The sequence below is a fragment of the Paraburkholderia sp. genome (genome assembly GCF_028283785.1).
In the GTDB taxonomy this organism is placed as follows: domain Bacteria; phylum Pseudomonadota; class Gammaproteobacteria; order Burkholderiales; family Burkholderiaceae; genus Paraburkholderia.
In genome coordinates this window covers 1-55,989 of record NZ_JAPWKB010000015.1, presented here as the reverse complement: position 1 = coordinate 55,989, position 55,989 = coordinate 1, and the positions used below count along the sequence as shown (strand labels likewise).

The 55,989-nt window shown below is 63.5% G+C and carries 56 protein-coding genes and 3 pseudogenes (1 of these 59 only partly in view); 32 read left to right on the top strand and 27 right to left on the bottom strand.

Annotated features, from left to right (window positions below):
* Both PW947_RS18190 and PW947_RS18185 read left to right on the top strand, forming a co-directional pair.
* A protein-coding gene (locus tag PW947_RS18190) for a cation acetate symporter (RefSeq protein ID WP_299633752.1) crosses the window boundary here: on the top strand, positions 1-1,437 show its 3' portion. Its footprint begins 435 nt before the window's first position; the window shows 1,437 of its 1,872 coding nt (coding positions 436-1,872); its start codon lies beyond the left edge, outside the window; it ends in the stop codon at positions 1,435-1,437.
* A 31-nt stretch (positions 1,438-1,468) separates the two neighbouring features.
* On the top strand, positions 1,469-2,548 hold the full coding sequence (locus tag PW947_RS18185) for a carbon-nitrogen hydrolase family protein (protein WP_299633751.1): 1,080 nt from the start codon (positions 1,469-1,471) through the stop codon (positions 2,546-2,548).
* Positions 2,549-2,627: 79 nt separating this feature from the next.
* On the opposite strand, the gene PW947_RS18180 is transcribed toward PW947_RS18185, so the two are convergent.
* Positions 2,628-3,548: a LysR substrate-binding domain-containing protein gene (locus PW947_RS18180; RefSeq protein ID WP_299633750.1), complete on the bottom strand. Its 921-nt coding sequence runs from the start codon at positions 3,546-3,548 to the stop codon at positions 2,628-2,630.
* A gap of 102 nt (positions 3,549-3,650) precedes the next feature.
* On the opposite strand from PW947_RS18180, the gene PW947_RS18175 reads away from it, so the two are divergent.
* On the top strand, positions 3,651-4,901 hold the full coding sequence (locus PW947_RS18175; protein ID WP_299633749.1) for an MFS transporter: 1,251 nt from the start codon (positions 3,651-3,653) through the stop codon (positions 4,899-4,901).
* Positions 4,902-4,950: 49 nt separating this feature from the next.
* On the opposite strand, the gene PW947_RS18170 is transcribed toward PW947_RS18175, so the two are convergent.
* A complete protein-coding gene (locus tag PW947_RS18170; protein ID WP_299633748.1) occupies positions 4,951-5,841 on the bottom strand; it encodes a LysR substrate-binding domain-containing protein in 891 nt (296 codons plus the stop codon).
* Between the two features lie 106 nt (positions 5,842-5,947).
* Between PW947_RS18170 and PW947_RS18165 the strand changes: the two genes are divergently transcribed.
* The gene (locus PW947_RS18165; RefSeq protein WP_299633747.1) at positions 5,948-7,114 is read left to right on the top strand and encodes a mandelate racemase/muconate lactonizing enzyme family protein; all 1,167 of its coding nucleotides are present in this window, start codon (positions 5,948-5,950) and stop codon (positions 7,112-7,114) included.
* Positions 7,115-7,154: 40 nt separating this feature from the next.
* Here the strand turns inward: PW947_RS18165 and PW947_RS18160 are convergent, their stop codons facing one another.
* Complete coding sequence (locus tag PW947_RS18160; RefSeq protein ID WP_366146131.1) at positions 7,155-7,967, bottom strand: MipA/OmpV family protein; 813 nt, start codon at positions 7,965-7,967, stop codon at positions 7,155-7,157.
* 272 nt (positions 7,968-8,239) lie between these two features.
* On the opposite strand from PW947_RS18160, the gene PW947_RS18155 reads away from it, so the two are divergent.
* Positions 8,240-9,469 (top strand): acyltransferase, encoded by a 1,230-nt coding sequence (locus tag PW947_RS18155; RefSeq protein ID WP_299633746.1) that lies wholly within the window; start codon positions 8,240-8,242, stop codon positions 9,467-9,469.
* A 203-nt stretch (positions 9,470-9,672) separates the two neighbouring features.
* A complete protein-coding gene (locus tag PW947_RS18150) occupies positions 9,673-10,572 on the top strand; it encodes a LysR family transcriptional regulator (protein WP_299633745.1) in 900 nt (299 codons plus the stop codon).
* A 27-nt stretch (positions 10,573-10,599) separates the two neighbouring features.
* On the opposite strand, the gene PW947_RS18145 is transcribed toward PW947_RS18150, so the two are convergent.
* The gene (locus PW947_RS18145; RefSeq protein ID WP_299633744.1) at positions 10,600-11,511 is read right to left on the bottom strand and encodes a LysR family transcriptional regulator; all 912 of its coding nucleotides are present in this window, start codon (positions 11,509-11,511) and stop codon (positions 10,600-10,602) included.
* Between the two features lie 110 nt (positions 11,512-11,621).
* On the opposite strand from PW947_RS18145, the gene PW947_RS18140 reads away from it, so the two are divergent.
* Positions 11,622-11,756: a hypothetical protein gene (locus tag PW947_RS18140; protein ID WP_299633743.1), complete on the top strand. Its 135-nt coding sequence runs from the start codon at positions 11,622-11,624 to the stop codon at positions 11,754-11,756.
* 18 nt (positions 11,757-11,774) lie between these two features.
* Here PW947_RS18140 and PW947_RS18135 read toward each other — a convergent pair whose 3' ends face one another.
* The 11 genes and pseudogenes from PW947_RS18135 to PW947_RS18085 form a co-directional block, all read right to left on the bottom strand.
* Positions 11,775-12,152, bottom strand: coding sequence for a TfoX/Sxy family protein (locus PW947_RS18135; protein WP_299633742.1), 378 nt, complete (start codon positions 12,150-12,152; stop codon positions 11,775-11,777).
* Positions 12,153-12,239: 87 nt separating this feature from the next.
* The gene (locus PW947_RS18130; protein ID WP_299633741.1) at positions 12,240-12,452 is read right to left on the bottom strand and encodes a YXWGXW repeat-containing protein; all 213 of its coding nucleotides are present in this window, start codon (positions 12,450-12,452) and stop codon (positions 12,240-12,242) included.
* Positions 12,453-12,476: 24 nt separating this feature from the next.
* Positions 12,477-13,625 carry a DUF1501 domain-containing protein gene (locus tag PW947_RS18125; protein ID WP_299633740.1) on the bottom strand — a complete coding sequence of 383 codons (1,149 nt, stop codon included), beginning with the start codon at positions 13,623-13,625 and terminating at the stop codon, positions 12,477-12,479.
* A gap of 5 nt (positions 13,626-13,630) precedes the next feature.
* Positions 13,631-15,073: a DUF1800 domain-containing protein gene (locus tag PW947_RS18120; protein WP_299633739.1), complete on the bottom strand. Its 1,443-nt coding sequence runs from the start codon at positions 15,071-15,073 to the stop codon at positions 13,631-13,633.
* Positions 15,074-15,159: 86 nt separating this feature from the next.
* Positions 15,160-15,681, bottom strand: coding sequence for a periplasmic heavy metal sensor (locus PW947_RS18115; RefSeq protein WP_299633738.1), 522 nt, complete (start codon positions 15,679-15,681; stop codon positions 15,160-15,162).
* Complete coding sequence (locus PW947_RS18110) at positions 15,678-16,139, bottom strand: hypothetical protein (protein WP_299633737.1); 462 nt, start codon at positions 16,137-16,139, stop codon at positions 15,678-15,680. The genes PW947_RS18115 and PW947_RS18110 overlap by 4 nt, the downstream gene beginning before the upstream one ends.
* Complete coding sequence (locus PW947_RS18105) at positions 16,136-16,786, bottom strand: RNA polymerase sigma factor (protein ID WP_299633862.1); 651 nt, start codon at positions 16,784-16,786, stop codon at positions 16,136-16,138. The genes PW947_RS18110 and PW947_RS18105 overlap by 4 nt, the downstream gene beginning before the upstream one ends.
* A gap of 149 nt (positions 16,787-16,935) precedes the next feature.
* Positions 16,936-18,103: pseudogene (locus PW947_RS18100) on the bottom strand (patatin-like phospholipase family protein).
* Positions 18,104-18,225: 122 nt separating this feature from the next.
* Positions 18,226-19,620: a TIGR00366 family protein gene (locus PW947_RS18095; RefSeq protein ID WP_299633736.1), complete on the bottom strand. Its 1,395-nt coding sequence runs from the start codon at positions 19,618-19,620 to the stop codon at positions 18,226-18,228.
* Between the two features lie 354 nt (positions 19,621-19,974).
* On the bottom strand, positions 19,975-20,430 hold the full coding sequence (locus tag PW947_RS18090; RefSeq protein ID WP_299633735.1) for a hypothetical protein: 456 nt from the start codon (positions 20,428-20,430) through the stop codon (positions 19,975-19,977).
* 44 nt (positions 20,431-20,474) lie between these two features.
* Positions 20,475-21,491 (bottom strand): 1-aminocyclopropane-1-carboxylate deaminase, encoded by a 1,017-nt coding sequence (locus PW947_RS18085; protein ID WP_299633734.1) that lies wholly within the window; start codon positions 21,489-21,491, stop codon positions 20,475-20,477.
* Positions 21,492-21,647: 156 nt separating this feature from the next.
* On the opposite strand from PW947_RS18085, the gene PW947_RS18080 reads away from it, so the two are divergent.
* Positions 21,648-22,157, top strand: coding sequence for an Lrp/AsnC ligand binding domain-containing protein (locus PW947_RS18080; protein ID WP_299633733.1), 510 nt, complete (start codon positions 21,648-21,650; stop codon positions 22,155-22,157).
* 124 nt (positions 22,158-22,281) lie between these two features.
* Here the strand turns inward: PW947_RS18080 and PW947_RS18075 are convergent, their stop codons facing one another.
* Complete coding sequence (locus tag PW947_RS18075) at positions 22,282-24,519, bottom strand: NADP-dependent isocitrate dehydrogenase (RefSeq protein ID WP_299633732.1); 2,238 nt, start codon at positions 24,517-24,519, stop codon at positions 22,282-22,284.
* A 347-nt stretch (positions 24,520-24,866) separates the two neighbouring features.
* Here PW947_RS18075 and PW947_RS18070 point away from each other — a divergent pair, with 347 nt between their 5' ends.
* From PW947_RS18070 to PW947_RS18045, 6 genes are all read left to right on the top strand, one after another.
* Complete coding sequence (locus PW947_RS18070; protein WP_299633731.1) at positions 24,867-26,327, top strand: amino acid permease; 1,461 nt, start codon at positions 24,867-24,869, stop codon at positions 26,325-26,327.
* 148 nt (positions 26,328-26,475) lie between these two features.
* Complete coding sequence (locus tag PW947_RS18065; RefSeq protein ID WP_299633730.1) at positions 26,476-27,441, top strand: AraC family transcriptional regulator; 966 nt, start codon at positions 26,476-26,478, stop codon at positions 27,439-27,441.
* Positions 27,442-27,716: 275 nt separating this feature from the next.
* Complete coding sequence (locus PW947_RS18060; protein ID WP_299633729.1) at positions 27,717-28,676, top strand: hypothetical protein; 960 nt, start codon at positions 27,717-27,719, stop codon at positions 28,674-28,676.
* 169 nt (positions 28,677-28,845) lie between these two features.
* Positions 28,846-29,295, top strand: coding sequence for a cyanase (gene cynS, locus PW947_RS18055; RefSeq protein ID WP_299633728.1), 450 nt, complete (start codon positions 28,846-28,848; stop codon positions 29,293-29,295).
* 127 nt (positions 29,296-29,422) lie between these two features.
* A complete protein-coding gene (locus PW947_RS18050; protein ID WP_299633727.1) occupies positions 29,423-29,731 on the top strand; it encodes a hypothetical protein in 309 nt (102 codons plus the stop codon).
* Positions 29,732-29,924: 193 nt separating this feature from the next.
* Positions 29,925-31,754, top strand: a complete 1,830-nt coding sequence (locus PW947_RS18045) for a tetratricopeptide repeat protein (protein WP_299633861.1) — start codon at positions 29,925-29,927, stop codon at positions 31,752-31,754.
* 46 nt (positions 31,755-31,800) lie between these two features.
* Here PW947_RS18045 and PW947_RS18040 read toward each other — a convergent pair whose 3' ends face one another.
* Together PW947_RS18040 and PW947_RS18035 are read right to left on the bottom strand one after the other, a co-directional pair.
* Positions 31,801-32,376 carry a flavin reductase family protein gene (locus tag PW947_RS18040; protein ID WP_299633726.1) on the bottom strand — a complete coding sequence of 192 codons (576 nt, stop codon included), beginning with the start codon at positions 32,374-32,376 and terminating at the stop codon, positions 31,801-31,803.
* A gap of 121 nt (positions 32,377-32,497) precedes the next feature.
* The gene (locus PW947_RS18035) at positions 32,498-32,830 is read right to left on the bottom strand and encodes a DUF4148 domain-containing protein (RefSeq protein ID WP_299633725.1); all 333 of its coding nucleotides are present in this window, start codon (positions 32,828-32,830) and stop codon (positions 32,498-32,500) included.
* A 283-nt stretch (positions 32,831-33,113) separates the two neighbouring features.
* On the opposite strand from PW947_RS18035, the gene PW947_RS18030 reads away from it, so the two are divergent.
* Positions 33,114-33,308, top strand: coding sequence for a YqaE/Pmp3 family membrane protein (locus tag PW947_RS18030; protein WP_299633724.1), 195 nt, complete (start codon positions 33,114-33,116; stop codon positions 33,306-33,308).
* Between the two features lie 179 nt (positions 33,309-33,487).
* On the opposite strand, the gene PW947_RS18025 is transcribed toward PW947_RS18030, so the two are convergent.
* The gene (locus PW947_RS18025) at positions 33,488-33,700 is read right to left on the bottom strand and encodes a hypothetical protein (RefSeq protein ID WP_299633723.1); all 213 of its coding nucleotides are present in this window, start codon (positions 33,698-33,700) and stop codon (positions 33,488-33,490) included.
* On the opposite strand from PW947_RS18025, the gene PW947_RS18020 reads away from it, so the two are divergent.
* Together PW947_RS18020 and PW947_RS18015 are read left to right on the top strand one after the other, a co-directional pair.
* A complete protein-coding gene (locus tag PW947_RS18020; protein WP_299633722.1) occupies positions 33,683-36,583 on the top strand; it encodes a winged helix-turn-helix domain-containing protein in 2,901 nt (966 codons plus the stop codon). The genes PW947_RS18025 and PW947_RS18020 overlap by 18 nt on opposite strands.
* A 174-nt stretch (positions 36,584-36,757) precedes the next feature.
* Positions 36,758-37,654: a LysR family transcriptional regulator gene (locus tag PW947_RS18015; protein ID WP_299633721.1), complete on the top strand. Its 897-nt coding sequence runs from the start codon at positions 36,758-36,760 to the stop codon at positions 37,652-37,654.
* A gap of 12 nt (positions 37,655-37,666) precedes the next feature.
* Here PW947_RS18015 and PW947_RS18010 read toward each other — a convergent pair whose 3' ends face one another.
* Complete coding sequence (locus PW947_RS18010; RefSeq protein WP_299633720.1) at positions 37,667-39,082, bottom strand: amidohydrolase; 1,416 nt, start codon at positions 39,080-39,082, stop codon at positions 37,667-37,669.
* A 77-nt stretch (positions 39,083-39,159) separates the two neighbouring features.
* Positions 39,160-39,357: a hypothetical protein gene (locus tag PW947_RS18005; protein ID WP_299633719.1), complete on the bottom strand. Its 198-nt coding sequence runs from the start codon at positions 39,355-39,357 to the stop codon at positions 39,160-39,162.
* A 314-nt stretch (positions 39,358-39,671) separates the two neighbouring features.
* Between PW947_RS18005 and PW947_RS18000 the strand changes: the two genes are divergently transcribed.
* Genes PW947_RS18000 through PW947_RS17990 form a run of 3 tightly spaced genes read left to right on the top strand, consistent with a single transcriptional unit; the run spans position 39,672 to position 42,745 of the window.
* Positions 39,672-40,850: a glycine betaine/L-proline ABC transporter ATP-binding protein gene (locus PW947_RS18000; RefSeq protein ID WP_299633718.1), complete on the top strand. Its 1,179-nt coding sequence runs from the start codon at positions 39,672-39,674 to the stop codon at positions 40,848-40,850.
* Complete coding sequence (choW, locus tag PW947_RS17995) at positions 40,843-41,745, top strand: choline ABC transporter permease subunit (protein ID WP_299633717.1); 903 nt, start codon at positions 40,843-40,845, stop codon at positions 41,743-41,745. The genes PW947_RS18000 and choW overlap by 8 nt, the downstream gene beginning before the upstream one ends.
* A gap of 7 nt (positions 41,746-41,752) precedes the next feature.
* A complete protein-coding gene (locus tag PW947_RS17990; RefSeq protein WP_299633716.1) occupies positions 41,753-42,745 on the top strand; it encodes a GlxA family transcriptional regulator in 993 nt (330 codons plus the stop codon).
* 37 nt (positions 42,746-42,782) lie between these two features.
* Here the strand turns inward: PW947_RS17990 and PW947_RS17985 are convergent, their stop codons facing one another.
* Positions 42,783-43,865, bottom strand: coding sequence for a GlxA family transcriptional regulator (locus PW947_RS17985; RefSeq protein ID WP_299633715.1), 1,083 nt, complete (start codon positions 43,863-43,865; stop codon positions 42,783-42,785).
* Between the two features lie 261 nt (positions 43,866-44,126).
* On the opposite strand from PW947_RS17985, the gene PW947_RS17980 reads away from it, so the two are divergent.
* The 12 genes and pseudogenes from PW947_RS17980 to PW947_RS17925 all read left to right on the top strand — a co-directional run bounded on the left by PW947_RS17980 (position 44,127) and on the right by PW947_RS17925 (position 53,068).
* Positions 44,127-45,371: a sarcosine oxidase subunit beta family protein gene (locus tag PW947_RS17980; protein ID WP_299633714.1), complete on the top strand. Its 1,245-nt coding sequence runs from the start codon at positions 44,127-44,129 to the stop codon at positions 45,369-45,371.
* Between the two features lie 46 nt (positions 45,372-45,417).
* The gene (locus PW947_RS17975) at positions 45,418-45,735 is read left to right on the top strand and encodes a sarcosine oxidase subunit delta (protein ID WP_299633713.1); all 318 of its coding nucleotides are present in this window, start codon (positions 45,418-45,420) and stop codon (positions 45,733-45,735) included.
* The gene (locus tag PW947_RS17970) at positions 45,732-48,761 is read left to right on the top strand and encodes a sarcosine oxidase subunit alpha family protein (protein ID WP_299633712.1); all 3,030 of its coding nucleotides are present in this window, start codon (positions 45,732-45,734) and stop codon (positions 48,759-48,761) included. Before PW947_RS17975 ends, PW947_RS17970 begins: the two co-directional genes overlap by 4 nt.
* Complete coding sequence (locus PW947_RS17965; protein WP_299633711.1) at positions 48,751-49,404, top strand: sarcosine oxidase subunit gamma family protein; 654 nt, start codon at positions 48,751-48,753, stop codon at positions 49,402-49,404. Before PW947_RS17970 ends, PW947_RS17965 begins: the two co-directional genes overlap by 11 nt.
* A gap of 161 nt (positions 49,405-49,565) precedes the next feature.
* The gene (locus tag PW947_RS17960; RefSeq protein ID WP_299633710.1) at positions 49,566-50,561 is read left to right on the top strand and encodes an aldo/keto reductase; all 996 of its coding nucleotides are present in this window, start codon (positions 49,566-49,568) and stop codon (positions 50,559-50,561) included.
* 156 nt (positions 50,562-50,717) lie between these two features.
* Positions 50,718-51,005 (top strand): annotated as a pseudogene (locus tag PW947_RS17955) (MFS transporter); the annotation flags it as partial.
* 206 nt (positions 51,006-51,211) lie between these two features.
* Positions 51,212-51,520: a hypothetical protein gene (locus PW947_RS17950; protein WP_299633709.1), complete on the top strand. Its 309-nt coding sequence runs from the start codon at positions 51,212-51,214 to the stop codon at positions 51,518-51,520.
* Between the two features lie 85 nt (positions 51,521-51,605).
* Positions 51,606-51,764 (top strand): hypothetical protein, encoded by a 159-nt coding sequence (locus PW947_RS17945; protein ID WP_299633708.1) that lies wholly within the window; start codon positions 51,606-51,608, stop codon positions 51,762-51,764.
* A 31-nt stretch (positions 51,765-51,795) separates the two neighbouring features.
* Positions 51,796-52,053 (top strand): XRE family transcriptional regulator, encoded by a 258-nt coding sequence (locus PW947_RS17940; RefSeq protein ID WP_299633707.1) that lies wholly within the window; start codon positions 51,796-51,798, stop codon positions 52,051-52,053.
* A complete protein-coding gene (locus tag PW947_RS17935) occupies positions 52,053-52,364 on the top strand; it encodes a phage protein NinX family protein (protein ID WP_299633706.1) in 312 nt (103 codons plus the stop codon). Before PW947_RS17940 ends, PW947_RS17935 begins: the two co-directional genes overlap by 1 nt.
* Before the next feature lie 53 nt (positions 52,365-52,417).
* A complete protein-coding gene (locus PW947_RS17930; protein ID WP_299633705.1) occupies positions 52,418-52,843 on the top strand; it encodes a phage protein NinX family protein in 426 nt (141 codons plus the stop codon).
* A gap of 30 nt (positions 52,844-52,873) precedes the next feature.
* Positions 52,874-53,068 (top strand): hypothetical protein, encoded by a 195-nt coding sequence (locus PW947_RS17925; RefSeq protein ID WP_299633704.1) that lies wholly within the window; start codon positions 52,874-52,876, stop codon positions 53,066-53,068.
* A 76-nt stretch (positions 53,069-53,144) separates the two neighbouring features.
* Here the strand turns inward: PW947_RS17925 and PW947_RS17920 are convergent, their stop codons facing one another.
* The 5 genes and pseudogenes from PW947_RS17920 to PW947_RS17900 all read right to left on the bottom strand — a co-directional run.
* A complete protein-coding gene (locus PW947_RS17920) occupies positions 53,145-53,876 on the bottom strand; it encodes a hypothetical protein (protein ID WP_299633703.1) in 732 nt (243 codons plus the stop codon).
* Positions 53,873-54,694 (bottom strand): patatin-like phospholipase family protein, encoded by an 822-nt coding sequence (locus tag PW947_RS17915; RefSeq protein WP_299633702.1) that lies wholly within the window; start codon positions 54,692-54,694, stop codon positions 53,873-53,875. The genes PW947_RS17920 and PW947_RS17915 overlap by 4 nt, the downstream gene beginning before the upstream one ends.
* The gene (locus tag PW947_RS17910) at positions 54,691-55,116 is read right to left on the bottom strand and encodes a hypothetical protein (protein ID WP_299633701.1); all 426 of its coding nucleotides are present in this window, start codon (positions 55,114-55,116) and stop codon (positions 54,691-54,693) included. Before PW947_RS17910 ends, PW947_RS17915 begins: the two co-directional genes overlap by 4 nt.
* 12 nt (positions 55,117-55,128) lie before the next feature.
* Positions 55,129-55,314: a hypothetical protein gene (locus tag PW947_RS17905; protein WP_299633700.1), complete on the bottom strand. Its 186-nt coding sequence runs from the start codon at positions 55,312-55,314 to the stop codon at positions 55,129-55,131.
* A 380-nt stretch (positions 55,315-55,694) separates the two neighbouring features.
* Positions 55,695-55,989, bottom strand: a pseudogene (locus tag PW947_RS17900) (hypothetical protein); the annotation flags it as partial.

Here is a 55,989-nt window from a genome sequence, read left to right as displayed (position 1 = left end):
CGCAACAGCTTCCGTTCGACCAAGGCCGTGTCGGCGGTATCGAGCGTGGTGGTGGCGCTTGCGTACATGATTCCGCAGATCGTCGGCGGCGCGGTGATCGTGCGCGCGCTGGTCGGTATCGACTACAACGTGTCGGTGATCGGCGTCGGCGCATTGATGCTGATCTACGTGGCCTGCGGCGGGATGCGCGCGACCACGTGGGTGCAGGTGATCAAGGCGGTTCTGCTGATCGGCGCATCGTTCATTCTGGTGGTGCTGGCGTGGCTGCCGTTCGGTTTTCGGGTGCCGGCGTTCATGGATGGCATCGTCCATAGCCCGTTCGTGCAGGCGCACGTCGCGACGCTGTCGGCGGCGGCATCGCTGCGCGGCGACGAACTCGGCTGGCGTTTTCTCGAACCGGGACTGTTCCTGAACAAGCCGCTCGAACTGCTGTCGCTCGGTCTTGCGCTGGTGCTCGGCACCGCCGCGATGCCGCATATCCTGATGCGCTTTTTTACGGTGAAAGATGCACGCGCCGCACGTCATTCGGTGATGTGGGCGATGCTCGGGATCGGCGCATGTCACCTGTTCATCATCGTGATCGGTTTTGCGGCCGCGTACTTCGTCGGTGCGCCGATGATTTCATCGCTGGATAAAGGCGGCAATCTCGCCGCACCGCTGCTGGCCCAGGCGCTGACCGGCGGCCCGAACAGCGTCGGCGGCGATCTGATGCTGGCGTTCATTGCTGCGGTTGCGTTCGCAACGATCGTCGCGGTGGTCGCGGGACTGACGCTGGCTGCGGCATCGTCGCTGGCGCACGACGTGTACGTCGGCGCGGTGCGCGGCGGTGAGGCGAGCGAGCGTCAGCAGGTCGTCGCTGCGCGTATCGCGACGCTGTTCGTCGGCGTGGTGGCGATTTCGGTGAGCATTCTCGCGCGCGGCCAGAACGTCGCGCAACTGGTCGGGCTGGGTTACGCGGTTGCCGCATCGGCGAATCTGCCCGCACTCGTGCTGACCTTGTACTGGAAGCGCTGCACGACGCAAGGCGTGCTGATCGGGATTATCGGCGGCACGCTGGTCGCGATCGTGCTCGTACTGGTGTCGCCCAACATGACGTATCCGTCGATGCAGCGTCAGGCCGCGCTCGACCGTGTCGCGGTCATCGACACCCGTTTGCCGACGGTTCAGGACGCCGCGCAACGCAGCGCGCTGCTGGCCGAACGCAGCGCCGCGATCGCGACGGCGAGCCATATCGCAGCCGACGCGACGAGCCTCGTCGGGCTGAGCGCACCGCTGATCGGGCTGCGCAATCCGGGAATCATCTCGATCCCGATCGGCTTCCTGCTGGTGTTTCTGGTGTCCTTGTTCACCCGCGATGCGACCGCGTCGTCGCGCTGGGCCGAACTCGTCGTGCGCAGGGAAACCGGCTACGGCGCGGTCACCGCACTCGACCACTGACCTTCCTTCGATTCAATTCCGGAAAAGCGCAATGTCTTATCTTCCCGTAGTCAAAGTCGCCGCCGCGCATGCCGCGCCGGTGTTTCTGAACAAGCGCGCGACGGTCGCGAAAGCGATCTCGCTGATTCGCGAAGCGAGCCGTCACGGCGCGCAACTGGTCGCGTTTCCCGAGTCGTTTATTCCTGCGTTTCCTGTCTGGGCATCGCTGTGGGCGCCGATCGACAACCACGATCTGTTCGAGCGTTTCGCGCAGGAAAGCATCTACGCGGACGGCCCCGAGATCGACGAAATCGCAGCGGAAGCGGCACGCAGCGGCGTATTCGTGTCGCTTGGATTCAGCGAGCGTTCGCATGCGAGCGTCGGCTGTCTGTGGAATTCGAACGTGCTGGTTGACGATCGCGGCGCTGTCGTCAACCATCATCGCAAGCTGGTGCCGACGTTCTACGAAAAGCTCGTATGGGCCGCAGGCGACGGTGCCGGTCTGCAAGTCGCCGATACGCGGATCGGGCGCATCGGCGGTCTGATCTGCGGTGAGAACACCAATCCGCTTGCGCGTTACGCGCTGATCGCGCAAGGCGAGCAGATTCATATTTCGAGCTGGCCCGCGTTGTGGCCGACGCGTCGGCCCGCGAGCGGCGGCAACTTCAATAACGTCGCGGCGAACCGCTTGCGTGCGGGCGCGCATTCGTTCGAAGCGAAGGCATTCGGCATTATTTCGGCCGGGTATATGGACGCGGAAATGCGCGACTTTCTGGTGGCGCGCGACCCGCAAGCGGCGGCCGTGCTCGATGGTTCGCCGCGCGCGGCGACGATGTTCGTCGATCCGACCGGCTCGCCGGTCGGCGATATGTTGAGCGACGACGAAGGCATCGCTTACGCGGAGTTCGATCTGAACCGTTGCGTCGAGCCGAAGCAGTTTCACGATGTCGTCGGCTATTACAACCGCTACGACGTGTTTTCGCTGACGGTGAATCGCGAGCGGCAAGAGCCGGTGACTTGGCGCGATACGCCGCGCGCGCCGGGCGCAAGCGAAGCGAAACCGGCGTCGGGCGCATCACGCTCGACGGCTCAGGACATCGCGCGCGACGGCGCGTTGTCCGCGCAATTCTGACGACGTCAGGCCGCGACATCGCGGTTCCGCTTTAGACCCGTCCGCGCCCGTCGTTCCCACGTGGAACCGACGGGCGCTGTCACGCGGCCACGCGCTGCACCGGCAGACTTGCGACGCTGCGGACGGCGTCGAGCATGATCGACGCGAGGCGCTCCACCGATGGGCTCGCGCTTGCGTCGGCGCGCAGCAGCGCGAGCGGAATCGTCGGTAACGCGGGCAATCCCGACGCGGCCGCAGGCAGCGTTTCGACACCCGAAGGCAAGCCGCAATGGGTGCGAACCGTTACGCCGAGACCGGCCGCCGCAGCGGCCCATAGCCCCGACAGACTCGGGCTGGTAAACGCCATCCGCCACGGAATCCCGGCGCGGTCGAGCGCTGCGACGGCGGCGCCATGAAACAGGCACGGCCGGTCGAACGCGATCAACGGCAACGGCTCGCCGTCCTGCCGTGTCCACGGCACCGACGACGAGCCGATCCAGCACATCGACGGCTCGGCAATCGGTTCGACGCTAAAACCGCGCGGCGCGTCCGCGAGCCACGACGCGTCGCGCCAGACCAGCGCGAGATCGAGTTGCTTCGTCTCGATCCGTTCCAGCAAATCCGCATTGCGCGCAACCCGCGCTTCGATCCGCACTTTCGGATGCGCGCGCGCAAAACGGCCGAGCACGTCCGGCAGCACGGCTTCGCCGAAATCTTCCTGCATGCCGAGCCGGATCCAGCCTTCGAGATCGACGCCGCGCACCGCGACCGCCGCTTCGTCGTTGAGCGCGATCAGGCGACGCGCGTAGGCCAGCATCGTGTCGCCGGCTTCGGTCAGCGCCAGTCCGCGTCCCGATTTGCGAAAGAGCGGCGTGCCGGCCTGTTCCTCCAGCTTGCGGATTTGCGCGCTGACCGCCGACGTCGAGCGTCCGACGCGATCCGCTGCGCGCGCAAAGCTGCCGAGGTCGATACCCGCGACGAAGCTGCGCAGCACGGCGGGATCGAAGTCGATGTGATCCATAGTAACCATCCTGTTTTATCGAACAATTGGTTCGAAACTTTCTGATATTCAGGACGATGCTAATCCGCGAAACTGGGTTCGTCAAACCTTGGAGACGCGAGCATGAGCACATCTCAATGGGCGATCGGCGCGGCCCGCAGCGAAACGCATCGATGGAAAGTGCTGGGCGTCGGCGTTGCGGCCAATGCGAGTTTTTCGGCCGCCGCCGCCGGCATTCCGACGACCGCCGTGTCGCTGCGCGCCGCGTATCACCTGGACAATCCCGCGCTCGGTCTGGTGTTCGGCGCGATGGGGTTGGGCGTTGCGCTGTCGGAATTGCCTTGGGGCATGCTCACCGATCGTTGGGGCGACCGGCCCGTGCTGATCACCGGCCTGTCGGCCACGGCGGCGGCGCTCGCGGCGATGGCGTGGTGCGTCGTGCCGTCGGCGGCGGGCGTGCCCGCGTCCGGCTGGCTGGCGTTCGCGATGTGCGTGACCGGCTTGCTGGGCGGCAGCGTCAACGGATCGAGCGGGCGCGCGGTGATGGCGTGGTTCCGCGAAGGCGAGCGCGGTCTGGCGATGAGTATCCGGCAGACGGCGGTGCCGCTCGGCGGTGGACTCGGCGCGCTGATCTTGCCGTGGCTGGCGGCATCGTACGGTTTTGCGGCGGTGTATGGCGTGCTCGCCGCGATGTGCGTGGTGTCGGCGGGATTCGCGTGGAAGTGGCTGATCGAGCCGCCTTTCGCGGCGGCGGTGAAGCCGGGTGCATCGACGGCGGCGGCATCGAAAGCGGCGGCCGCGACCGGCCCGTTGCGCGACGCGCGAATCTGGCGCGTGGTGCTGGGCATCGGCATTCTGTGCGTGCCGCAGTTCGCGGTGCTGACGTTCGCGACGGTGTTTCTGCACGACTTCGCACATCTCGGAATCGGCGCGATCGCCGCGACGATGGCGGCTGTTCAGCTCGGTGCAATGGCGATGCGCGTGTGGAGCGGCCGCTATACCGATCGGCACGGCAATCGGCGCGCGTATCTGCGCGGCTCGACGCTGGTCGCGATGGCGTCGTTCGTGGCGCTGTCGGTTGCGGTTTCCATCAAGATGGACGCGGCCGGGATCGCCGCGATGATCGTGTTTGCCGGCGTGTGCGTGTCCGCGTGGCATGGCGTCGCGTACACGGAACTGGCCACGCTGGCGGGGACGTCGCGTGCGGGAACGGCATTGGGAATGGCGAATACGGTCGTCTACGCGGGGCTGTTCGTCGCGCCGCTCGCGATTCCGCATCTGCTGGCGGCGGGCTCGTGGGTCGGCGTTTGGCTCGCGGCAGCGGCTTGCGCGATGGCGGCGTATCCGTTGTTTCCAAAAAGCGCGCGGCGATAGCGGGGTGTTCCGGTGCGCGTTCGGGTGATTGTTCGTGTAAGTGTCCGCATTAAGCGAACCGCTCCACCAGAAAATCGATAAACGCGCGCGCCTTCGCCGACTGATTGCGCTTCTCCGCGTAATACACGAACAGATCCGCCTCCGGTTGCGTGAACTCCGGCAACACGACCCGCAACCGGCCGCTCTCGACGTATTTCGCCAGATCCCATTCCGAGCGGATCAGAATGCCGTGCCCGTCGAGCGCCCAACCCAGCACGATGTCGCCATCGTTGCTCGACAGCATCCCGCGTACTTTCACGGCTTCCGGCTGGCCGTCGCGTATCAGTCGCCAGACGCCGTAGGCGTCGTCGTTCTGACGGTGAACGATGCATTGATGGGCGGCAAGATCGGCGAGGCTGGCAGGCGTGCCGTGACGCTCCAGATAGCGCGGCGACGCGCACAGAAAACGCCGGTTGGTCATTACGCGTCGCGCGTTCAGGCGTTTGTCGGGCAACGACCCGAAACGGATCGCCAGATCGACGCCGCTTTCGACCAGATCGACCGGCCGGTCCGTCACGTCGAGTTGCACCTCGACATGCGGATACCGCTTCGCAAACGCCGACACCAGCGGCGCGATGGTGGTGCGCCCGAACCCCAGCGTCGCATTTACCCGCAACAGACCGCGCGGTGCAGAGCGGCTCGACGACACCGCTTCTTCCATGTCCCGCAGGTCCGCGAGAATTCGCGTCGCGTGATGAAGATAAGTTTCGCCTTCGCTGGTGAGGCTGATGCTGCGGGTGGTCCGGTTCACGAGCCGCACGCCGAGCCGCGCTTCGAGCTGCGCGAGGCGCTTGGTCGCGGCGGGCGGCGTCAGATCGAGTTCGCGCGCTGCCGCCGACAGGTTGCCGTGACGTGCCAGCAGCACGAAGAATTCCAGATTCGAAGCGAGGTCATTTTTCACTAAAAGTGAATAAAGAAGTGAGTTTCAGTGAATCATAACGCGCGATCCGACGGCTAATCTAGCGCCATGTAACCGCACATGCCGTGCATCGAATGAAGGAAACCTGATGAGAATCGTCGAAATCCGCGAAAAGACCGTGCCGATCAGCTCGCCGATCCGCAATGCCTATATCGATTTCAGCAAGATGACGCTGAGCCTGGTCGCCGTGGTGACCGATGTGATCCGCGACGGCAAGCCGGTCGTCGGCTATGGATTTAACTCGAACGGGCGATACGGCCAGGGCAAGCTGATGCGCGAGCGTTTTATTCCACGCCTGCTCGAAGCCGATCCGGCGTCGTTGCTCGACGACAGCGGCGACAACCTCGACCCGCACAAGGTGTGGGCGACGATGTTTACGAACGAGAAGCCAGGCGGTCATGGCGAGCGGTCGGTGGCGATCGGCACGATCGATATGGCGATCTGGGACGCGGTCGCGAAGATCGCGGGCAAGCCGCTGTTCCAGTTGCTGGCGGACCGGTATGGGAACGGCGAGCCGGATCGCAAGATTTTCGTGTACGCGGCGGGCGGCTACTACTATCCCGGCCAGGATCACGAGAAGCTGAAGGACGAAATGCGCAGCTATCTCGACCGGGGTTATACGGTCGTGAAAAAGAAGATCGGCGGCGCGTCGCTCGACGAGGATCTGCGCCGGATCGATTCGATCCTGAGCGTGCTGGGCGACGGTCAGAAACTGGCGGTCGACGCCAACGGCCGTTTCGATCTGGATACAGCGGTTCGCTATGCGAAGGCGTTGTCGCAATACGATCTGTTCTGGTACGAAGAAGCCGGCGATCCGCTCGATTTCGAATTGCAGGCGACGCTTCGCAACTACTACGACAAGCCGATGGCGACGGGCGAAAACCTGTTCTCGATGCAAGATGCGCGCAACCTGATCCGTTATGGCGGCATGCGCGCCGACCGTGACTGGCTGCAATTCGACTGCGCGCTGAGCTACGGTCTGGTCGAATATCTGCGCACGCTCGACATGCTGCATCAACACGGCTGGTCGCGGAAACGGTGCATTCCGCACGGCGGCCATCAGATGTCGTTGAATATCGCGGCCGGTCTGGGTCTGGGCGGCAACGAGTCGTATCCGGATCTGTTCCAGCCTTACGGCGGTTTCCCGGACGGCGTGAAAGTGGACAACGGCTACATCACGATGCCCGACTTGCCGGGTATCGGCTTCGAAGGGAAAGCCGATCTGTTCGCGGAAATGCAGAAACTGTCGGGCTGAACCCGGCACGCGATCCTGGCGTAAAAGTGGCTGGCGACCGCTAAAAGCGGTAGTTCAATCCCGCAAACACGTTGAGCTCGACCTTGCGCTGGGTAATCGGGCTGTCGGCGGCGAAACGCTGCAATTTTCCGACCGTCGCCGCGACGGAGCCCGTCCAGTGCGGCGTGAAGTCGTAGCTCGCGTAGCCGTTCAGATGCACATCGCGCACACCGGACGACGTGCCGTACGCGGTCATGCCCGACGCCGCGCTCTGTTGCGGCGACACGCCGAACAGCGTGCGCGTATACACGGCATTGGCCCACGTCACGCCCGGTCCGACCGATACCGGCAGCTTCGGCGTCACCGGAAGATTCGCGGCGAGATCGGCGCTGACGAGCAGGCCCTGGCCTGTCGCAGCGATGTCCTGCATCGCCGACACCGATCCCGTCACGAACGACACCGAATAGTCCGCGAACAGCTTCAGCTTCGGACCCGCGTGGACGTTTCCGAGTCCGCGCAAACGCGGATCGTCGGATTCGTTGCGCGACTGGAAATCGAACGAAATCGCGGTGCCGACGTGCCAGTCGTCGCCTTTGAGCAGATTCAGCCCAAGCACGTCGAGTGCTTGCGAGAATACGCGGTCGTCGTATGAAATATCGACGGACGGCAGCGGCAGAACCGCCATCGCACGCGCGCCCGGATATTTGGGCGACACCATGATGCCGGGCCCGATCGACACCTTCCATTTCGAACCGGAAAGCGATTGCGCCGCGACGGGCGCGTCGGGTATTTCAGGCACGTCGGCGATCGCGCTACCAAGCCAGCCGGCGCACACGCCGAATACCGCCGCGCGGGACAACACACAAATTGACATTGAGGATCTCAAACCAAAAACAGGGCGCAACAGCTTACGCGTGCGCTGTCGATCGCTATATCAATTTGGCTGTGCGCTGGATGCAGGCAATCAGGTCGCAATCGATATCCGCCAAACTTCAGCCATTTCGTCCATCTGGTGCGGCAACAGACGGATACGCCGATGAATTGTCTATAGTAAGGACACCCTGAAAGTGCGGGGTTTCCGATCGCGATGGCCGATCCGACGGCTTGCCGATCATTCGCGACCGCAGTTCAATGGAACGATGCCGCATGAGCGATTCGATCCGCTTTCAGCAACTCGATGCGCTGCGCGGCATCGCCGCACTCGCAGTCGTGTTCTCGCACTTCAGTTATCTGCAACCGATGGGCTGGCTGCGCGCCGGCCCGCCGCGCGTGCTCGGCGCCGGTCATGAAGCGGTGATCCTGTTCTTCGTGCTGAGTGGCTTCGTGCTGACGTTGCAACTGACCGCGTCGCGACCTCTGGGCTATGTCGAGTACTGGATCAAGCGCGTGTGCCGGATTTATCTGCCGTATCTGGCGGCCGTCGCGCTTGCGTATGGTCTGTACCGGCTCAGCGAAGGGCGCGATGTAACGTGGGCCGGGCGCTGGCTGAACGAAAGCTGGCCGGCGCACGTGTCGTGGATCGATCTCGCGCGGCATGCGCTGTTTATCGCGCCGTTCGATACGCGTGAACTGAATCCGGTGTTGTGGTCGCTGGTCTACGAGATGCGGATTTCGCTGATTTTTCCGCTGGTCGTGTGGGCGGTGTGCCGGTTGCGCGTCGCGTGGTCGGTGGCGATTGCGGCGGCTTTGTCGCTGATCGCGTTCGTGTATCAGCTCGGTGACGGCGCGGTGCTGATTCAGGCCAGCGTGAATGCCGAATGGATGCCCACGCTGCACTATCTGTCGATGTTCGTCGCGGGCGCGTTGCTCGCGCTTCATCGTCGGCGGATCGTCGCGTGGTTCGGCGACGGCACGCGCTGGAAAGTGCCGCTCACCATCGTCTGTCTGAGCTTGCCGCGCGTGATGTTTCGCGCGTGGGTGCCGGTCGATTTCCGGATCGGCAGTCCGGCTAGCGGCTTTATTTTCGACTGGTCGATTACGCCGATGATCGTCGGCGTGATTGCGCTCGCGATCTCGTTGCGGCCGTTCGCCAACGCGTTGTCGATCAAGCCGCTGCTGTTCCTCGGTAAGATTTCATACAGCGTCTATCTGCTGCATAGCGTGGTGCTGTTCACGGTGCTGCATCTGATGGCCGACGCGCAACCGGCCACGGCGCTGTGCGTCGCGGCTGCGGCGATCATTCCGGTCGGCGCGCTGGCGTACTCGCTGATCGAGCGTCCGGCGATATACGCTGGCAAGACGCTCGCCGCGCTCGCGTCGCACGGAGCACGGACTCACGGCGGTCGCGCGGAGGCGGTGACAGCAACGCCAGCCGATCGCGCCGATACGGCGGGTTCTCTGCGGCGGCGATACGCACGCTGGCGGACCGCGCGCTAACACGTCACCGTCGACCTGCCGCCCACCGTTGTTCAGCGGAAGCCGGTATGCGCCGATTTGTGGGAACATCGACCCCACTCATTTCGGCGTCTACTCCTTTCACTCGATCCGCAAGCATGCTGTCTTCACAGAATCAATGCCACGCACCACTGCGCGCGCGCGTCAGAACCGGTTTCGTGTTCTTTTCCGGCGCCGGAGTCTAGATGGAACTGCGCCAGTTTCGATACTTCGTCGTCGTTGCGGAAGAGCTGAATTTCACGCGTGCGGCCGACCGGCTGAACATGACGCAGCCGCCGCTAAGCCGGCAGATCCAGCAGATCGAGGAAGACGTCGGCTTGCCGCTGTTCGAGCGCGGTGTGCGTCCGATGCGCCTCACCGAAGCCGGGCGCATTTTCTACACGCATGCGAGACGGCTGGTCGATGAAGCCGACGAAGTCGCGCAACTGACGCGGCGGCTTGCGCAACTGGCCGAGCGGATCGTGATCGGGTTCGTGCCGTCCACGCTGTACGGCGCGCTGCCTGCGGTGATCCGCGCGTTTCGCGAGGCCGCGCCGAAGATCGAGGTGTCGCTGATCGAAATGTTCACCGTCGAGCAACTGGGCGCGTTGAAAGGCGCGCGAATCGACGTCGGCTTTGGGCGCGTGCGTTTCGACGATCCGCAGGTGATCCGCGAGGTGCTGACCGACGAGCCGTTGATCGCGGCGTTGCCGGAAGGGCACCGGTTGACGGCGGGGGCGGCGCCCGTCGATCTCGCCGCGCTCGCACAAGAGACGCTGATTATTTATCCGAGCACGCCGCGTCCGAGTTTCGCGGACCAGCAACTGTCGGCGTTTCGCGATCAGGCGCTCGAACCGCGCGCGATCCACGAAGTGCGCGAGTTGCAGACCGCGCTCGGACTCGTCGCCGCGCAGGTCGGCGTGACGCTGGTGCCGCGCAGTGTCGAGGGATTGCGGCCGCATGGGGTCGAGTATCGGGCGTTGTCGAAAGCGGGCGCGTCGTCGCCGATCATCATGAGCCGCCGCTTGCAGGACAACACGCCGTCCACCACGTTGTTATGCGAAATCGCTCGCGATCTGTTCACGCGCCACGCGCAATCGGCTTGACTTCGGTGTCACGCGGCGCTGTGCCGGTCAGGCGCGTGCCGCTTCGGGCAGGGTGTCGTCGGGCAGATCGATCAGATGGCTGACCAACAGCTTCGCGTGCGGCGTCAGCGTAGTGAAATCGCGCGCGCAGAGATACAGGCGGCGGGTCGCCCACGGGTCCGACAGACGAACGATTGCCAGCGCGGGTTCGCGCAGTTGCGCGGCGGACGCTTCCGACAAAATCGCGAGACCGATATTCGCTTCGACCATGCGCGCGACGTGTTCGATGCTGCGCAATTGCACGCGATACTCGATCTGCCGACCGAGGCGCGACGCACGATAGGCCAGATGCGTTTCGAGCACGGCGTCTTTCAGACCGATAAACGCATCGTCGACGATCTCCGCGAATGCAACCTGTGACAGCGCCGCAATCCGGTGCGCGCGATCCGCGATCACGACCAACTGGTCTTGCGCAAGCAAATGCGTTTGCAGGCTGGCGAGATCGGTGATGTCGGCGACGAGGCCGATATCCGCGCTGCCTTCGGCGACGGCGCGCACGATCTCCTGGCTGGGCCGCTCGTCGATATCGACGGAAAGATCGGGATAGGCGGCGAGGAAGCGTTGCAACCGGCTCGGCAGAAAACTGACCAGTGCCGCCGTATTCGACAGCAGTTCGACACGCCCTTTGAGACCGGATGCATACGCATGCATTTCGCCGCGCATATGTTCGACCTGACCGAGAATCAGCCGTGCATGGCGCACCAGCGCGTTGCCTGCTGCCGTGGGCTGCACACCGCGACGGCCGCGTTCGAGCAGCGCGGTGCCGAGCGCCGCTTCCATGCCCGACACACGTTCGCTGACCGACGCCAGGGCGAGGTTCATCGCTTGCGCGCCACGCGTCAGGCTGCCGAGTTCGACGACAGTCACAAACAGCCGTAAATCGGTTAAATCGAAACGCATGGTGTCCCTTCGGTTTCGGCGAAGTCTAGCATTGGAATTGCCACATTGTGGACCCTCCGCATTATCACTACGATGGTCTCCAGATTTCAGCCATTAACCCGGAGACAGTCATGCTCGCAGCGTTTCTCGATACGATGGGCGCGCTCGCACTATTGGCGAGTGTCAGCGTGAAGTTATCGGCGCTTGTTCGCGAAGCGAAAAGCGCCGAAACAAACCGCGTTGAAAGTTTGAAAAGAAAAGCGTGAAAGCGGTTGCCGGAAAAATCACGGCGATTTAACGCGTGGCTTTTTCTTTCGCGGTGTTTTAGGGGGCGCTGCGAGTGCGGCTTCGACCGCAAGCCGCCGCCACGGCTCGATCATCGCGGCGGAATCCATCGCTTCGGGCGGCACCGACCAGTATTTCAGATGAATCGGGCGCTCCGCCGAAGCATGAACCCGTAATGGACTTCCGCCCGCCTGTTCGAACAGAATAGCGCCTGCATCGTTCGCTTTCAGATAAAGCTGATCATTGAAAACGATCGCGATAAAGAGTCCGTCGAAATACAAACCATAGCCACCGAACATCCGTTTGGCGCGAGTCGTGACCGGACCGCCGAGCAGTTCGACGCAGTAATCGACAAAATCATCGCGAACGACAGCCATCGTAAAAGGCGCTTATAAATAATAATGAAAGGACGACCGGCACCGCCGGTTAAAGCGGCTGCCTCGAACCAAAATCCTATCAGGCAATCAGCCGCCCACCCAATGTCCGCGCACCCACGCCCAGTGGTTGCCTTCCCACCGGTAATGTCCCTTCACCCATCGATAGCCCGGCGCGGGCGCCGCAGGCACGACTTCGACCATCGGTTCTGGCCGGGGCGGCCTTGCCGGTTCGACGACACACGCCGCCAGCGACACCGCACACGCAATTCCAGCCACCCCGGATAACAAACGCAAACGCATACCACCCTCCCAAAAGAAAACACATCAAACGTCAAGCACACCGCTGATCGGGCGGACGCCCGCGTCCCGCCCAAACAGGTTCTGCGCCACCCGTCCCGGATCGACCCCCAGCGCTTCGCCCGCGACCCCGGCGATCAAACCGTCCAGCGCCGTCGTCGGTTTCAGATCGCGGGCCTGATACAGATCGCCGGGTCGCAAGCCGGGCCAGTCGGCGATCACCCGTCCACCCTTAACCGATCCGCCCAGCACCATCGCCACCGAACCGGTGCCGTGATCGGTGCCGCCGGTTCCGTTTGCCGCAGCGGTCCGGCCGAATTCGGTCGCGACCAGCACCGTCGTTTTCGCCCACGCCGCGCCCATTCCGTCGCGTAAAGCCGCGATCATCGTGTCGAGCGCTTTCAGTTGATTGGCGAGCCGCGGATTCTGCGCGCTATGCGTGTCCCAGCCGCCGGTCTCGATCATCGCGACGCGCGGGCCGTCGTCGCGGGTCAGGAAACTGGCCGCGAGCTTGCCCAGACTCGCCGGGTCCTGACGCGCGCCCGCATCGCCCGCGAGACCGCGTGCCGTCATCGCCGATTCCCACAGCGGCCGCAATTGCGCGTCCTGTTCGTAAAGCTGGCTGACGCGCGTCAACAGATCGTCGGGCGCTTGCGGCAGGCCGGACGGCGCATACGACGTCACATCGGCCTTGCCGCGCAACGCCATCGGCACGGTCGGCGCGAACGCGATGGCGTTTGCATGCGTGACCGGCAGCAACGTGACCAGCCGGTTCAACCAGCCGTCTTTCACCTGATACGGCGACGTGCCGCCCGTCTCCAGCACGTTCTGTCCGTCGAAATGCGAGCGGTCGCGATACGGCGACGCGACCGCGTGAACGAACAGCGCCTGGCGGTCCGCGTACAGCTTCGCGGTCTGCGCGAGCGCCGGATGCAGCGCGAACGTGCCATCGAGCCGGGTCGCAGCCGACGCGTCGATCGCGAGGGCGCCGCGCAGTCGTGCGTAGTCCGGTTCGGCATACGGGACGACGATGTTCAGTCCGTCGGCCGCGCCGCGCTGGATCACGAACACGAAGCGTCGGTCGGTGGCGAGGTTTGCGAACGCGATATGCGGCGACGCGAGGATCGCGCCCGCGCCGGCAGCGGCAAAATGCAGGAAGGTTCGGCGGGAAAGCATGGCGCTCATCTCCGTTGAAAGTCGGGCGAAACCAGCAGCAATGCGATGGCCGTCGACGCGCTTTCGGCCCGCGATACCGCCGCGCCCGTCGATGGACTAAGCGAACCGGCGAGCAGCGTCTGACCGAGCGTGCGCGCGTCGAGCCGGTCGCCGGTGCGCGCGGCGAGCCGTTGCGCGACTTCGACGCGCCGCACCAGCGCATCCGGCGCGGCCCAGCTCGCGGCGATATCGTCGTAACCGGCGGGTGAGCCGGGCCGCCAGACCGGCTGGCCGAGTTGCGTCAGCAGCGGTGCGGTCTGGAGCGTGCCGGCATCCTGCCAGCCCAGTCCGCGCAGCGACGAGATCGCCCAGTCCCACGGCGTCTTGAACTTGACCGCCACCGGCGACCACGCTTCCGGCGATTCGACCAGCGCCCGGTACACGGTGCGCAGATCGCCGTTGCTGCGGGTGAAGGCGTCCGCGAGTCGTTGCGTCAGCGCGGGCGGCGGGTCGTCCGCGACGAAATGGCGGGCCAGTTTTCCGGCGAGATGCTGTGCGGTGGCGGGCGAGCGCGCCAGATCATGCAATACCGCGAGCGCCTGATCTTCGCCGGACTGATCGTAGACGCGGCCCATCACGGTGCGCGCACCCGGTTCGTGCAAGCCCGTGCGGAACACGAAACTGCCGGGCGCGGCGCCGTTCGTCTGCGCACCCTGAACGCCCGCGACGCTCCAGCCGGTCAGCGCGCGCGCGAATTCGGTAACGTCGGTTTGCGTATAGCCGGTGCGCGCGCCGAGTGTGTGCAACTCCATGATCTCGCGCGCGAGATTTTCGTTGAGACCGCGCTTGCGCTCGGGATCGCGCGCTGCGGCGCGCATCGCGGCAACGCTGTCCGGACCGACCGAACGCGTCTGGTCGAGAAACACCTGCATCGCCGGATGACGCTCGACCGCGACCAGCATGTCGTCGAAACGGCCGAGCACATGCGGGCGGATCGCTTCGGCTTCGAACGTGCCGGCCAGTGCCGCGACAGCGGGCTTTTCGGTGGAGACGGCGAAGTGATTGGCCCAGAAATGCACCAGCCGTTCGACGAACGGCGTACCCGTCGTCAACGCGCTATCGACGCGTGCAGTCACCGCCGAACGGTAGACCTCGCGAATCTCGCCGCGCATCGCCTTCATCGCAGCCTGACGGGCGGTTTTGGGGTTGGCGTCGGGCTGCGCCGATGCATCCGGTTGTGCGGCCGGCCCGGCGTTCTGCAGCGTCTGCTGGCGCTGTCCGGCCAGTTCCGTGGCGAGCGCGACGGCGCCTGGCTGCGATGCCCACGCGGCCGGACGCGGGTCGTAGGCGTCGAGTTGCGCGATCAGCCATCGTTTCGGATCACCGGGCGGCGTGTCGTCCGGACGCGCGCCGAGCCCGAAGCGGTTCAGCGCGATCGCGGCGGCGTTGCTGTTCGAGGGAAGGGCCATGACGGTTTTGCCGGTGGTTCGATACATCGTTAAACGACGCTCGCCGGCAAATCCGTCGCGAGATGCGCACGATTCGCGCAAAAAAATTATTCGGCGTTCGCGCGGGTCGGTGCCGACGATGTCGATGGTGGCGCGGAGGTCGCCGCTTGCGGCTCGCGCCACTGGCCGCGCTGTTTCAGGCTGTCCGCGAAACGGACCCGTTCGTCGGGCGTCAGGCTCGCCGCGAAATCCGCGACGCTGCTTTCGACCCGCGCGCGCAATGCGCTGTCGGCGTCGCGGGTGCGCGCCAGCGCGGCGTCGAGCGCGGTGCGGTCGAGTTGCGGCGCGGCCAGCAGACGCAGCACGTCGCGGCGGCCTTCGCGAGCGTCGCGGGCGAAGGGTCGTCCTTCACGGCGCGCGTCTTTCAGGCCGTCTATAAACGCGCGCTGGCGCTCCGGCGATAAATCCGCCGCCGCGAAACGCAGCGCGCGCTGCTGCGCCGCGAGCGGCGCCACGGCAGCGCGATGCGCGGCAAACCATTGATACGCGCCGCCGGTCATCGCGCCGATCAGAAACACATTGAGCACCAGCGAACCCACCAGCACGAATTTCGATGCGCGGCCGTTCATTCGCCGCTCCAGTCGGCGCTGGCGTCGCCGAAACCGGTCGTCAGATACGACGCGTCATGCCCGAACGACGATGCCGCGACCGCCGGATTGATCGCGCCCGCGCCCGCCGCGACGAAAAACGAGACCGCCAGCGCTCCGGCGACACCGCCCGTCAGCCCGACTCCGGCAAGCGCCGCACCCGACCACCACCAGCGCCGCCGTGCCGCGCTTGCACGCGGCTCGCCGCCAGCGGGCGCGGGCGCAGATTCGACGATGTGCTGGACCAGCGCGCGCGCCGGTGCCGCGACCGTATCGCTGGCGAGCCAGTCGTCCAGTTGCGACGACGCGGCCAGCAGGCGGTCCGCGTCGCGACGGTTCGCGTCCGCCCACGCCTGCGCGGCGCCGCGCTCCGCGTCCGGCCAGCGACGCGGATTGGCGCCGTATGCATCGACGATGGTCTGAAATCTTTCGGGCGTCATGGCGTGTCCTCGTGGTGGCCGCTCCCGGCCAGTTGAGCGCGCAGGTTGCGACGGGCGCGCGCGAGCAGGCTTTCCAGCGCGTCCACGCTGATGCCCATCAACGCGGCGGCTTCGATATTCGACAATTCCTGGTAGTAATTCAGCACCAGCGCTTCGCGTTGCCGGGCGGGCAATGCGGCCAGCGCGGCGCGCACCGACGCGTCGCGCGCACGGCTTTCGAGCCGGGCGTCGGGCGGCGCGGCGGGATCGGCCTCGTCGGGCAGATCGGGCAATTCGGCGAGGGGTTGCTCGCGCTGTCCGCGCAAACGGTCGTAGCAAAGATTCAGCGCCACGCGATGCAGCCACGTGTCGAATTTCGCTTCGTCGGATCGCCACGACGGCGCCTGTTTCCAGATCCGCACGAACGCTTCCTGCGCGACGTCTTCGGCTTCCATGCGATCTCCCAGCAGACGGGTAGCGAGCGACAGCAGGCGCGGCAGCTTGCGGGCGACGAGCGTGCGGATGGCGGCCGGATCGCGCACGCCGACCCGCGCGACCAGTTCCGCGTCCGGATCGGGTTCGCTCAAGGCGTGCGGCCTCGCGGCGGGCGTCGGCCGATGCGTTGGCCGATGCCGTGGCCGGGACGCGGTGCCGCTGCGCTCGCTGATTTCACGTTGCCCGTCTCCCTGTGCGTTTTACACGGTGCCGCAGACGCGCACCGGCGTCTGTCCGTGCTTAAACGCGGCGGCGGCGAAAATCCGTCGCGCGAGATGAAAGATTTTTTGAGCGGTGCGTGGCGCAAGCGGATTGTGGCGATTTATTGCGTGGCGGCTTTCATCCGGTAGATCGAAATGCCTTCCATCGGATCGGGCGCCTGTTGCCACGGCGCGTCGCGCAGCGTGGCCGACGTGTCGTCGTAGCCGGCTGTCCAGCGTCGCTGGACGCCGGCCGTCGAGAAGTCGATGTCGCGGTTCAGGTCGTCGTCGTTGAATGCGGGCGCGTCGAGTTCGATCACCTGCATGGTCGTCCCGCATCCCCAGCCGAGCAGCGCCTGAATGTCGGGCGATTCGCGCAACGCGGCGGGAATATGCTCGCCGAGTTCGCGAATCACGTGACGCAGACGATGAATCTGCCGCTGCCGTTCCAGATGACTTTCCGCGCGGCTCGAATACTGGATGTCGCGTTGCCGGCTCATCACCTGCCAGATCGATTCCGGTTCGGGGCCGCTGGCCGGCCACAACTGGACCGCGAAAATCACCGAACTGTGACGCGGCCGGTCGTCGAGTACGGCTTCGAGCGGCGTGTTCGAATAGATGCCGCCGTCCCAATGCGGCTCGCCGTCGAGTTCGACCGATGGAAAACCCGGCGGAAATGCCGCCGACGCCATCACGTGATCGACATTCATCGGTGCATCGCGATTGGTGAAATAGCGCATCCGGCCGCTGCGCACGTTGACCGTTCCGACGGTCAGCCGGGTGCTTTTCCGGTTCAGATAATCGAAATCGACCAGCGACGCGAGCGTGTCGCGTAACGGCGCGGTGTCGTAGTAGGCGGCGCGCTGCGCACCGACGTGCGCCCGCACACCGGCCAGCGCGTCGGCGCGTGGCCGGAAAAATCCCGGTACGCCTTGTGTGACGATGGACAGATCGCGGCACCACGTGTCGAAGCCGGGATCGAAACCGGCCAGCCATCCGGCCGTCGATGACGCCGGCCGCGCGACGCCGTGCCAGAACTGTTCGAGGCGCGCCAGCCGGTGTTCGGGCGGATTGCCCGCGATCAGCGCGCCGTTGATCGCGCCGATCGACGTGCCGATCACCCAGTCGGGTTCGATCTTCGCGTCGTGCAGCGCCTGGTAGACGCCGGCCTGATACGGCGCCGAGCGCGCCGCCGCCTTGCAGCACCAGCACGATCTGGCCGGGAACCGGCGGCGTGCCGGGCGTCGAAGAAGAGGTGTCGGCGGTGCCGGGCGAGGGACGGGTGGTCATCGCGTGTCATCCTGTGAACGGGGACATGGCGATTTTGCACTGCCGGATGACAAACCGGCGCCCGCGCGTACACGCGGGCGCCGGTCGGGTTGCGCCGTGAAGCCGGATTTATCGGCGGATGCTTACGGCACCAGCCACAACGCCAGCGCGTAAATCACCAGCGACACCACGAACGTCACGGCCGTATAGCCGAGCACGCGCTGGATCCGGATCCCCGCAATCGCGACGACCGGCACGGCCCAGAACGGTTGCAGCATGTTCGACACGTTTTCGGCCATTGCGACGCCCATCGCGGTGCGCGGCACCGACGCGTGCAGACTCAGCGCGGCGGGCAGCACGAACGGCCCTTGCACGGCCCAGTGACCGCCCGCGCTCGGAATCAGCAGCGTGATGATCAGCGAACTCAGAAAACTCCACACGGGCAGCGTGACGGGCGTTGCAATCGCGACGAAGGTTTTCGCGATGGTCGATGCGAGGCCGGTGCCGGTCATGATGCCCATGATGCCGCCATAGACCGGATACTGAAGCAGCATCGAACCGGTCTGGCGCGCGGCGCGGCGGATGGCGTCGGCGTAGGCGATCGGCGTGCGTTGCAGCGCGAGACCGACCAGCAGGAAGATCAGGATCGTCGTGTTGATATCGAGTTCGAAGCCTTTGTCATGCCACGTCATCGCCAGATAACCGACGCCGAGCAACAGCAGAAACAGCGTGCCGAGCATCGACTGTTCGGCACGCGCCGCGAACGACGACGGCGCTGCGCCACGCGCATGCGGATCGGCATCGGCGGAGGCGTTGCCTTCGCCTTGTGTTTCCGTGAAGGGCACCACGTGTTCCGCTTTCGGATGCATCCAGATGAAGATCGCCGTCATCACGACCACCACCAGCACGGTCGGCACGATGACGAACGGCGCGAACACGGTGGTGCTCAACGGCACGACATGACCGGTGGCTTTTTCGACGAGGTTCAGTGCATTGCCGTGCGATGCCTGCGACAGTGCGATCGAACTCGACAAACCGCTATTGCACACCGACCACGCCGAATAGCTGCCGGCCACCAGCCACGCAAAATCGACCTTCACGCGACGCGCGATTTCACGCGACAGCAACGCACCGACGATCAGCCCGAGTCCCCAGTTCAGCCACGCGGCAAGCGCGACGATCGGGAACACCAGCAACGCGGCGCGCGCGGGCGTCTGCACCCGCGACGCGAGTGCGCGCAGACCGCGCTGGATGACGGGCGCGTCGGCGATCGCATAGCCGGTCGCAAGGATCAGGATCATTTGCAATGCAAAGCCAAGAATCGCGAAGGTGCCGCCGTACCACGACGTGAGAATCACCGGTAACGACGCATGCGGTGCGAAAGCGACGGCAAGCAGACTGACCACCAGCGTCAGGCCGATTGAAAGCACGAACGGGTCGGGCATCACCTGCTCGAACACGTAGACCAGTCCCGCGACAACGCCGGGACGGCGCGCGGGGGGCGTGGCAGGGGAACTATCGACGTCTCTTTTATTCATGGTCTCTGCTTCTGTCTTTCTATGTTTGCGTGCTGTCGAACCGCATCGCCGCGCGGGTTCTTTCACTCTACTTTCACGACGCTGACGGTTCCTGAACATGCGGGGAATCGTGTGCGAAATACGGGCACGCCGTGTCGTATTCGTGGCGTCGAAACATACCCGGTTTCAGATTTCCTTGCAGTGAAACTGAACCGTTGTACGCGTTGCGAACGTTTTTAGCGGGGACATGTACCGCTTTTATCGCGTGACGGGAAAATTGACGGCAGGCAACGACGCGAGCGAAGCTCGCGTGCGGAGGAGAGGCGGCGCGTCGGCTTGCACGGTGTGTGGCGTGTCGTGCCGGGCCGGAATGCGTCAGTAACTGTCGCCGAATTTTTCGGCGAGCGATGCGCGCAATGCATCTTCGACAGCGTCGATAGCGAGCGCGAGTTGCGTCGCGTGAGCGGCTGGATTCGCGTCGGGCCGCCAGTGAACGAAGCACACTTTCTGGCCGACCACGCCGCCGAGCCATTCGAGCGCGGCGATATCCTGCGAGCACAACAGCAGGCGACTACTCGGCGGAAGCGGCGCAAGCGCGCGCTCGATCGCGCAGCGTTCCCGCCGGGGTTCGTGCGCCGCGATCCATTCGCGATGCGCCGCGTGCGGATCGTCGAGATGCAGCAACGACACTTGCGCCGACTGCGCGAATTGCGCGCTCAACGCGTGCTCGAACGGATCGGGCACGGTGCCGTCGGTGACGACGCACACTTGCGTCAGCGCCGATGCGGCGCGGCGCCATGTCCAGCCGTGTGATTCACTTGTGGTTCGCATGACGCCGGTCCTCGCAGGAGGGTGACGCTGAGCGCGTAACGCGCTCAGCCGTTGCGGAACAGGAAGCTGTAGCCGTTGAGCGCGGGCACGCCGCCGAGATGTGCGTACAGCACTTTCGAGCCTTCCGGGAATTCGCCGCGTCGAACCATATCGATCATCCCGTGCATCGATTTTCCTTCGTACACCGGATCGGTCAGCATGCCTTCGAGCCTCGCGCACAGGCGGATCGCTTCGAGCGTGCCGTCGTTCGGCAAGCCGTATTCGGGACCGCCGTAACGTTCGTCGAGCACGATATCCGCGGCAACGATATCGCGATTCAGTTCGACCTGTTCGGCGGTTTTCTTCGCAATCCGGAAGATCTGGTCGCGGGTCTGCGCCGGTTTCGCCGATGCGTCGATGCCGATCACGCGATCCGCGCGGCCGTCGGCGGCGAAACCGACCACCATCCCGGCCTGCGTGCTGCCCGTCACCGAACACACGACGATGTAATCGAACTTGAAGCCGAGTTCCGCTTCCTGCTGACGCACTTCTTCGGCAAAGCCGACGAAGCCCAGGCCGCCCAGCGGATGATCCGAGCAACCGGCCGGAATCGCATACGGCTTGCCGCCGGCCTGACGCACGCTGTCCAGCGCATCTTCCCAGCTTTTACGGAAGCCGATATCGAACCCGTCCTCCACCAGACGCACGTCCGCGCCCATGATCCGCGACATCTGGATATTGCCGACGCGGTCGTACACGGCGTCCGAATAGTTCACCCAGTTCTCCTGCACCAGCACGCACTTCATGCCGAGATGCGCGGCAACGGCGGCGACCTGGCGCGTCTGGTTCGACTGGATGCCGCCGATCGACACCAGCGTGTCGCAGCCTTGCGCGATCGCTTCGGGGATCAGGTATTCGAGCTTGCGGGTCTTGTTGCCGCCGAACGCGAGACCGCTGTTGCAGTCTTCGCGCTTCGCATACAACTCGACCTTGCCGCCCAGATGTTCGCTTAGACGACGCAGCGGCTGGATCGGCGTCGGGCCGAAGGTGAGGGCGTGGCGGGGGAATTTCTTCAGGTTCATGCAAGGCTCCGTGGGCAAGAAGGGCCGCGCATCGACGCGGGTTGAAGACAATCTTAGAAAGGTTTCGACGAAACGTGCTTGCGAAGAAATTGGCCAATTGCGAGATTTAATCGGCCAGCGTATTTTTTGACCTGTTTTTAGTTCGTGAGAAAGGCCATGCCCGCAAGAAAATTTCGTACGTCCGCGCCGGATGCACGCCCGGTAAGCCCGGAGATCGATCGGGTGGATCGGGCGATCCTCCGGCAGCTGCAGCGCGATGCATCGGTGTCGAACGTGGCGCTGGCCGCGAAGGTCAATCTGAGCGCGCCGGCGTGTCTGCGGCGCGTCGAGCGTCTGAAGGAAATGGGACTGATACGCGGGATCGTCGCGCTGCTCGATCCGAAAGCGCTCGATGCAGGGATGCTGGTGATGATCGGCGTGGTGCTCGACCGTTCGACGCCGCAGTCGTTCTCCGACTTCGAGAAAGCGGCGCGCAAGGTGTCAGGCTGTATGGAGTGTCACGTGGTGACGGGGGAGTTCGACTATTTCATGCTGGTGCGCACGAAAGACAGCGACAGCTTCAACCGTCTGCATGCGGAGCAGTTGCTGTATCTGCCGGGCGTCAGGCAGATCCGTACGTTCGTGACGCTCAGGGAGATTCTGTCCACGACCAACGTGCCGGTCTAGTCGCGATGTGCGCGGGCAATAAAAAACGGCCAGGCCGGGCAAAAACCACTTGCCCGGCCTGGCCGTTCGTACGACGGATGCTGCTACGACGCTGCCGATGCGAGCGTCAGCACATTCAAACCCCTCAAGCCTGAACCGACGCCAGCGCCGTGTTCAGCGTTGCGCTCGGGCGCATCACTTCGGCCAGCTTGTCGAAGTCCGGCTTGTAGTAACCGCCGATATCCACTTCCTTGCCTTGAACCGACGCCAGTTCTTCGACGATCTTCGGTTCGTTGTCGGCCAGTTGCTTTGCCAGCGGTGCGAACAGCTTGGCCAGTTCCGCGTCGTCGGTCTGGGCGGCGAGTTCCTGCGCCCAGTACATCGCCAGATAGAACTGGCTGCCGCGGTTGTCGAGCTGACCGGTTTTCGGCGACGGGTTCTTGTTGTTGTCCAGCAGCTTGCCGGTTGCCGCGTCGAGCGTGCGGGCCAGCAGTTTCGCCTTCGCGTTGCCGGTCTTGATGCCCAGATCTTCGAGCGACACCGCCAGCGCGAGGAATTCGCCCAGCGAGTCCCAACGCAGATGGTTTTCTTCGACCAGTTGCTTGACGTGCTTCGGCGCCGAACCGCCCGCGCCCGTTTCGTACATGCCGCCACCCGCCATCAGCGGAACGATGGACAGCATCTTCGCGCTGGTGCCGAGTTCCATGATCGGGAACAGGTCGGTCAGGTAGTCGCGCAGGATGTTGCCCGTCACCGAGATCGTGTCCAGGCCGCGAATCACGCGCTCCAGCGTGTAACGCATCGCGCGGACTTGCGACATGATCTGGATGTCGAGGCCGGCGGTGTCGTGATCCTTCAGGTACGTTTCGACCTTCTTGATCAGTTCGGCTTCGTGCGGACGATACGGGTCGAGCCAGAACACGGCCGGCATACCCGAATTGCGCGCGCGCGTAACGGCCAGCTTGACCCAGTCGCGGATCGGTTCGTCCTTGACCTGGCACATGCGCCAGATGTCGCCGGCTTCGACGTTTTGCGTCAGCAGCACTTCGCCCGTTGCGGCGTCGACGATGCGCGCTTCACCGGCTTCGGTGATTTCGAACGTCTTGTCGTGCGAACCGTATTCTTCCGCCTTCTGCGCCATCAGGCCGACGTTCGGCACCGTGCCCATCGTGGTCGGGTCGAATGCGCCGTTGGTCTTGCAGAAGTTGATGATTTCCTGGTAAATGCGCGCGAACGTGCTTTCCGGAATCAGGCACTTGGTGTCTTTCGGACGACCGTCGGCGCCCCACATCTTGCCGCCGATACGGATCATGGCCGGCATCGAGGCATCGACGATCACGTCGTTCGGTGCGTGCAGGTTCGAGATGCCCTTGGCCGAATCGACCATTGCCAGTTCCGGGCGATGTTCGTGGCATGCGTGCATGTCGCGGATGATTTCTTCACGTTGCGACGACGGCAGCGTTTCGATCTTTTCGTACAGATTGACGAGGCCGTTGTTGACGTTCACGCCGAGTTCGTCGAACAGCTTGCCGTGCTTGGCGAACGCGTCCTTGTAGAAAATCTTGACTGCGTGACCGAAGACGATCGGGTGCGACACCTTCATCATGGTCGCCTTCACGTGCAGCGACAGCATCACGCCGGTCTGACGCGCATCTTCCATCTGCTCTTCGTAGAAGTCGCACAGCGCCTTCTTGCTCATGAACATGCTGTCGATGATCTCGCCGTCTTTCAGCTTGACCTTTTCCTTCAGCACGACGGTCTTGCCGCCCTGCGTCACGAGTTCCATCTTGACGTCGCGCGCCTTTTCGACGGTCAGCGATTTTTCGCCGTGATAGAAGTCGCCGTGCTTCATGTGAGCGACGTGCGTGCGCGACGCCATGCTCCAGTCGCCCATGCTGTGCGGGTGCTTGCGCGCGTAGTTCTTGACCGCGGCCGGTGCGCGGCGGTCCGAGTTGCCTTCGCGCAGAACCGGGTTCACGGCGCTGCCGAGGCACTTCGAGTAACGCGTGCGGATCGACTTTTCAGCGTCGGTCTGCGGATCTTCCGGGAAATCCGGAATCTTGTAGCCCTTTGCCTGCAGTTCCTTGATCGCGCTGACCAGCTGATGCTGCGATGCGCTGATGTTCGGCAGCTTGATGATGTTGGTTTCCGGCAGCAGCGTCAGCTTGCCGAGTTCGGCGAGGTTGTCGGGGACGCGTTGCGCTTCGGTCAGGAACTCCGGGAACTCGCCCAGGATACGGCCGGCCAGGGAGATGTCGCTGGTGGTGACGTCGATGCCCGCCGGTGCCGTGAACGTGCGAATGATGGGCAGGAACGCACTGGTCGCCAGCAGGGGAGCTTCGTCGGTCAGGGTGTAGATGATGGTGGGTTGCTGGCTACTCATTGCTTGGCTCGAAATCAAGAAATAGGTTGGGAAACGCCACCGGCTAGGTCACGGACCGGCAGTAAAGGTGGAATTTTGCCTGAATTTACTTTTACACGGCGTAAAACGAGATTGAATTTCGTAATGTGAAATGAGATAGCTCAAACGAGCGATGAATCGGCGGGTACGTTCCCCGAAATTCCGACTAGACTGAATTCGTCGTCGCCTTAAATCTGGATATAGCACGTCATTGACAGCACGCGTCGGGAGGCGCGTGGCAATCAGCGCTCTTTTCGTCCCGGACGAATCGAAGTGGTTGATTTGATTCGATTCGTTTCCAACAACAACCCTGTTCGAGATGACTCATCATGGCCGATACCAGTTATATGGCGCGGAAATCCGTCGCCGACATCGTAGGTAGCGCGGACGTCGAGGGAGGACATTCGCTGTCGAAAACGCTGGGCGCGACCAGCATTACCGCGATGGGGATCGGCGCGATCATCGGCGCCGGGATCTTCGTGCTGACCGGCACGGCGGCCGCGCAGTACGCCGGACCGAGCATCATCCTGTCGTTCGTGCTGGGTGGGATCGCCTGCGCGTTCGTCGGCTTGTGCTACTCGGAGCTGGCGGCGATGCTGCCGGTGTGCGGCAGCAGCTACACCTACACGTACGCCACGCTCGGCGAAGTGTTCGCGTGGATCATCGGCTGGGACCTGATACTCGAATATGCGATGGGCGCGGCGACCGTCGCGGTCGGATGGTCGGGGTATATCGTGAGTCTGCTGCATAACGTGGGCATCGAGATTCCACCCAGGCTGGCGGCCGCGGCGGGCACCGTGGTCAAACTCGCGGACGGCACGACCGTGACCGGCGTGGTGAATCTGCCGGCCGTCTTCATCATCGCGATCCTGACGACGATGCTCGTGCTCGGCACGAAAGAATCGGCCCGGCTCAACAACATCATGGTCGCGGTGAAACTCGTGGTGGTGGTCGCGTTTATCGCGATCGGCGCGTTTTTCGTGCATTCAGCCAACTGGCATCCGTTTATCCCGGCCAATACCGGCGAGTTCGGCAACTTCGGGATGAGCGGCATCCTGCGCGGCTCGGCCGTGGTGTTTTTCGCGTTTATCGGCTTCGACGCGGTATCGACGGCGGCGCAGGAGGCGAAGAAGCCGCAGCGCGATATGCCGATCGGGATTCTCGGCTCGCTGGTGATCTGCACGATCCTGTACATCCTCGTGGCCGGCGTGCTGACGGGGCTCGTGCCGTATGCGCAACTGAACGTGCCCGATCCGATCGCGAAGGGCGTCGATGCGATCGGCGTCACGTGGTTTTCGGTGCTGATCAAGATCGGCGCGCTGACCGGGCTGACCACGGTGATTCTGGTGCTGCTGTACGGCCAGAGCCGGATTTTCTTCACGATGTCGCAGGACGGCCTGTTGCCGGGCGTGTTCGCGAAAGTGCATCCGCGACTGCAAACGCCGTATCTTAGCCAGATCATGATCGGCACGATCGTCGCGCTGGTCGCGGCGTTCACGCCGATCGGCGTGCTCGGCGAAATGGTCAGTATCGGCACCTTGTTTGCGTTCATTCTCGTGTGCGGCGCGGTGATCTACCTGCGGCGCAGCGATTCCGGCGCGAAGCGGCCGTTTCGCGCGCCGGGCGTGCCGATCGTGCCGGTACTCGGGATTCTCTTCTGTCTGCTGCTGATGTCCGGCTTGCCGCTGATTACGTGGATGCGGCTGGTGGTGTGGCTGGTGATCGGGATGGTGATTTACATGTCGTTCGGACGCAATCATTCGAAGCTGCGGCATCCGGAGCGGCATTAAACGCGGCCGGAGCGACCCGCGCGGCGGGCACGGCGGGTCGGGGATGCCCGTTCGGACACGCAGGCGCACGGGAGCGGGGCCGCGCGGATAGAATCGCGGCTGTCGCGTCACCGTCACCGACGCCTATCCCGCCACCCACGCGCCCCGTATGGATCTGCTTAGCCGAGTCCTTTCGCTGATTCCCGTCAGCGGCCGTCTGGACGAACGATGCCATTTCGGCGCGCCGTGGGCGATCGCGCCGGGCCGGGCGGCCGTCCGCGAGATTCCGTATCACATCCTCGTATCCGGTCACGCGGTGCTCGACCGCGACGACGCCGCGCCGGAACCGCTGACGGCGGGCGACATCATCCTGTTTCCGACCGGCAACGCGCACCGGATTCACGACGGCAGCGGCCAGCCGCCCGCGCCGACGGTCGCGCACCGCAGCGCGTCGCTGAAGGTGGTCGGCAACGACGGCGGCGGCGAGCATGCCGACATCCTGTGCGGCAGGTTTATCGTCGGCGCGGTGCCGGACCGGCTGCTGCGCGAGCATTTGCCGCCGCGCCTCGTGGTCCGCACGGACGGCCGCGATTCGCGGCTGTCGCAACTGATCCAGCTGATGCGCGACGAAGCTGTCGACGAAGCGCCGGGCAGCGAGACGCTGGTGAACCATCTGTCGGCGGCGCTGTTTGCATTGACGCTGCGTTTTGCCAGCGCCGGGCCGCAGCCGCCGCACGGGCTGCTCGCGCTCGCCGGACGGCCGCGCCTGCAACCGGCGCTGTCGGCGATGTTCGAATCGCCCGCCGAAGCATGGACGCTCGACCAGTTCGCCGCGCGCTGCAACATGTCGCGCGCAACCTTCGTGCGGCAATTTCAGGAGGCGATCGGCCGCTCCGCCACCGACGTCCTGACCGAAGTGCGGATGACGCTCGCCGGCCGCAAGCTGGTCGAATCGGGACTCGCGGTCGCCGAGATCGGCGAGATGGTCGGTTATCAATCGGACGCCGCGTTTCAGCGCGTATTCAAACGCATCGTCGGCGTCACGCCCGCGCGTTACCGCGCAACCGGTGGAACCATGCGAGAAATCGAGTCGGATCAAGCGGATAATCCCGACCCGGCCGGCCCGGCCGAATAACGCAATTCGCGTTTCAGGTAAGCAATACCGTCATTTGTTCGTTACGTCACAGAAGCGGCAAACACTACTTAACAAAGAATGGCCCGGTGTTATGCTGAAAGCGCATTAGAAAATACCTGAAAGCTCGGGGCGCTCTTTTCTGCTGGAAACGCAAAACGTTAATCTCGAACGGTCAGACGAATATCGGATTCGTCTTTAACCGGGTACGTCTGCGTTTCAAATTTCCTGATTGTGGTTTGCCTGGTGTTAATCCCTATTATTGCGGGAGTCGGGTTATGTTGAGAAAAGTGGTCGATCGCGCCAGGCAGATTCGCCGCAGTGAGCGGTTCAAGTATTCGGTCGCAATGCCGAGCCGGGTGTCGCTTCACGCGATGCAAAGGCTGAACCGCGGTGTATTCGCGGTCGAGATTCAGGAAAACTCGGGGTTTTTTTCGGTGATGCAGATGGTGCTGTTTATCCTGATGTATTGCGAAGAGAAAAGCCTCGCACCACGGATCTCCGCCCGACGTGGCTTGTATGGCGACGCGCACGGCAAGGTAGACTGGTTCTCCGCATTTTTCGAGCCGGTTCAGCCGCAACCGGAGATGATGCCGAAACAGAAAGTCAGAACCTCGACGGTTCGCGATCTGGTCCAGTTGGGATTCCGGCATAAATACGAAAATGCGTTACAGCTCGCAAGTGCCAGTCATTTATTTTATTCGCATTTCCGTCCTTCAAAATATATTAATAACGAAGTCGATTCAATTTGCGAGAAACTCGAAATAGGCGCTTCGACATTGGGCGTGCATTTTAGAGGCACGGATAAAAAATTCGAGGCAATTCCGGTGCCGTGGTCGAATTTCTGCCGGTTGGTGGAAACCACGCTGGCGCAAAATCCCCATCTCGACCGGCTTTTCGTTTCAAGCGACGAACAGGCGTTTATCGATTTCTTCGTTGCATGGCCGTTTGGCAAGCCGGTCAGCGTGGCGCCGGCCAGATTACTCGCCAACGGTCATTTGCCGGTTCACTTCAGCGGTTATCCCGGACTTGAAATCGGCCGCGAGGCATTGGTGTCGAGTTTGCTGCTGTCCCGATGCGGCTTTCTCGTGAAAACGCCGTCGTATTTATCGGCGTGGTCGAAGATATTCAATCCGTCATTGCCGGTCACGCTGTCGTCACCGCCGCGACCGGACGCGTTCTGGTTCCCCGACAGCCGGTTGTGGCGCGAACAGGACGACCAGTACAAGGCCGCCTGATCTGACTGGACCTGAAAACCGCAGCCGCCTTCGGGCGGTCGCGCGGCGCAATTCCGCCACCTCCACGGACGACAAAACCGATGCGCGGTCTGGAGCGAACAAAATGGCGTTGCCATACTATGTTCGAGCCTGAACCCCATTGCCGGTCACAATCTCCAGGAGGTGTCGAATGATCCAGAGTCGGGAAGACGTCACACGCATGATCGTTGCCGCGAAAGTCCAGAAGGGCATCAAATGGGCCGACGTCGCCCAGGCGGTCGGGCAGAGCAAGGAATGGACGACTGCCGCCTGTCTCGGTCAGATGACGTTCGACAAGGCGCAGGCCACGACCGTCGGTGAACTGTTCGGACTGCCCGACGAAGCGGTCGCGTGGTTGCAGATCGTCCCGTACAAAGGCTCGCTGCCCGGCGCCGTGCCGACCGATCCGCTGATCTACCGCTGGTACGAGATCGTCAACGTGTACGGCACGACCATCAAGGAACTGATCCACGAGGAATTCGGCGACGGCATCATGAGCGCGATCGATTTTTCGATGGACATCCAGCGCCAGTCCGATCCGAAGGGGGACCGTGTGCAGGTCGTGCTGTCCGGCAAGTTCTTGCCCTACAAGACCTACTGACGCGTCAGAACTTTTTTCGCCTCGCGTGCATCCATTGCGCGATTCCGGCCGTAACTGTTGTCGTGCCGCGCTGTCCGTCCTGCAACGGACAGCGCCCGATAAAGACAGACCGGACGAGAGACACGGCATGGCGAAGAACCGCACACCCTCAGTTGTACGCAATCAGGATATCGGCCGATACGCATCGCTTTACGCCGCCGAAGTGGCGCGCGGCGCGTCGCATATCGCCAGCACCTTGACGCCCAAAACCCTGGCGGCCGCCGTATCGGAAACGATGGCGGAATTCGTCGGACGGCATGGTCATCATCCGTTCGAGATTTTCAGGCAATTGCTGGTCGAGGCATTGGAGAAGCGCGATCGCGCCGATGCCGCCGCACTGGTGACGTCGCATGGCAAGACGGGCGCAGCGGGGACGGCCGGACAACGGGCCGCGTAGTCCGGCGGCAACGCGGTAAATGGTGAATCGCGATGCCGCGCCGTCGCCTTGAGTATCGTTGGCATTAAAGAATATCGACGTACTGCCGATACAGCAGAGCAGGCGCATTATTTTGCGTCGTGCAAAAATTTTGTATCGCGGTGCGCGGACGGGTTCGCGCTTCAAACACAATGAATACGGGAACACGTTGAAAGTGCGATCACTGCTGGGTTGGGCATGGCTGACATTCCACGTTTCCGCGAATGCCGCGCTGATGCAGCCCATCGATATCCGCGACGAAGTCGTCCGGTATCAACGCAATCCCGATGCCGTGAAGGTATTCGGCACGAATGCGATTAACGATCCGGTGCTCGACGCCGATATCCGCTACGCCCTTTACTTCGCCACCGGACGTGCCGATTATGCAGCCGGGCGATACGGACAAAGCGTGCTCGATTACGACCGTGCGTTGTTTATCAAAGCCAATCCGGCGGCATTCAATAATCGCGGGCTGTCTTACCGGCATCTCGATCAGATGGACGCCGCCACCCAGGACTTTCTCGCGGCATTGAAGCTCGACCCGCAAGATAGTCAGGCGTGGACCAATCTCGGTTATGTGCATTCGCTGCAAAAGCGCTTTGCGCAAGCCGCAGCCGATTACACCCACGCAATCGAAGCGGGGCACGCGGGCGCCGATATTCTCGTGGCGCGCGCGGACGCTAATGCAAAAGCCGGTAATCCGACCCAGGCGCTGGCCGATTACAACCAGGCCATCGCGCTTGCGCCAGGCGCGACGCTCGCTCGAATCAACCGTGGCATTCTGTTTTTCAATGCGCGCCGTTACGACGATGCGATCGCCGATTTCAGTTTCGTGCTGACCCAGTCGCCCGGCAATCCGGACGCGGCGCTGTCTCGCGCGCATGCGTTGATGAAACAGCAGCGATTCGACGACGCGATCGACGATTACACGCGCGTCATTCTTGCGCGGCCCAATTTCGCCGATGGATTCGAAGGTCGCGCGGAAGCGTATCTGCAAAGCGGAAAGGCGACGCTCGCGCTGCCTGATTTCACCCGCGCCATTCAACTGGCGCCCACCATCGATTATTTCCATTATTGGCGGGGCACCGCGTACGACAGTCTGAAACGGTACGACGAAGCCATCGCCGATTTCAACGAAGAGATTCGACTGTCGCCGGGAAAATCCAGTGCTTATCTGGCGCGCGCCAGTTCGATGTCCGCGTCCGGCGATACGGAGGCGGCAATCGCGAGTCTGACCGATGCGTTGCGCGCGATGCCGGGCAATACCGATATCTATCTGGCGCGCGCGCTGCTGCTCGAACAGCATCACGCCAAGGCCGCCGCCATCGACGACTACCGCGCAATCCTGAAGAGCGAGCCGAACAATCAGCGCGCAATCGTATACATGGCCGACGATCTCGCGGATCTCGGACATGTGGACGCGGCGCGCGACGGCTATGACCGGGCGTCGAAAATCGATCCGGACAATGGACCGCTGTTATTCGGCCGCGCGCAGCTGCGCTTTTATCTGCACGATTTCGCCGGCGCCGACGCCGATCTGACGCGGTGGCAAAACCTGGTGCGGGCGGGCAAGGTGCATCCCGTCGGGCATCACGACTACTACGCGGCGATCTGGCGGCAAGTGATCGCCCTGCGGTCGAACGCGGCCGGCTCGCCGGACACGTTGCGGCAGGACCGCGACCCGGCCGACACGCTGGACCCCGCGCAATGGCCGTATCCGGTGCTGGATTTTCTGCGCGGCAAGTCGTCGCTGGCGGCGCTGACGAGCGCCGTGCAAACCGGCACGGCGGATCAGCGGACCACGCAGATTTGCGAGGCGGACAGTTACGTCGGCGAGTGGTATCTGGCGCATGGCGAACGCGCCGATGCGCAGCAGCGATTCGCCGCCGCCGTCGGCGAATGCCCGGATACGTTTATCGAAAGCGTGCTTGCGAAAAGCGAGCTGACTCGGCTCGCGCCGTCGGCAAGCGGTCAGGCGTCATCGGGGACCACGCAGCCGCGCTAGCGTTCCACATGCGTCGCTGGATGATCGACAGCGACGCCAACACCGCTCAAAGCGGCTTCGCGGAAACGATCGACGACGCCGGCGCGAATTTGCCAGCGCCGAGATGGTGGATGGTGTGCAGCCCCGGATTCGACGCGTCGAATAGCCAGTGACCGTTGTCGAACACGCGGCGGTCGGCGGCGGCGGCGACCACTTCACCGAAAAACGTGTCGTACGCTTCTTCGGTGTGCTGCTCGCGAATCAGTCTGCATTCGAGCCACGCGGCGCAGCCTTCCTCGATCACCGGCAAACCGAGCACCGGTCCGTTCGCCGAAGCGAGGCCGTAGCGTTCGAACTTGTCGCCTTCCTTGCCGCTGATACTGCCGACCGCATACGTCATGTCGATCGCGGCCGCGCCCGGCACGCAGATGCCGAACTTGCCGCTCGAAATCACCAGTTCACGCGTGAACGTGCTTTTGTCGATGACCACTGCGATACGCGGCGGCGTGAATTCGACCGGCGTGGACCATGCGGCGGCCATCACGTTGCGACGGGTGCCGTCGGTGCTGGTGATCAGGATGGTCGGGCCGTGATTGAGCAGACGGCTGGCGTGTTCGAGCGCGACGGGCAGGAAATGGGACATCACAGGTATCCGGATAGAAGAGTCGCGTCGATTCTACCAGGCGTATGCCGAACGGCGCGCGCGAGCGCACAGGCGCCGTTTCCCCGTAGCCTTTCACTTAGCCTTTAACCCACCGAACCATTCATTGCGCGGGCGTCGGCGGGTTCATGTCGATTGCGCGGCTGCCGGACTCCGTCGAACCCGGCGCGACGCCGCCGACCGAGCCGACGCCCGGCGCCTGCGTCGATGCGGACGCGATTTGGTTGGCGGCGACCTTCGCTTCGGCGGCCTGGATGTCGGCCGGATAGTTGGCTTCGGTCGCCCGCGACTGATAGCCGGCCTGTTCGAGCCGCGCCAGATCGGCGCGGACTTCGGCGCGCGTGACGGGATCGGCGCCCGAATCGGTTTGCGCGCTGGCGAGCATCGGAATGGCGAGGGCACAGCCCAATGCGACTGCCGGGAAAAGGGTTTTCATGATGAACGACTCCTGAGAATGGGTTGCATGCCGCCGTTCGTCGCGCTTTGCCGGTGTCTATCCGGACGCCGGTCGGATCGCAGTGAACGTGGGGTCCATTCTGGTCGCCAGGTACTGTCCGGAAGGTGACCCGAACATTACCGCTCTGTCATGTAGGCGTTATCGCCGCATCGGCGCGTGGCCCACGTATACTCGGGCGGCAACGGCCGGACCGCCATGCGTGCGACAGCACGACGGGCGGTCGCAGGCCGTGCCAACGACAAATCAACCCGAGGACCCATCCATGCGTTTGCTGCTTGCCCTGATTTTCCCGTGGCTTCAATTCTTCACGATCGGCCGTCCGGTTGCGGGAATCATCTGCCTGATTCTTCAAATTACGGTGATCGGCTGGATTCCGGCTGCGATCTGGTCGGTGTATGCGTTGAGCCAATATAAAACCGATCAGAAAATCGAACGCGCGATGGCCGGTCGTCACTGACCGGCGAAGATCAGAAGTGAGTGCATGACGACGATGCCTGCGGCAAGTCCATGCGCTCACGCGCATTGCACTGCATTGATCTTCGCGGCGTGCCGACGCTGCCGCCGTCGCAGCGACCATTCTTCTGCTCAAACGGCACGCACTTGCCGCGCGCCCGGTGATCCGGCGCGACAGCGTCGTCATTCAAACAGCGCATCCGCCGCTGCAAATCTCACTTTCGTCCAATCCGCCGCACTAACGTGCAAGAAACCGCGAATTCCGCCGGATAGAATCGACTCGCCGCTGAAGCCATGCGGTGCCGTTCGGCTTTCCCTGAATTTTTTCGCGGTTGCTTCATGCCGCATCACCGCGGTTTCCGCTGATTCCGAAATGACATGATCAAGATTGGACACTTCGAAATCGATCTGGCGTTGCGCGTATTGCGCAAGGATGGCGAACCCGTGCACGTCGGCTCGCGCGCGTTCGACATCCTCGTGGTACTCGCGTCGGCAGACGGCCGGCTCGTCAGGAAGGACGAGCTGATGGACGCCGTCTGGCCCGACACGATCGTCGAAGAAAACAATCTGCAGGTGCATCTGTCGACGCTGCGCAAGGTCCTCGGCGCCGACCGCGACTGCATCCTCACCGTGCCCGGCCGTGGCTACCGGCTGGTTCAGCGCCGTAGCGACGACGCGCCCGCCACGATCGTTCGCACCCGTGTCGTCGCGCGGTTGCCGGCGCAGCGCACCGGCGTGATCGGCCGCGATGCGGCGGTCGCGCAGGTTCATGCCACGCTCGACACCACGCGCGTGCTGACGCTGACGGGGGCGGGCGGCATCGGCAAAACCACGCTGGCGATCGCCGTCGCTCATCGGCTGGCGGCCGAACAGCCGGACAGCGTCTGCTTCGTCGAACTGGCCGCGCTCAAGCACGAGGACGCGATCCTCGCCGCCATCGCCGACAGTTGCGGCGGTCTCGATCCCGATGTCGTGCCGCGCATCGACGCGATCGTCGCGTTGCTGGCCGGCCAGCCGCGTCTGCTGCTGCTCGACAACGCGGAACACGTGATCGGCTATGTCGCGGCGCTGGTCGAGCGCTTGATCGCATCGCACGACGCGCTGCGCGTGCTGGTCACAAGCCGCGAGCCGCTGCGGATTTCACCGGAAGTCGTGTTCCGCGTCGAACCGCTCGACGTGCCGTCGCGCGACGCGACCGAGCACGAAATTCTCGAACAGTCGTCGGTCCATCTCTTTATGTCGCGTGCGCAGGCGTTGCAGGGCAAGGTTTGGACCGACCGCACGGAAATCGCGCGGGTCGGCGAGATCTGCCGCCGTCTCGACGGCATTCCGCTCGCCATCGAACTGGCGGCGGCGCGGGTCGTCGCGTTCGGGGTCGAAGGCGTCTATCGGCGGCTCGACGACCGGATGGCGATTCTCGCGGGCGGTTATCGCACCGCGTTGCCGCGTCACCAGACCTTGCGCGCCACCTTCGACTGGAGTTTCGCGTTGCTCGATCCGGACGCGAAATCATTGTTCCGGCGACTCGCGATGTTCGGCGGCGTGTTCTCGCTCGAAGCGATGTGCGCGGTCGCCTGCGACGACGCGTTGACGATCGGCGCGGTGATCGACGGCATCGGCGAACTGGCGGCGAAATCGATGGTCAGCGTCGAGTTAGACGGACCGGTCGCGAAGTACCGCTTGACCGAATCGACCCGCGCGTACGCGCTCGAACAGCTTCACGCGGAAGGCGAGAGCCAGGAAATCGCGGCACGCAATGCGCGATATCTGGCCTCGCGTTTCCGGCAAGGCGCGTGCGCATCGTCGTCTTCATCGTCGGCGCTGGCGCGCTTCGAAGGCGGTTCCGATCTGCAACAGACGCTCGACGACGCCCGCAGCGCATTCGACTGGGCGTTTTCCGACGAAGGCGATCTGCGTCTGGGCGTCGAACTGGCGTCCACGCTGGTCGGCGCGTTGCTCGAATGCTGCCTGATCGAAGAGTGCGGCCGACGCGCGGCGCGCGCGGTCGCGGCGCTCGGCGATCTGCCCGCAGGCGCGGTCGATGCCGTCAGCGAGATGCGGATCCGCGCGGCGCTGGCATCGGTGCTGCCGAATTTGCGCGGCCCGATCAAATGCGCCGCCGATCTCTGGCACGACGTGCTCGCGCTGGCGGTCATGTCGCAAAACGACGAGTTCCAGGCGCGCGCGTTGTGGGGCTTGTGGAACGCGATGCTGTCCGCGGGCAACGTCCATCAGGCGCTGTTCTACGCCAAGCGTTTCCAGCAGTTCGCACAGGCGCGCGGTTCGCGTTGGCAACACACGCTGGCTACCTCGCTGACGGCGGTGGCGCAGCATTGTCTCGGCCAGCATGCATGCGCGCGCGCGAAACTCGAAGCGTGTATCCGCGATCTGTCCGCCTATCCGGACGACGCGCGTCAGATCAAACGGTTCGCCGTCGAGCCGCTGGCCATCTGCTATAGCGGTCTTGCGCGGATCGTCTGGGTTCAGGGCGACGCTGAACAGGCGCTGGAATTCGCCGACAAGGCCGTCAACCTGATCCACCCTGCGACGATGGAGCCGTGGTTCACGCACACGCTCGGCGTAGTCGCGATTCCGCTCGCGTTGCTGTCCGGCGACTATCGGCGCGGCAAGCATTACCTCGCGATCACACGTTCGCAAACGGCACTGCACGACTTCACGATCTGGCGCGAGTACTGCGAGTGCGTCGGCGGTCATCTGGATGTACTCGAAGGGCGGCCGGAAGCGGGACTCGCGACCCTCGAAACCGCGCTCGATTCGCTGATCCAGCGAGGCTTCCGGCGACTGATCACGCCGCTGATCGTCGCGTGCGCGGAAGCGTTGATCGCGGCAGGGCGTTTTAAGGATGCGTCGAAGCGTCTGAACGACGCGCTCGAATTCTGTCAGCAGAACGGCAAGCTGTTTTTCCTGCCGGAAGTGTGGCGCGCGCTCGGTGTCGTCGCGCAGGCGCAAGCCGCGATGCTGCCCGAAGGCGACGACGCGCGACGCCACGCACTAATCGAGGCGCAGGCCTCGTTCGACGAAGCGATCGAGTTGTCGCGGGCGCACGGCGCCCGGATGTGGGAATTGCGCGCGACGCTCGGTCTTGCGCAGTTGCTGCGTTCGCAAGATCGCGACGACGACGCGCTCGCCGCATTACGCGATATCGCGCTGGAGTTCGACCGGAGCAGTCGCGTGCCGGACGTCGCGGCGATGTTCGCGTTGCTCGACTCGCTCAGCGCCAGCGACGCGCGAATCGTGGCGCCGGCATACGGCACGTAGTTCGCCCAGCGCATTGCGCGTGGTGCGCTATGCGCTGGGCGTCTCCGGCAGCGTCGCTCACACGCTTCCCACATCATTCGGCACAAACCCGCGACGCGCAGGGCGGCGCGATGTTGCGGGCGCAGCGCGACCGCTCACGTAAAATCGGTGCTTCCACGCACTCCGATCGCACCGATGACCGCTCGCTTTTCCCTCGACCAGCTCGAAGCCTTTGTCGCCGCTGCGCAAGAACGTTCGTTCTCCGGCGCGGCGCGCAAGCTGGGCAAGGCGCAATCGGCGGTCAGCACGGCCGTGATCAATCTCGAAGTCGATCTCGGCGTGATCCTGTTCGATCGCAGCGGGCGTTATCCGACGCTGACCGAAGCGGGCGACGCATTGCTGCGCGAGGCGCAATCCGTGGTCGCGCATTGCGCGGCGTTGCAGGATCGCGCGAACGGGCTGAACATGCGCGTCGAGCCGAAGCTGGCGATCGCCGTCGACGATGCGATTCCGTATGCGGCGATCGCGGCCACGTTGCGCGGTTTCGAAGCCGCGTTTCCCGATCTCGAACTCGATATGCGTCACCCGTCGCACGACGATATCCTGCAATTGACCGCGCGCGGCGACGTGAAGCTCGGCATGAGCTTCGCGCAACCGGCTTATCCGAAGCAGATCGCGTTTTGCCGGCTCGGCACATTGACCTTCACCAATGCCGTCCATCGCGATCATCCGTTGGCGCAGGTGCAGGACGTGTCGTTCGCGCAGCTCGGCGATTACCGGCAGATCGTGGTGGCGCCGCATGGCCGCACGCTGCCCACCGGCGAATATCTGAAGTCGCCGCGTTGCTGGAACGTCGAAAGTTATATGGCGCTGCTAGAGATGGCCAAAGACGGACTTGGCTGGGTGTCGTTGCCGAAGCGCCTGATTCGCGCCGAACTCGAATCGGGCCAGCTGGTTGAACTCAAGCTGGCCGCGTACCCGTTCACCGAATGGTCGGTCGGCATCGATCTGATCTGGTCGACCGAACAGGAATCGGGCCGCGCCGCGAACTGGCTGCGCGGCGAATTGAGCCGTCATCCGATCGACGCGTGAGCCCGCCCGGTATCAGTCGAGCAAACTGTTTTCCGCGCCGCGCCTGACCGGCTTGCGTTGCCCTTCGAGCCAGCGCGCGCGACGCTCGAACAGACCCGGCACCAGCGCGTTTGCACGATCGATCAACGCGCGCAGATCGGCGCTCAGCAAGCGGCCGTTTTCGACCACGGTGCGGCCGTTCACCATCGTCATATCGACATCGCCGCCCTGAACCGCGTGGACCAGGTTGTGATGCAGATTCAGATAGCGGCCCGTCAGCAGCGGCGTCATCCGTGGCGTATCGGTGCGCACGGCGATCAGGTCGGCGGCTTTGCCGGGTTCGAGCGAGCCGATCTGATCGGCCATGCCGAGCGCCCGCGCGCCGGTGAGGGTCGCCATTCCGCACACCGACCACGCATCGAGCGCGGCCGCATCCAGCCCGGAAAACTTCGCGAGCAACGACGCGGTTTTCATCTCCTCGAACATATCGAGGTTGTTGTTTTCCTTCTCGCCGTCGGTGCCGAGCCCGACCGCGACGCCCGCTGCCAGCAAGCGTTCCACCGGCGCGGCGCCGCTCGCGAGTTTCATGTTGCTGATCGGGTTATGCGCGACGCCGATCCGGCGTTCGGCCAGAATCGCGATCTCGTCGTCCGACAGCCACACGCAATGCGCGAGCAGCACTTTCGGCGCGTCCAGCAGCCCGAATTTTTCGAGCGCCTGAACCGGCCGGAGCGCGTAGCGCTTCAAGGTCGCCTCGACGTCGAAGCGGCTTTCGTTGCTGTGCGTATGCAAGCCCGTGCCGTGCGCGCGGCTGATCGACACCGCGCGACGCCACGCGTCGGGCACCGCATAAAACAGATGTTCGAGGCCGACCCACACGTTGATGCGGCCATCGGCGCGGCCGTGCCATCGTTCGATCAGCTTTTCGTTGGTATCGAGCGTTTCGAAATAGTCGTGGTCCGGATGCTCGGCGACATACGGCGCGAGCACCGCGCGAATCCCGAGTCCCGATGCTGCGCGCGCGCTGCCTTCCATGAACCGCCACATATCGACGATGGTGGTCGTGCCCGACAGCAACGCCTCTGCGTAGCACAGCCACGACGCCGCTTCGGCTTCTTCGGCGTTGAGCACGCGGTGCATCGGATCGATGAACTGCTGAAGCCAGTCCCACACCGGCAATCCTTCGGCGGTGCCGCGCAGCAAGCCGGAATGGCAGTGCGTGTTGATCAGGCCGGGCATCAGCAGACGGTCGCGCAGATGACGCACCGGCAGATCCGGATGCTGGCCGATCACGGTCGCCGCGTCGCCGACCGCGGCGATCCGGCCGTTCGCGTCGATCGCGACCGCGCCATCGGCGATCACGGTATTCAAGGCGGGGTGGGTCGTGACCGGCTGCGCCGCGTCAGCGGTCATCGGCAACACGTAGTCGGCGCGCAATATGCATTTCATGGAAAGCCCTTCGAACAGTCAGACAGTTGACGATCGGGCGATCTTCGATGAAACGGCGCATGCCGCCAATTTGGTATCTATCTGATTCGCTGATAGGTCGCGTCGGTGCGGGAAGCATCGTCGGCGATGCCGAGCGCGAGCGATGCGCCGCCGCCCTGGCCGAAGGTCGGCAGCACGATGCGCGTGGTCAGTGCGCCGAGCGCACGCCAGAATACGGTTACGGGCGTTTGCCACTTCGCGACCGCGCGGATCGGCAGGGGGAGCAGGATCGACATGATGTCCTCGTGCGCGGGGAAATTTCCATCTATAACCGGTGAATGGGCCGGTCGCCGGCACCGGGCACAACCGGCTGCGCTTTCAGTAAAAGCGGCCAATAGTCGTGCGGATAGAACGGAAGCGGCAAATCACCGGTACGAATCCGCCATTTCCCGCCTGTTTTCGGGCGGTCTCGCCGAACTGTCTTCACGCGACGCCGGGGTGTCGCATTTCCACAGGTGTCTGTCGCAAATAGTCGCCAGGGCGTACTTTTTTCTGGCAACTATGTAGGCACAGCGCGGACGCCATGTCCGTGACGCCAGGAGAGCATTCGATGAATTCCCCCAAGGTCGTGGTCGAAGGGCTGTGCAAGGTGTTCGGCACCAGCCCGAAACAGGCGATCGACATGCTGGCAGGCGGCGCGACGAAGGAAGAAGTCTTCGCACGCACCGGTCAGATCGTCGGTGTCCACAATGTGTCGTTCGACGTACAGGAAGGCGAAATCTTCGTGCTGATGGGCCTGTCCGGCTCGGGCAAATCGACGCTGATTCGACTGATCAACCGGCTGGTCGAACCGACCGCAGGCAAGATCCTGATCGACGGCCGCGATGTTGCGGGCGTGCCGCGCAAGGAACTGATCGCGCTGCGCCGTAAAGACATGAGCATGGTGTTCCAGTCGTTCGCGCTGATGCCGCAACGCAGCGTGCTGTCGAACGCGGCGTTCGGGCTCGAAGTGGCGGGCGTGGGCCGCAAGGAGCGCGAGAGACAGGCGATGGCCGTGCTGGAGCAGGTCGGGCTCGCGCCGTTCGCGCAGAAACTGCCGGCGCAGTTGTCGGGCGGGATGCAGCAGCGGGTCGGACTGGCGCGGGCGCTGGCGGTCAATCCGTCGCTGATGATTATGGACGAGGCGTTTTCCGCGCTCGATCCGTTGAAGCGCAAGGAAATGCAGAACGTGCTGCTCGATCTTCAACGAGAACAGCAGCGCACGATTCTGTTCGTGTCGCACGATCTCGAAGAAGCGATGCGGATCGGCACGCGGATCGCGATCATGGAAGGCGGCCGGGTGGTGCAGATCGGCACGCCGCAGGAAATCATCAAGAACCCCGCCGACGACTACGTGCGCGCGTTCTTCGACGGTATCGACACCAGCCGTTACCTGACGGCGGGCGACCTGATGCAGACCGATGCGGTACCGCTGATGAACCACTCGCCGCAGATCGACGCGTCGAGCGTCGCCGCGACGCTCAACGGCAGCGCCGAGTACGCGTTCGTGATGGACAGCGAGCGGCGGATTCGCGGCGTGGTCGGTCGCGACGCGATGGGCAGCGCGTCGCCGCACATCACACCGGTCGAAGCGATCCGCTACAGCACACCGCTCGACGACGTGGTCACACGCGTGACCGAAAGCCGGGCGCCGCTGGCCGTCGTCGATGCGGACGGCGCGTACTGCGGTTCCATCAACAAGGCCCATGTGCTGAAAGTCCTGACCCGTCATAGAGGCTCCCATGTCTGACAAAATTCCACTCGGCAGTTGGGTCGATCACGGCGTTCACTATCTGCTCGACCACGACGCCAAGACCTTCGACTCGATCGGTAAAGTGATCGAAAGTTTCGCCGCGATGATCGAACACGGGTTGCAGTCCGTGCCGATGTGGGCGCTGATCGCGATCTTCGTGGGCATCGGCCTGTGGCGCGTGGGCTGGCGCTTCGCGACCTTCACGCTGCTCGCGTTGCTGCTGATCTACGGCACCGGCTTCTGGGATCAGATGGTGATCACGCTCGGTCTGACGCTGTCGTCGACGTTTATCAGCCTGCTGCTCGGTGTGCCGCTCGGCATCTGGACCGCGAAAAGCCGCTATGTCGAGATGGTGGTGCGTCCGGTGCTCGATCTGATGCAGACCATGCCCGCGTTCGTCTACCTGATTCCGGCCGCAATGCTGTTCGGTCTGGGCCGCGTGCCGGGGATTCTGTCCACGGTCATTTTCGCGATGCCGCCGGCCGTGCGGTTGACGTCGCTCGGCATCAAGCATGTGAACCGCGAGATCGTCGAAGCCGGGCAGGCGTTCGGCTGCACGCCGTGGCAACTGCTGTACAAGGTGCAGTTTCCGAATGCGCTGCCGTCGATCATGACCGGCGTGAACCAGACCATCATGATGGCGCTGTCGATGGTGATCATCGCGTCGATGGTCGGCGCGGGCGGTCTGGGCAACGACGTGCTGGCCAGTATCCAGCGGCTCGATATCGGGCTGGGCTTCGAAAGCGGGTTGTCGGTGGTGATGCTGGCGATCATTCTCGACCGTATCACCGAGAGCTTCGGCCGTGCGCCGGGCATGGCGCGGGCACCGTTGCTGTCGGGTCTGCGAAGCGTGATGAAAGTGCGCCGCGCGCCGGCCGCGCAACACGGTTGATGCGCGTATGAAGCGCGACGCGATCACGTCGGCCGACACCGAAGCGCCGTTGTCCCGGCTCGCGCACTTCGGTTTCCTGACGCTGCCGAACTACTCGATGATCGCGTTCACCAGCGCGGTCGAAGTGCTGCGCATGGCGAATTACGTCGGCCGTGCGCAGCATTACACGTGGTCGGTCGTGACGCCCGACGGCCAGCCGGCGCGCGCCAGCAACGGCATTACGGTGAAGCCCACCACCACGCTCGATCCGGACAACCTGCCCGACGTGCTGATCGTCTGCGCGGGCTGGCACGTCGCGGAGGTTGTGGACGACGCGGTGATCGCGCTGCTTCAGGACGTCGCGTCGAAGGGCATTCCGGTCGGCGGGATCTGCACCGGCCCGTATGCGCTGCTGGCCGCGAATCTGCTCGACGGCTATCGATGCACCGTGCATTGGGAAGACATGTCGCCATTGCACAAACGTTACCCGCACGTGCGTTTTGCCGACGAACTGTTCGTGATCGATCGCGACCGGTTGACCTGCACCGGCGGCACCGCGCCGATCGACCTGATGCTGAATCTGGTCGGCATGCGGCTCGGGCGCACGCACGCCGCGCAGGTGTCCGAGCAGTTTATCGTCGAGCGGATTCGCGGCTCCACCGACTACCAGCACATTCCCGTCGATGCGCGGGTCGGTCTGTCGCGCGCGGAGCTGATCGAAGTGGTGCGGCTGATGGAGGCGAATATCGAGGAGCCGCTGTCGCTCGACGAACTTGCGCGTCTCGTGCATCTGTCGCAACGTCATTTGCAGCGCATGTTCAAGATGTTTATGAACGTGTCGCCGACGCATTACTACCTGACGCTGCGGCTGCGTCGCGCGCGCGAGTTGCTGCGCAACACCGACGCATCGATCTCGAGTGTGACGACCGAATGCGGTTTTCATTCGGCGTGTCATTTCAGCAAGGCGTATCGCGCGCAATTCGGTCACGCGCCGAGCGTCGAGCGGCGGATGGCGAATTAAGCCACGACGCGCGTGAGCGTCACCGTCACCGTCGGCGTCAGATCGCTTGCGCGCGACCCGGAAAGGTTTCGTCGTAACCGGCGCTGTCTTCCGTTTCCGCGGCGGTGCCGCGCTGTTCGCGATACATCATCGGCGGCAAACCGAACTGCTTGCGGAATTCGCGGCCGAGATGCGACGCATCGGAGAAACCGCAACTCGATGCGATATCCGCGACGGTCTTGTCCGAACTCGTCAGCAGCCACGCGGCGGTGCGCAAGCGCACCTGCTTTGCGTACGCCTGCGGCGCCTTGCCGGTCTGCGCCTTGAACAGCCGTTCCAGCTGACGCGGCGACAGATCGAGCTTGCGCGCCAGTTCGTCGAGCGGCAACGAGCGGCCGATATGCTGCTCCATCAACAGGATCGCGCGCTTGACCTTCGGATGCGTGGCGGGCGCGAGGCCCGGCGGATGCGGCTGCGGCGCGTTGCCTTTCTGCATGTCGTCGACCAGCAGGATGCGCAGCGCCTTTTGCACGGTGGCGGTTTCGAAGTGACGCAGCAGGATTGCCGCGGCGACGTCGATCGATGCGCGGCCGCCCGAGCAGGTGATGCGTCGCCGGTCGATGACGAACAGCCGGTCGGCGACCAGCGAGCGTTCGTCGGCGGCTGGAAAGCGCTCGATGAAATCCCAGTAGTGGAACCAGCTCACGCAGATCCGGTGACCGTCGAGCACACCTGCGCGCATCAGCGAAAACACGCCCGTGCACATGCCGACCAGCGTGGCGTCGGCTGCGGCGGCGCGGCGGATAAAGGCCAGCGTCGCGTCGCTCGCGACCGGCCCCGAATGCAGCAAGCCGCCGACCACGACCACGTAGTCGAACGGCTCGGCATGGTCGTACGTATCCCATGGTGTGATCTGGATGCCGCAACTCGCGCGCACCGGTGCCAGGGTTTCCCCGATCACGCTCCACGACAGACGCACCGGCTTGCTGAAATCGCCTTCGTCGGCGGACAGGCGCAACAGGTCCACGAAGCCCGAGAACGCCGTCAGCGTGAAGTTCGGCAGCAGGATGATGCCGAAACGGATGCGCTGTCGGGGCGCTGTAGCGGCGGGCTGGACGGGAAGCGGATCAACGGAATTCATGCCTGCATCGACGCCGGAAGAAGGAAGAAGCGGAGCCGTCAGGATCGCCAGCGCGCGGGCGCGGGCCTGTCGGAAATACGTCAGATCTCATCGTAAATCCGTCGCGGGCCTTGGCTGGCGGGCCGCTTGACGTCACCATCATACGGTCATGCCGTTTTTATTCTATCGGTCCAAATTGACGTTTGGTGCAATAGCTGCACCCGATCCGACGCTTCGCCGGAAAGCCAGACGGGTCAACGGTTACAGGTAAAGGGAAACAACATGAGCCGCTATTCGATATTCAGCCTGCTGCGCAACGGGATGTCGTATCACGAGAACTGGGAGCGTCAGTGGAAGAGCCCGGAACCGAAGCGCGAGTACGACGTGGTGATCGTCGGCGGCGGCGGACATGGACTGGCCACCGCGTATTACCTCGCGAAAGAACACGGCGTGCGCAATGTCGCCGTGCTCGAAAAAGGCTGGATCGGCGGCGGCAATACCGCGCGCAATACGACCATCGTGCGCTCGAACTATCTGTGGGACGAATCCGCCGCGCTTTACGAAAAAGCGATGAAGCTGTGGGAAGGACTTGCGCAGGACCTGAACTACAACGTGATGTTCAGCCAGCGCGGCGTGATGAATCTCGCGCACACGCTGCAGGACGTTCGCGACACCGAACGGCGCGTCAACGCGAACCGGCTGAACGGCGTCGATGCCGAATTCCTGACGCCCGAACAGATCAAGGAAATCGAGCCGACCATCAACCTGAACTGCCGTTATCCGGTGCTGGGCGCGTCGATCCAGCGTCGCGGCGGGGTTGCGCGGCACGATGCGGTAGCCTGGGGTTTCGCGCGCGGCGCGGATCAGGCCGGCGTCGATATCGTGCAGAACTGTCAGGTGACGGGCATTCGTCGCGACGGCAGCCAGGTGATCGGCGTCGATACCACCAAGGGCTTTATCAAGGCGAAGAAAGTGGCGGTAGTCGCGGCGGGCAATACCTCGACGCTGGCCGATATGGCGGGCGTGCGCCTGCCGCTCGAAAGCCATCCGTTGCAGGCGCTGGTGTCGGAACCGATCAAGCCGGTAGTCAACACGGTGGTGATGTCGAACGCGGTGCACGCGTATATCAGCCAGTCGGATAAAGGCGACCTCGTGATCGGCGCAGGCGTCGACCAGTACACCGGTTTCGGACAGCGCGGCAGTTTCCAGATTATCGAAGGCACGCTCGAAGCGATCGTCGAAATGTTCCCGGTGTTTTCGCGGGTGCGGATGAACCGGCAGTGGGGCGGCATCGTGGACGTGTCGCCGGATGCGTGCCCGATCATCAGCAAAACCGACGTCAAGGGACTGTATTTCAATTGCGGCTGGGGAACCGGCGGCTTCAAGGCGACGCCGGGTTCGGGTTGGGCGTATGCGCACACCATCGCGCGCGACGAGCCGCATCCGCTGAACGCGGCGTTTTCGCTGGACCGGTTCTACACCGGTCATCTGATCGACGAGCACGGCGCAGCCGCAGTCGCACATTGACGTTCACGCGCGCGAAAGCGTCGCAGGAAGCCGAGGAGAAGAAACGATGTTGTTGATCGAATGCCCGTGGTGCGGTCCCCGCGCCGAATCCGAATTTTCGTGCGGCGGCGAAGCCGATATCGCCCGTCCGCTGAACACCGAAACCCTCGACGACCGCGAATGGGGCGATTACCTGTTCATGCGCAAGAATCCGCGCGGCGTGCATCGCGAGCAATGGCTGCATACGCAAGGCTGCCGCCGCTGGTTCAAGGCGCAGCGCGATACCGTCAGCTATGAGATTCAAGGTTACGAGACGTTCGACCGCCCGCATCTGGCGCTCGACCGTAGCGACAGCAACGATGGCAGCGAGGGCAAATCAGCATGAGCCAGAAAGACCGACTTGCGATGGGCGGCCGCGTCAACCGCGCCGTTCCGCTGACGTTCACGTTCAACGGTCGCACCTATCAGGGCTTCCAGGGCGATACGCTGGCGTCGGCGCTGCTCGCCAACGGCGTGCATTTCGTCGCGCGCAGCTTCAAGTATCACCGGCCGCGCGGCATCGTGACGGCGGGTGTCGAGGAACCGAATGCGATCGTCCAGCTGGAAACCGGCGCATACACGGTGCCGAACGCGCGAGCCACGGAAGTCGAGTTGTATCAGGGACTCGTCGCGACCAGTGTGAACGCGAGCCCGAGCCTCGAAAACGACCGGATGGCGATCAACCAGAAGTTTTCGCGCTTCATGCCGGCCGGCTTCTACTACAAGACCTTCATGTGGCCGCGCAAGTTCTGGCCGAAGTACGAAGATGCGATTCGCGAGGCAGCGGGTCTCGGCCGTGCGCCGGAGCAGCTCGACGCGGATCGCTACGACAAGTGCTTCGCGCATTGCGACGTGCTGGTGGTGGGCGGCGGGCCGACCGGACTGGCGGCCGCGCATGCGGCGGCGTTGTCGGGTGCGCGCGTCACGCTGGTGGACGACCAGCCTGAGCTGGGCGGCTCGCTGCTGTCGTGCCGCGCGTCCATCGACGGCAAGCCCGCGTTGCAATGGGTGCAAAAGATCACCGATGCACTGCGTGCGATGCCCGACGTGAAAATCCTGAGCCGCAGCACGGCGTTCGGTTATCAGGATCACAACCTCGTCACGGTGACGCAGCGTTTGACCGAGCATCTGCCGGTATCGGCCCGCAAGGGCACGCGCGAACTGATGTGGAAAATCCGCGCCAAACGCGTGATTCTCGCGACCGGCGCGCACGAACGCCCGATCGTGTTCGGCAATAACGATTTGCCGGGCGTGATGATGGCGTCGGCGGTATCGACGTATCTGCATCGCTACGCGGTGTTGCCGGGACGTCAGGCGGTCGTATTCACGAACAACGACGACGCCTATCAGTGCGCGCTCGATCTGAAAGCGGCCGGCGCGCAGGTGACGGTGGTCGATCCGCGTGCGCAGGAATCGAAGGGTACGTTGCCGGCGCTGGCGCGCCGTGCAGGGATCAAGGTGATGAACGGCGCGGTGGTCACCGAGGCGCGCGGCAAGCTGCGCGTCGCGTCGGTCGAAGTCGCGGGGTATGCGGGTGGTGCGGGTGGTGCGGGCGTGAAAGACGGCAAGCCCGGCGCGAGTCTCGGCAGCGTGCCCTGCGATCTGCTGGCGATGTCGGGCGGCTGGAGCCCGGTGCTGCACCTGTTCGCACAATCGGGCGGCAAGGCGCACTGGCACGACGGCAAGGCGTGCTTCGTGCCGGGCAAGCCGATGCAGCCGGAATTGAGCGTCGGCGCGTGTGCGGGCGACTTCACGCTGTCGGGCGGCATTCGCGGCGCGGTCGATGCGGGTGTCGAGTCGGCGCGCGCGGCCGGGTTTATCGTCGCGCGTCCGGACGCGGTGCAGATCGCCGACATCGCCGAAGCGCCGATGCAACCGTTGTGGCTGGTCGGCGATCGCGCGCTCGCGGCGCGTGGGCCGAAGCAGTTCGTCGATTTTCAGAACGACGTCGCCGCCGCCGATATCTTCCTAGCGGCGCGGGAAGGCTTCGAATCGGTCGAACACGTGAAGCGCTATACCGCGATGGGTTTCGGCACGGACCAGGGCAAGCTCGGCAATATCAACGGGATGGCGATTCTGGCGCAGGCGCTCGGCAAGACGATTCCCGAGACCGGCACCACGACCTTCCGCCCGAACTACACGCCGGTGACTTTCGGCACGTTCGCTGGGCGCGAACTGGGCGAGTTTCTCGATCCGGTGCGCAAGACCGCGATCCACGAATGGCACGTCGAAAACGGCGCCGCGTTCGAGGACGTCGGCAACTGGAAGCGGCCGTGGTACTACGCGAAACCGGGCGAGGACATGCACGCGGCAGTGCAGCGCGAGTCGCTGGCGGTGCGCCAGAGCGTCGGCATTCTCGACGCATCGACGCTCGGCAAGATCGACATTCAGGGTCCGGACGCGGCGAAGCTGCTGAACTGGGTGTACACGAATCCGTGGACCAAGCTGGAAGTGGGCAAATGCCGTTACGGTCTGATGCTCGATGAAAACGGCATGATTTTCGACGACGGCGTGACCGTGCGTCTCGCCGATCAGCATTACATGATGACCACCACGACGGGCGGCGCGGCGCGGGTGCTGACATGGCTCGAACGCTGGTTGCAGACCGAGTGGCCGGATATGCGGGTGCGTCTCGCGTCGGTTACCGATCACTGGGCGACCTTTGCCGTGGTCGGTCCGAACAGCCGCAAGGTGCTGCAAAAGGTGTGTCACGACATCGACTTCGCGAACGGCGCGTTTCCGTTTATGAGCTATCGCGAAGGCACGGTTGCGGGTGCTGCGTCGCGGGTGATGCGGATTAGTTTTTCGGGCGAACTCGCGTATGAAGTGAACGTGCCCGCGAACGTCGGACGCGCGGTGTGGGAAGCGATCGTCGCGGCAGGCGCGGAGTTCGACATCACGCCGTACGGTACGGAAACCATGCACGTGTTGCGCGCGGAGAAGGGTTACATCATCGTCGGCCAGGATACGGACGGTTCGATGACGCCGTACGACCTCGGCATGGGCGGTCTGGTCGCGAAGTCGAAAGACTTTCTCGGCAAGCGCTCGCTGACGCGTTCGGATACGTCGAAGGCGGGGCGCAAGCAGTTTGTCGGCTTGCTGTCGGACGATCCGTCGCTGGTGATTCCGGAAGGCTCGCAGATCGTCGCCGGTCCGTTCCAGGGTGAAATCGCGCCGATGGTCGGACACGTGACGTCGAGCTACTTCAGCCCGATTCTCAAGCGCTCGATCGCACTGGCGGTCGTGAAGGGCGGTCTCGACAAGATCGGCGAACAGGTCACGGTTCCGTTGTCGAGCGGCCGGCACGTGAAGGCCACCATTACCAGTTCGGTGTTTTACGACAGCGAAGGAGCACGTCAACATGTTGAATGAAGTGAGCGAGGGGTCGACGATGGCTGCTGTCGTGGACAAGGCCGTGGGCGCGCAGACCGGCGTGTGGCAGGAGTCGCCGCTGGTGGGCGTCGAAGGCGTGCCGGGTCTGGCGTCGGCGGCGTTCCGGCTGACTGAGCGGCCGTTCCTGCAACTGGTGAACGTGCGCGGCGATCTGCGCGACGCGGCGTTTGTCGCCGCGTTCGAGCGGGTCGTCGGTTGCCGGCCGCCGGAAAAGGCGAACACCGTCGCGTCGGGCAACGGTTTCGACGTGGTGTGGCTCGGACCGGACGAGTGGCTGGTGCGCTCGGCCGCCGCGTATTCGGCGGCGGCGACCGCGCCTGTCGCCGGTGCTTTGGGCACGGCGTTCAGCGGCGTGTTCGCGTCGGCGGTGGATGTCGGCAGCGGCTTCACGGTGCTGGAGATTTCCGGCACGGCAGTGCTCGAGGTTCTTTCGCGCGGCTGCCCGCTGGATCTGCATCCGAAGCTGTTCGGTGCGGGACAGTGCGCGCAGAGTCACTATTTCAAGGCATCGGTCACGTTGATCGCGGCGGGCGACAACCGCTTCGAACTGATCGTGCGCCGCAGCTTTGCCGACTACTTCGTGAAGATCATCGGCGATGCGGCGCTGCCCCTGGCCGGCTGAGTCGGCTGAGTCGGCTGAGTCGGCTGAAGCGTAGTGAAGTCTGGTGAAAGCGCGTGCCGGTCCGATGGACCGGCGCGCGTGCTCGCAACCGTGCGCGAGCGGCGGCGACCCGATCCGGCGATTTGCCCGATAATCGAAAGCCGAACCGCACGGAGGATGAGATGGACTATGTGAAGCTGGGCCGCACCGGACTCGATATTTCCCCGCTCTGCCTGGGTTGCATGACCTACGGTGTGCCCGAACGCGGCCCGCATCCGTGGACGATGAACGAAGACGCGAGCCGCCCGCTGATTCGCCAGGCGCTCGAAGCCGGCATCAATTTCTTCGATACCGCGAACACCTATTCGGATGGCACGTCGGAGGAGATCGTCGGCCGCGCGCTGAAGGAATTCGCGCGCCGCGATGAGATCGTGCTCGCCACGAAAGTATTCTTTCCGATGGGCAATCGCGCGGACGCGAAAAAGCCGAACGGCTCGGGACTGTCGCGCAAGGCGATTTTTCAGTCGATCGACGCGAGCCTGTCGCGTCTCGGTACCGACTACGTCGACCTGTACCAGATCCACCGCTGGGACTATGCAACGCCGATCGAAGAAACCCTCGAAGCGCTGCACGATGTCGTGAAGGCGGGCAAGGCGCGGTATATCGGCGCGTCGTCGATGTTCGCATGGCAGTTCGCAAAAGCGCTGCACGTGTCCGACCGGCACGGCTGGACCCGTTTCGTCACGATGCAGAATCACCTGAACCTGCTGTATCGCGAGGAAGAGCGCGAGATGCTGCCGCTTTGCGCAGACGCGGGGATCGGCGTGATTCCGTGGAGTCCGCTGGCGCGAGGGCGCCTCACCCGCGACTGGGACGAAACCACCGAACGCCAGAACAGCGACGGCTTCGGCAATAGCCTCTACGACAAGACAGCGGACGCCGACCGGCGCGTGATCGACGCGGTCGCGAAGATCGCGGCGGCGCGCGGCATTCCGCGCGCGCAGGTGGCGCTCGCGTGGGTGATCGGCAAGACGGAAGTGAGCGCGCCGATTGTCGGCGCGTCGAAACCGCATCATCTCGACGATGCGATTGCGGCACTCGATGTCAAGCTCACTGCAGATGAAATCGAATCGCTGGAAGCGCCGTACGTGCCGCACGACGTCGTGGGTTTTCAGTAAGTCCGCATCGGGCGCGGCCGTCGTGCTGCGCCCCCAATGACGCCCCCATCCCATCCTGGTGACGGTTTCTTTCTATGTCGTCGAATTATGTCGGCATCTACTGAAACCGTTCGCCGCTGATCCAGCGGCCCACGCCACGCGTCATCAGGGGATGCCATGCCTACCGCTTACCAGCCTCGCGCAAGCGCCGCTGCCCGACTCGAACGCTTGCCGTTCTCGCGTTATCACCGCACCCTGTTCGTGATTATCGCCATCGCGTTTTTCTTCGACTCGGTCGATCTCGGCACGATGACCTTCGTGCTCGGCTCGATCAAAACCGAGTTCGGTCTGTCGAGCGCGACCGCCGGTCTGGTCGCCAGCGCGAGTTTCTTCGGCATGGTCGGCGGGGCGGCGGTCGCGGGTCTGCTCGCGGATCGCTTTGGACGCCGGCCGGTGTTTCAGTGGAGAAGAATCCTATTAACTGGCATTTGACTATTAAAATCAGATAGTTAAGTGGAAATTTCGCGCTATCTGCACACCCCTGATTCACACTTCACGCAACCAATAAAAACAAACACTTACAAGCGCGTTTTGGACGCGGAATCCCGCGCGCGAGATGGAGCGCGTCGTCGTTTATACTGTGCATCCATACAGCATTCTCGCGCCCTGCCATGCCACCATCTCTCCCTGACTTCGCATCACCCACAACTGACGACCTGCGAGACATCTATCGTCGGTTTGACGACGAACTCGTGCGTCGAACGGTGCTCGAAGTCATCCGGTTGCGCAAGCTCACGGAAGAGGTTGACGGCTACCGGGAGATAATCGAGCGGTGCTGGAAAGATGCGAACCTGGGTCAGGTTGCGGTGCTTTATCAGTTCAGGATGTCGATGCAGACCGAGCGGTCGCGGATGGGGTTTCTGGGTGCCAAAGAGGACCACCCGCAGTCGGCTAATGACGGGAGTGACGCTGCAAAATAGCTCTTGCAATTAGCACCAATGGTGCTAATATACGTCTCAGAGGTAGCGCACATCGCGCAGCCCGAACCCGGAAGGAAGAGCAGAAATGGAAAAGACCTTGGACATCCTCAAGACTGAAGCCGAGATCGCAAAGCTGATGGCTGAAACCCAAAAGCTGAACCTGGAATCGCGCTGGATGCCGTTCGTATGGGCGAGCGGCCTGATCCTTGCGGTGATGGCGATCACGAAGTTCTTCTTCAACTAAGTCCAGGGCCGCCGAAAGGCGGCTTTTCTATATGAAATACACATCTCCGAAGCCCGAAGATTTTCGGCAATTAAAAGACGACCTCGAGCGCACAGGCGAGCAGATGGCGGATTTGTTCGGTGTCGCTGGCGGTCAACAATGGCGCAAGTACACTGGCGGCGAGACCCCGCGCGAGATGAGCCCGCAAATCCTGTTCTTTGGCGCGGCTAAGCTAGCCCTGACGCCCGATGAACTGGAGCGCGTTTTGTCCAAGATGCGTGAGATCGGCGCCAACGTTGACCTTGATTGATGCAGGTCGAACACCTTCAAGGCAAGTGGCTGGATTTCTGGGTAGCCCGGGTCGTCGGCGATGGTGCGTCACTGCCATACTCGACGGACTGGGCGGGCGGCGGCCCCTTGATCGACCGCCACCACATCAATCTCCAGTATTTCGAGAATTACGAGATGGATAGCCGGATGCTGGTGAATGAGTGGGGTGCTCGCATCACGACATTCGACTATCCGCCATCGAAACGGTATTACGGAGCGACAGCGCTGATTGCTGCCATGCGATGCTTGGTGGCGACGGAATTTGGTGAGGATGTGCCCGAGGGCGTTTGACGGCGCAACCTTGAGGTTGACCAGTTGATGTGCGCGAGGGCGCGGGAGGATAGATGCGTGTAGCTGAACTGCAAGGGGCATTGCTAGACTATTGGATCGCTCGTGCCGACGGCTTCGTTGATGGCTCAACGCGCGAGGCGGCGGATGCGCTGGATGGCCTTGGCGCGCCGCGTGTATTCAAAACCGTGAATGGCGATTTACGCGTCGCAAAAAAGGATCAGATCCGACCTTGGCAACCATCTGCCGACTGGGCGCAAGCTGGCCCGATCATCGAGCGCGAGCGCATCGAGATCGTGCCTTGGAATGAACCGCCGCACATTACGGAAGACTGGCGCGCTCGCACCTTTAGCAGCATCGCCGACGGCATGCACTCGTCGCGCGAATGGAAAGGTTCCACAGCTCTAGTCGCGGCGATGCGCGCCTACGTTGCTTCGAAGTTCGGAGAAGAGGTGCCTGACGAGGCTGCGGAAACGGTCTGATTGAGTGCGCTCATGGGTGCAGGAGGCGGGATGAGCAAGGAACTGATATCGATGAAAGTTCGGTACGCAGCATTGATCGAGTTGACGCAGACCTATCACGATGCACTAGAACAGGTCATGCGACATTCCAGGCATCATGAGAACATCGATTTGAACTCCGCCAAACGTGCTCTGGCAAGCATCTACAAGATCGCTCGCGAGTGCAGGAACGTCGATGGGGAGTGAGGGGGGCTTGCCGCGAACGTGGTCAGGGAAACCCGCGCCAGTACTAAGCGCGGACGGTGAATGGCAGATACAACTATCAGACTGCGATGCCAGCCAATTCGCGCTGCAACCCATCCCAGTTCAACCCCGGCGGCGAAATCCCACTGTTCGCCAGCCAGTCACGCGACAGCACCGCATACGCCTCGTCGCAATACATCTGCATGAAAGCGTTCGTCACCTTGACTAGCTTTCCCCACGTCACGACCGTGAACGTGTCTTTGTCGTACGCGACCGCACAGATCGCATGGCCTCCCCAGCTATTTGCCGCCGTGAGTGTTTCCGGTGCATCTGCGACCACATCCCACACTTCCTGAGTCTGCGCCGTCAGCGGCAGAGCAACGCCCAGATAGACGCCGCCGAACCACTGAACCGACAGCCGAAGATCGTTGAGGTCCTGCGGCTTCAACGAGGCGAACGTGACCGCATCCGTTCCGATCTCCGTGGGCACGCCGACCGTGCTCCAGTACTTCAGCACGTCCACCTCGACCGCACCCTGATCGACCTTCGGAAACCCGGAGGTCTGACCGTAGAGCGCAAGCGTTTGCTCATCGGTCGGCGTGAAGTCGAAGCCGTTGTTGGCGAGCCAGCACTGGATCAGGTGATAGACGGCGGCCGCAGTACAGTCGCCATGCACGTCGTTGGCCAGCATGGGCCACGACTTGACCGCCTTCGTCCAGTCTGCGGATGGCGCGGCCAAGGCCGACATCATGTGCTTCAACAGATGCGGCACGCGCGGGTCATGCCGCGCTGCAAGTTTTCCAAGCTTCATGCGGCCACCGGAGCAGAGAGGGTTTTTAGGGCGGCGGCCGTTGACGCATACCCGACGTCGTAGAGCTTCTGCCGGGTTGCCGTCGCCATGTTGCGATCGAAGCTCGATGCAAAGCCGGTCGGCACGCGGATGATCTGCGCACCGTTCTTCGTATCGAGTTCAACGTGTGACGCCTCGTTGGATGCGAGCAGCAAATCGATCATCCTGGGCGCGAGCGTCTTGATGCCGTACACGCCAGGCAGCAGCGGCGCGTCATCCGATTCGAGATAGATGCCGACGCGCGGCACTTCATCGACGGTCAGGTTGGAGGCGGGAACGTTGTCGCAACAGCCACCGTCCACCAACAGCACGTTCTTGTAGGCGACTGGCGTGAACACGACGGGGATTGACGCCGAGGCGCGTGCGGCCAGTGCGATCGGAGCATCGGGCGTCGCTTCCTTGCTGAACTCGAATTCCTTCTCCGTCAGCAGGTCGGACGCGACCACTTTCAGGTCAACCGATAGATCGGCGAACGTCTTGCCGTTGGTGAGCTTTTGCAGGAACGCCAGGAGCGCGTCTCCGGCGCAAAGGCTCTGCTTCGTCACCAGCGTCCATGCCGAAAAGCTCATCATGGGCGACCAGTCCAGACTCATGCACATCTGGGTGAGCGAATCGAGCGAGACGCCGGACGCATAGGCGCTTGCGACGATCGAACCGCCTGACGTTCCGGCGAGCTCGACCACTTCGAAGCCTGCATCCTCGATCGCCTTCAACGCTCCCAAATGTGCGCCAAGCCTGAAACCGCTGCCCGATAAAGCGACGCGGATGGGGTGACTCATTGCGGCGCGCTCATTGCGGCCGTGCTCGAGGTCGCCGCGGTGATCGCCTGGTCGACGAGAGCCTGAACGATCGGTGCCACCGTGTTGAGCGCAAGCAGAATCGCCGCCTGATTCGGCAGCGACGGAATCGCCGCGACGATCACAATCGCAGCGGGCAACAGCGAATCGTTGATGCTCTTGAGCGTCGACACATCGGCGTTAGCAACCGCCGCGCAGACCGCCTTGTTCGCGGTCAGCAGGTCACCGATCTTCGTTTGTTGATCGGTCGTCAGCAGCGTCGACGTGGAGAGCGCCAGCAGGTCGGCATTGACGACCGAGCAGTCGGACGCGAAGAGTTGTTGCGTGGTGGTGAGTTGCGAAGTCGAGCAACCGGCGAAAGCAACACAAATAGCCGCAACAGCGGCGATGAAAAGCGATTTCATGTGGATTCCTTGTCAGAACTTCCAGGCGGCGCCGAGCTTGTAGGTGGTGCCGTGAGAATTGCGATTGACTTCAGCGTGGAGCAGCGTGTGATGTGCTTCGACCACCACCATGCAGCAGCCGATGTTTGGCGGATCGTCGAATGTGGGAACGACCTGCACACACCCGCCCAGTAGCAGGCAGAGCAGGGCGAGCTTCACGACTGGACGACTTGCGTGGGGGCAGCGACCGGCGTCGAGCGGGGTTGACCGCCTTGACCATATCGGCGGCAGCGACAGCCGCGTTCTTTGCCGACGATGCCGATGCGTGCGTTGCGCCGAGCGCTGCGATAGCACCCGTCAGAATTGCAATGAAGCCATCGACCGGAGCTTTCCCGGCCCAGGCAAATGCGCCGTACACGATGATCAGAAAGCCGTAGGCAATGTATTGAAGTGCGAGAGTCCAGTTCATCTGGGGCCTCAAAAGAAAAGAGCCGCGCAGGCGGCTCATCGATGGATATGGATTCGGTACGAATGCGGAATCGCGTACACGACGGGCTTGCGCCGGCAACACAAGCGCATCCACCTGCGCAGCGCCTTCATTACTGCACCGTGACCGTCAGGCCGGCGGGCAGCAGGTAAGCCACCGAGTCGTCGGCAACCGTGAAGGCCTCCGAGATAACAGCCGGGCCGACCGCTGCGCCAGCAACGTCAACGGCCTGCGCCGTCACGGTGTAGGAGCCGGGCGCGACATCCGCGAACGTTGCCGAGAACGGCGCAACGGCGACCAGTTGCGGTGCCGCGCCGTTCGACAGCGTGAACATGATGCCGCCCTGTGCTGCGGTGCCGGCCGGCTGTGCGGAATCGGTGGTGGAGAGTGCGACGACGATGGTTTTG

Coding starts and splice junctions, on each gene's coding strand:
- PW947_RS18090 (WP_299633735.1), bottom strand. CDS start 20,430: ATGCGAACCACAAGTGAATCACACGGCTGGACATGGCGCCGCGCCGCA.
- PW947_RS18115 (WP_299633738.1), bottom strand. CDS start 15,681: ATGAACGGCCGCGCATCGAAATTCGTGCTGGTGGGTTCGCTGGTGCTC.
- PW947_RS18150 (WP_299633745.1), top strand. CDS start 9,673: ATGGAACTGCGCCAGTTTCGATACTTCGTCGTCGTTGCGGAAGAGCTG.
- PW947_RS18095 (WP_299633736.1), bottom strand. CDS start 19,620: ATGAATAAAAGAGACGTCGATAGTTCCCCTGCCACGCCCCCCGCGCGC.
- PW947_RS17990 (WP_299633716.1), top strand. CDS start 41,753: ATGAAGCGCGACGCGATCACGTCGGCCGACACCGAAGCGCCGTTGTCC.
- PW947_RS18040 (WP_299633726.1), bottom strand. CDS start 32,376: ATGTCCCATTTCCTGCCCGTCGCGCTCGAACACGCCAGCCGTCTGCTC.
- PW947_RS18125 (WP_299633740.1), bottom strand. CDS start 13,625: ATGCTTTCCCGCCGAACCTTCCTGCATTTTGCCGCTGCCGGCGCGGGC.
- PW947_RS18165 (WP_299633747.1), top strand. CDS start 5,948: ATGAGAATCGTCGAAATCCGCGAAAAGACCGTGCCGATCAGCTCGCCG.
- PW947_RS18130 (WP_299633741.1), bottom strand. CDS start 12,452: ATGCGTTTGCGTTTGTTATCCGGGGTGGCTGGAATTGCGTGTGCGGTG.
- PW947_RS18080 (WP_299633733.1), top strand. CDS start 21,648: ATGCCCGCAAGAAAATTTCGTACGTCCGCGCCGGATGCACGCCCGGTA.
- PW947_RS18070 (WP_299633731.1), top strand. CDS start 24,867: ATGGCCGATACCAGTTATATGGCGCGGAAATCCGTCGCCGACATCGTA.
- PW947_RS17925 (WP_299633704.1), top strand. CDS start 52,874: ATGAGCAAGGAACTGATATCGATGAAAGTTCGGTACGCAGCATTGATC.
- PW947_RS18060 (WP_299633729.1), top strand. CDS start 27,717: ATGTTGAGAAAAGTGGTCGATCGCGCCAGGCAGATTCGCCGCAGTGAG.
- PW947_RS18185 (WP_299633751.1), top strand. CDS start 1,469: ATGTCTTATCTTCCCGTAGTCAAAGTCGCCGCCGCGCATGCCGCGCCG.
- PW947_RS17960 (WP_299633710.1), top strand. CDS start 49,566: ATGGACTATGTGAAGCTGGGCCGCACCGGACTCGATATTTCCCCGCTC.
- PW947_RS18145 (WP_299633744.1), bottom strand. CDS start 11,511: ATGCGTTTCGATTTAACCGATTTACGGCTGTTTGTGACTGTCGTCGAA.
- PW947_RS17945 (WP_299633708.1), top strand. CDS start 51,606: ATGGAAAAGACCTTGGACATCCTCAAGACTGAAGCCGAGATCGCAAAG.
- PW947_RS18065 (WP_299633730.1), top strand. CDS start 26,476: ATGGATCTGCTTAGCCGAGTCCTTTCGCTGATTCCCGTCAGCGGCCGT.
- PW947_RS18085 (WP_299633734.1), bottom strand. CDS start 21,491: ATGAACCTGAAGAAATTCCCCCGCCACGCCCTCACCTTCGGCCCGACG.
- PW947_RS17985 (WP_299633715.1), bottom strand. CDS start 43,865: ATGAATTCCGTTGATCCGCTTCCCGTCCAGCCCGCCGCTACAGCGCCC.
- PW947_RS17950 (WP_299633709.1), top strand. CDS start 51,212: ATGCCACCATCTCTCCCTGACTTCGCATCACCCACAACTGACGACCTG.
- PW947_RS17970 (WP_299633712.1), top strand. CDS start 45,732: ATGAGCCAGAAAGACCGACTTGCGATGGGCGGCCGCGTCAACCGCGCC.
- PW947_RS18155 (WP_299633746.1), top strand. CDS start 8,240: ATGAGCGATTCGATCCGCTTTCAGCAACTCGATGCGCTGCGCGGCATC.
- PW947_RS18000 (WP_299633718.1), top strand. CDS start 39,672: ATGAATTCCCCCAAGGTCGTGGTCGAAGGGCTGTGCAAGGTGTTCGGC.
- PW947_RS17920 (WP_299633703.1), bottom strand. CDS start 53,876: ATGAAGCTTGGAAAACTTGCAGCGCGGCATGACCCGCGCGTGCCGCAT.
- PW947_RS17930 (WP_299633705.1), top strand. CDS start 52,418: ATGCGTGTAGCTGAACTGCAAGGGGCATTGCTAGACTATTGGATCGCT.
- PW947_RS17910 (WP_299633701.1), bottom strand. CDS start 55,116: ATGAAATCGCTTTTCATCGCCGCTGTTGCGGCTATTTGTGTTGCTTTC.
- choW (WP_299633717.1), top strand. CDS start 40,843: ATGTCTGACAAAATTCCACTCGGCAGTTGGGTCGATCACGGCGTTCAC.
- PW947_RS17935 (WP_299633706.1), top strand. CDS start 52,053: ATGCAGGTCGAACACCTTCAAGGCAAGTGGCTGGATTTCTGGGTAGCC.
- PW947_RS17940 (WP_299633707.1), top strand. CDS start 51,796: ATGAAATACACATCTCCGAAGCCCGAAGATTTTCGGCAATTAAAAGAC.
- PW947_RS18140 (WP_299633743.1), top strand. CDS start 11,622: ATGCTCGCAGCGTTTCTCGATACGATGGGCGCGCTCGCACTATTGGCG.
- PW947_RS18110 (WP_299633737.1), bottom strand. CDS start 16,139: ATGACGCCCGAAAGATTTCAGACCATCGTCGATGCATACGGCGCCAAT.
- PW947_RS18180 (WP_299633750.1), bottom strand. CDS start 3,548: ATGGATCACATCGACTTCGATCCCGCCGTGCTGCGCAGCTTCGTCGCG.
- PW947_RS18005 (WP_299633719.1), bottom strand. CDS start 39,357: ATGTCGATCCTGCTCCCCCTGCCGATCCGCGCGGTCGCGAAGTGGCAA.
- PW947_RS18075 (WP_299633732.1), bottom strand. CDS start 24,519: ATGAGTAGCCAGCAACCCACCATCATCTACACCCTGACCGACGAAGCT.
- PW947_RS18015 (WP_299633721.1), top strand. CDS start 36,758: ATGACCGCTCGCTTTTCCCTCGACCAGCTCGAAGCCTTTGTCGCCGCT.
- PW947_RS18030 (WP_299633724.1), top strand. CDS start 33,114: ATGCGTTTGCTGCTTGCCCTGATTTTCCCGTGGCTTCAATTCTTCACG.
- PW947_RS17975 (WP_299633713.1), top strand. CDS start 45,418: ATGTTGTTGATCGAATGCCCGTGGTGCGGTCCCCGCGCCGAATCCGAA.
- PW947_RS18120 (WP_299633739.1), bottom strand. CDS start 15,073: ATGGCCCTTCCCTCGAACAGCAACGCCGCCGCGATCGCGCTGAACCGC.
- PW947_RS17965 (WP_299633711.1), top strand. CDS start 48,751: ATGTTGAATGAAGTGAGCGAGGGGTCGACGATGGCTGCTGTCGTGGAC.
- PW947_RS18135 (WP_299633742.1), bottom strand. CDS start 12,152: ATGGCTGTCGTTCGCGATGATTTTGTCGATTACTGCGTCGAACTGCTC.
- PW947_RS18020 (WP_299633722.1), top strand. CDS start 33,683: ATGATCAAGATTGGACACTTCGAAATCGATCTGGCGTTGCGCGTATTG.
- PW947_RS17980 (WP_299633714.1), top strand. CDS start 44,127: ATGAGCCGCTATTCGATATTCAGCCTGCTGCGCAACGGGATGTCGTAT.
- PW947_RS18010 (WP_299633720.1), bottom strand. CDS start 39,082: ATGAAATGCATATTGCGCGCCGACTACGTGTTGCCGATGACCGCTGAC.
- PW947_RS18050 (WP_299633727.1), top strand. CDS start 29,423: ATGGCGAAGAACCGCACACCCTCAGTTGTACGCAATCAGGATATCGGC.
- PW947_RS18175 (WP_299633749.1), top strand. CDS start 3,651: ATGAGCACATCTCAATGGGCGATCGGCGCGGCCCGCAGCGAAACGCAT.
- cynS (WP_299633728.1), top strand. CDS start 28,846: ATGATCCAGAGTCGGGAAGACGTCACACGCATGATCGTTGCCGCGAAA.
- PW947_RS17915 (WP_299633702.1), bottom strand. CDS start 54,694: ATGAGTCACCCCATCCGCGTCGCTTTATCGGGCAGCGGTTTCAGGCTT.
- PW947_RS18160 (WP_366146131.1), bottom strand. CDS start 7,967: ATGTCAATTTGTGTGTTGTCCCGCGCGGCGGTATTCGGCGTGTGCGCC.
- PW947_RS18035 (WP_299633725.1), bottom strand. CDS start 32,830: ATGAAAACCCTTTTCCCGGCAGTCGCATTGGGCTGTGCCCTCGCCATT.